49 protein-coding genes, 1 rRNA gene and 1 other RNA gene (1 of these 51 running past the window's edge) are annotated in these 57,671 nt (G+C 45.9%); 33 read left to right on the forward strand and 18 right to left on the reverse strand.

The window, feature by feature from the left end:
* Positions 1-148: 148 nt before the first annotated feature.
* The 13 genes from rrf to AC5RDV_RS10925 all read left to right on the forward strand — a co-directional run bounded on the left by rrf (position 149) and on the right by AC5RDV_RS10925 (position 17,504).
* Positions 149-260: ribosomal RNA gene (gene rrf, locus AC5RDV_RS10865) — 5S ribosomal RNA — on the forward strand.
* A gap of 230 nt (positions 261-490) precedes the next feature.
* On the forward strand, positions 491-1,921 hold the full coding sequence (locus tag AC5RDV_RS10870) for a BACON domain-containing protein (protein ID WP_282747840.1): 1,431 nt from the start codon (positions 491-493) through the stop codon (positions 1,919-1,921).
* 32 nt (positions 1,922-1,953) lie between these two features.
* Positions 1,954-4,290: an MAC/perforin domain-containing protein gene (locus AC5RDV_RS10875; RefSeq protein WP_282747839.1), complete on the forward strand. Its 2,337-nt coding sequence runs from the start codon at positions 1,954-1,956 to the stop codon at positions 4,288-4,290.
* 107 nt (positions 4,291-4,397) lie between these two features.
* Positions 4,398-6,308, forward strand: coding sequence for an MAC/perforin domain-containing protein (locus AC5RDV_RS10880; RefSeq protein WP_282747838.1), 1,911 nt, complete (start codon positions 4,398-4,400; stop codon positions 6,306-6,308).
* 12 nt (positions 6,309-6,320) lie between these two features.
* On the forward strand, positions 6,321-7,499 hold the full coding sequence (locus AC5RDV_RS10885; protein WP_008630232.1) for a hypothetical protein: 1,179 nt from the start codon (positions 6,321-6,323) through the stop codon (positions 7,497-7,499).
* Positions 7,500-7,502: 3 nt separating this feature from the next.
* On the forward strand, positions 7,503-8,552 hold the full coding sequence (locus AC5RDV_RS10890) for a type 1 periplasmic-binding domain-containing protein (protein WP_282747837.1): 1,050 nt from the start codon (positions 7,503-7,505) through the stop codon (positions 8,550-8,552).
* Positions 8,533-10,674 carry a C13 family peptidase gene (locus AC5RDV_RS10895; RefSeq protein ID WP_282747836.1) on the forward strand — a complete coding sequence of 714 codons (2,142 nt, stop codon included), beginning with the start codon at positions 8,533-8,535 and terminating at the stop codon, positions 10,672-10,674. The genes AC5RDV_RS10890 and AC5RDV_RS10895 overlap by 20 nt, the downstream gene beginning before the upstream one ends.
* 136 nt (positions 10,675-10,810) lie before the next feature.
* Positions 10,811-11,683: an OmpA/MotB family protein gene (locus tag AC5RDV_RS10900; RefSeq protein ID WP_172604674.1), complete on the forward strand. Its 873-nt coding sequence runs from the start codon at positions 10,811-10,813 to the stop codon at positions 11,681-11,683.
* A 179-nt stretch (positions 11,684-11,862) separates the two neighbouring features.
* Complete coding sequence (locus AC5RDV_RS10905; protein ID WP_282747835.1) at positions 11,863-14,208, forward strand: endonuclease I family protein; 2,346 nt, start codon at positions 11,863-11,865, stop codon at positions 14,206-14,208.
* Between the two features lie 223 nt (positions 14,209-14,431).
* Positions 14,432-15,040 carry a DJ-1/PfpI family protein gene (locus AC5RDV_RS10910; protein ID WP_282747834.1) on the forward strand — a complete coding sequence of 203 codons (609 nt, stop codon included), beginning with the start codon at positions 14,432-14,434 and terminating at the stop codon, positions 15,038-15,040.
* Between the two features lie 28 nt (positions 15,041-15,068).
* Positions 15,069-15,839, forward strand: a complete 771-nt coding sequence (truA, locus tag AC5RDV_RS10915; RefSeq protein ID WP_282747833.1) for a tRNA pseudouridine(38-40) synthase TruA — start codon at positions 15,069-15,071, stop codon at positions 15,837-15,839.
* A gap of 26 nt (positions 15,840-15,865) precedes the next feature.
* On the forward strand, positions 15,866-16,783 hold the full coding sequence (locus AC5RDV_RS10920) for a DMT family transporter (RefSeq protein WP_282747832.1): 918 nt from the start codon (positions 15,866-15,868) through the stop codon (positions 16,781-16,783).
* Between the two features lie 85 nt (positions 16,784-16,868).
* Complete coding sequence (locus AC5RDV_RS10925) at positions 16,869-17,504, forward strand: DUF3256 family protein (protein ID WP_282747831.1); 636 nt, start codon at positions 16,869-16,871, stop codon at positions 17,502-17,504.
* A 277-nt stretch (positions 17,505-17,781) separates the two neighbouring features.
* Here the strand turns inward: AC5RDV_RS10925 and AC5RDV_RS10930 are convergent, their stop codons facing one another.
* From AC5RDV_RS10930 to AC5RDV_RS10950, 5 genes are all read right to left on the reverse strand, one after another.
* On the reverse strand, positions 17,782-18,033 hold the full coding sequence (locus AC5RDV_RS10930) for a type B 50S ribosomal protein L31 (RefSeq protein WP_008630214.1): 252 nt from the start codon (positions 18,031-18,033) through the stop codon (positions 17,782-17,784).
* Between the two features lie 124 nt (positions 18,034-18,157).
* Entirely contained in the window at positions 18,158-19,078 is a 921-nt protein-coding gene (locus tag AC5RDV_RS10935) for a DNA/RNA non-specific endonuclease (protein ID WP_282747830.1), read from the reverse strand.
* 75 nt (positions 19,079-19,153) lie between these two features.
* Positions 19,154-21,163, reverse strand: a complete 2,010-nt coding sequence (locus AC5RDV_RS10940; protein ID WP_282747829.1) for a DUF6359 domain-containing protein — start codon at positions 21,161-21,163, stop codon at positions 19,154-19,156.
* 29 nt (positions 21,164-21,192) lie between these two features.
* Positions 21,193-22,002: a DUF5689 domain-containing protein gene (locus AC5RDV_RS10945; RefSeq protein WP_008630203.1), complete on the reverse strand. Its 810-nt coding sequence runs from the start codon at positions 22,000-22,002 to the stop codon at positions 21,193-21,195.
* Between the two features lie 22 nt (positions 22,003-22,024).
* Positions 22,025-24,583, reverse strand: a complete 2,559-nt coding sequence (locus tag AC5RDV_RS10950) for a TonB-dependent receptor (protein WP_282747828.1) — start codon at positions 24,581-24,583, stop codon at positions 22,025-22,027.
* Between the two features lie 155 nt (positions 24,584-24,738).
* On the opposite strand from AC5RDV_RS10950, the gene AC5RDV_RS10955 reads away from it, so the two are divergent.
* On the forward strand, positions 24,739-25,785 hold the full coding sequence (locus AC5RDV_RS10955) for an endonuclease/exonuclease/phosphatase family protein (protein WP_021980891.1): 1,047 nt from the start codon (positions 24,739-24,741) through the stop codon (positions 25,783-25,785).
* Between the two features lie 155 nt (positions 25,786-25,940).
* Complete coding sequence (locus tag AC5RDV_RS10960; RefSeq protein WP_008630200.1) at positions 25,941-26,939, forward strand: class II fructose-bisphosphate aldolase; 999 nt, start codon at positions 25,941-25,943, stop codon at positions 26,937-26,939.
* Between the two features lie 80 nt (positions 26,940-27,019).
* Here AC5RDV_RS10960 and AC5RDV_RS10965 read toward each other — a convergent pair whose 3' ends face one another.
* Together AC5RDV_RS10965 and AC5RDV_RS10970 are read right to left on the reverse strand one after the other, a co-directional pair.
* Positions 27,020-28,099 carry a DUF4831 family protein gene (locus AC5RDV_RS10965; protein ID WP_008630199.1) on the reverse strand — a complete coding sequence of 360 codons (1,080 nt, stop codon included), beginning with the start codon at positions 28,097-28,099 and terminating at the stop codon, positions 27,020-27,022.
* 21 nt (positions 28,100-28,120) lie between these two features.
* Positions 28,121-29,632 carry a bifunctional ADP-dependent NAD(P)H-hydrate dehydratase/NAD(P)H-hydrate epimerase gene (locus tag AC5RDV_RS10970; protein ID WP_040603249.1) on the reverse strand — a complete coding sequence of 504 codons (1,512 nt, stop codon included), beginning with the start codon at positions 29,630-29,632 and terminating at the stop codon, positions 28,121-28,123.
* A gap of 73 nt (positions 29,633-29,705) precedes the next feature.
* Between AC5RDV_RS10970 and hpt the strand changes: the two genes are divergently transcribed.
* From hpt to AC5RDV_RS11000, 6 genes are all read left to right on the forward strand, one after another.
* Complete coding sequence (gene hpt / locus AC5RDV_RS10975; RefSeq protein WP_008630197.1) at positions 29,706-30,242, forward strand: hypoxanthine phosphoribosyltransferase; 537 nt, start codon at positions 29,706-29,708, stop codon at positions 30,240-30,242.
* A 66-nt stretch (positions 30,243-30,308) separates the two neighbouring features.
* Positions 30,309-30,884 (forward strand): adenylate kinase, encoded by a 576-nt coding sequence (locus AC5RDV_RS10980; protein ID WP_039865135.1) that lies wholly within the window; start codon positions 30,309-30,311, stop codon positions 30,882-30,884.
* 5 nt (positions 30,885-30,889) lie between these two features.
* Positions 30,890-32,068 carry a GTPase ObgE gene (gene obgE, locus AC5RDV_RS10985; protein WP_282747827.1) on the forward strand — a complete coding sequence of 393 codons (1,179 nt, stop codon included), beginning with the start codon at positions 30,890-30,892 and terminating at the stop codon, positions 32,066-32,068.
* Between the two features lie 9 nt (positions 32,069-32,077).
* Positions 32,078-32,890, forward strand: a complete 813-nt coding sequence (pgeF, locus tag AC5RDV_RS10990; RefSeq protein WP_008630194.1) for a peptidoglycan editing factor PgeF — start codon at positions 32,078-32,080, stop codon at positions 32,888-32,890.
* 17 nt (positions 32,891-32,907) lie between these two features.
* Positions 32,908-34,128 (forward strand): M23 family metallopeptidase, encoded by a 1,221-nt coding sequence (locus AC5RDV_RS10995; protein ID WP_282747826.1) that lies wholly within the window; start codon positions 32,908-32,910, stop codon positions 34,126-34,128.
* Positions 34,129-34,208: 80 nt separating this feature from the next.
* Entirely contained in the window at positions 34,209-34,925 is a 717-nt protein-coding gene (locus tag AC5RDV_RS11000; RefSeq protein ID WP_282747825.1) for an MT-A70 family methyltransferase, read from the forward strand.
* A gap of 40 nt (positions 34,926-34,965) precedes the next feature.
* On the opposite strand, the gene AC5RDV_RS11005 is transcribed toward AC5RDV_RS11000, so the two are convergent.
* The 5 genes from AC5RDV_RS11005 to ssrA form a co-directional block, all read right to left on the reverse strand.
* Positions 34,966-35,565, reverse strand: a complete 600-nt coding sequence (locus AC5RDV_RS11005; RefSeq protein WP_282747824.1) for a MunI family type II restriction endonuclease — start codon at positions 35,563-35,565, stop codon at positions 34,966-34,968.
* Between the two features lies 1 nt (position 35,566).
* Positions 35,567-35,779 carry a helix-turn-helix domain-containing protein gene (locus AC5RDV_RS11010; RefSeq protein WP_282747823.1) on the reverse strand — a complete coding sequence of 71 codons (213 nt, stop codon included), beginning with the start codon at positions 35,777-35,779 and terminating at the stop codon, positions 35,567-35,569.
* Positions 35,780-35,967: 188 nt separating this feature from the next.
* Positions 35,968-36,177 carry a hypothetical protein gene (locus AC5RDV_RS11015; protein WP_008630192.1) on the reverse strand — a complete coding sequence of 70 codons (210 nt, stop codon included), beginning with the start codon at positions 36,175-36,177 and terminating at the stop codon, positions 35,968-35,970.
* 15 nt (positions 36,178-36,192) lie between these two features.
* Positions 36,193-37,374: a phosphoribosylaminoimidazolecarboxamide formyltransferase gene (locus tag AC5RDV_RS11020; protein WP_008630191.1), complete on the reverse strand. Its 1,182-nt coding sequence runs from the start codon at positions 37,372-37,374 to the stop codon at positions 36,193-36,195.
* 61 nt (positions 37,375-37,435) lie between these two features.
* Positions 37,436-37,834: a transfer-messenger RNA gene (gene ssrA, locus AC5RDV_RS11025) on the reverse strand.
* 195 nt (positions 37,835-38,029) lie between these two features.
* Between ssrA and AC5RDV_RS11030 the strand changes: the two genes are divergently transcribed.
* From AC5RDV_RS11030 to AC5RDV_RS11085, 12 genes are all read left to right on the forward strand, one after another.
* A complete protein-coding gene (locus AC5RDV_RS11030) occupies positions 38,030-38,662 on the forward strand; it encodes a sugar transferase (RefSeq protein WP_130894337.1) in 633 nt (210 codons plus the stop codon).
* Positions 38,662-41,211, forward strand: a complete 2,550-nt coding sequence (locus AC5RDV_RS11035; RefSeq protein ID WP_130894336.1) for an SLBB domain-containing protein — start codon at positions 38,662-38,664, stop codon at positions 41,209-41,211. Before AC5RDV_RS11030 ends, AC5RDV_RS11035 begins: the two co-directional genes overlap by 1 nt.
* A gap of 6 nt (positions 41,212-41,217) precedes the next feature.
* Positions 41,218-42,297, forward strand: a complete 1,080-nt coding sequence (locus tag AC5RDV_RS11040; RefSeq protein WP_008630188.1) for a Wzz/FepE/Etk N-terminal domain-containing protein — start codon at positions 41,218-41,220, stop codon at positions 42,295-42,297.
* A gap of 37 nt (positions 42,298-42,334) precedes the next feature.
* Complete coding sequence (locus tag AC5RDV_RS11045; protein ID WP_261795455.1) at positions 42,335-43,333, forward strand: EpsG family protein; 999 nt, start codon at positions 42,335-42,337, stop codon at positions 43,331-43,333.
* 184 nt (positions 43,334-43,517) lie between these two features.
* Positions 43,518-45,062 carry an MATE family efflux transporter gene (locus AC5RDV_RS11050; RefSeq protein WP_282748474.1) on the forward strand — a complete coding sequence of 515 codons (1,545 nt, stop codon included), beginning with the start codon at positions 43,518-43,520 and terminating at the stop codon, positions 45,060-45,062.
* On the forward strand, positions 45,047-46,168 hold the full coding sequence (locus AC5RDV_RS11055; RefSeq protein WP_282748475.1) for a polysaccharide pyruvyl transferase family protein: 1,122 nt from the start codon (positions 45,047-45,049) through the stop codon (positions 46,166-46,168). Before AC5RDV_RS11050 ends, AC5RDV_RS11055 begins: the two co-directional genes overlap by 16 nt.
* Before the next feature lies 1 nt (position 46,169).
* The gene (locus tag AC5RDV_RS11060) at positions 46,170-47,042 is read left to right on the forward strand and encodes an SDR family NAD(P)-dependent oxidoreductase (protein WP_282748476.1); all 873 of its coding nucleotides are present in this window, start codon (positions 46,170-46,172) and stop codon (positions 47,040-47,042) included.
* 27 nt (positions 47,043-47,069) lie between these two features.
* Positions 47,070-48,812, forward strand: a complete 1,743-nt coding sequence (locus AC5RDV_RS11065) for a thiamine pyrophosphate-binding protein (RefSeq protein ID WP_282748477.1) — start codon at positions 47,070-47,072, stop codon at positions 48,810-48,812.
* 74 nt (positions 48,813-48,886) lie between these two features.
* On the forward strand, positions 48,887-49,780 hold the full coding sequence (locus AC5RDV_RS11070; RefSeq protein WP_282748478.1) for a glycosyltransferase family 2 protein: 894 nt from the start codon (positions 48,887-48,889) through the stop codon (positions 49,778-49,780).
* 11 nt (positions 49,781-49,791) lie between these two features.
* Positions 49,792-50,586, forward strand: a complete 795-nt coding sequence (locus AC5RDV_RS11075) for a glycosyltransferase family 2 protein (RefSeq protein WP_282748479.1) — start codon at positions 49,792-49,794, stop codon at positions 50,584-50,586.
* A 24-nt stretch (positions 50,587-50,610) separates the two neighbouring features.
* The gene (locus tag AC5RDV_RS11080; protein WP_282748480.1) at positions 50,611-52,071 is read left to right on the forward strand and encodes a B12-binding domain-containing radical SAM protein; all 1,461 of its coding nucleotides are present in this window, start codon (positions 50,611-50,613) and stop codon (positions 52,069-52,071) included.
* A 7-nt stretch (positions 52,072-52,078) separates the two neighbouring features.
* Complete coding sequence (locus tag AC5RDV_RS11085) at positions 52,079-52,834, forward strand: glycosyltransferase family 2 protein (RefSeq protein WP_118146887.1); 756 nt, start codon at positions 52,079-52,081, stop codon at positions 52,832-52,834.
* Here the strand turns inward: AC5RDV_RS11085 and AC5RDV_RS11090 are convergent.
* The 6 genes from AC5RDV_RS11090 to AC5RDV_RS11115 all read right to left on the reverse strand — a co-directional run.
* Entirely contained in the window at positions 52,826-53,866 is a 1,041-nt protein-coding gene (locus AC5RDV_RS11090; RefSeq protein ID WP_282748481.1) for an acyltransferase family protein, read from the reverse strand. The genes AC5RDV_RS11085 and AC5RDV_RS11090 overlap by 9 nt on opposite strands.
* Before the next feature lie 10 nt (positions 53,867-53,876).
* Positions 53,877-54,779: a class I SAM-dependent methyltransferase gene (locus AC5RDV_RS11095; protein WP_282748482.1), complete on the reverse strand. Its 903-nt coding sequence runs from the start codon at positions 54,777-54,779 to the stop codon at positions 53,877-53,879.
* Between the two features lie 71 nt (positions 54,780-54,850).
* Positions 54,851-56,380 carry a ribonuclease Y gene (rny, locus tag AC5RDV_RS11100; protein WP_008620564.1) on the reverse strand — a complete coding sequence of 510 codons (1,530 nt, stop codon included), beginning with the start codon at positions 56,378-56,380 and terminating at the stop codon, positions 54,851-54,853.
* A gap of 112 nt (positions 56,381-56,492) precedes the next feature.
* Positions 56,493-56,795 (reverse strand): cell division protein ZapA, encoded by a 303-nt coding sequence (locus AC5RDV_RS11105; protein WP_008630175.1) that lies wholly within the window; start codon positions 56,793-56,795, stop codon positions 56,493-56,495.
* A gap of 6 nt (positions 56,796-56,801) precedes the next feature.
* A complete protein-coding gene (locus AC5RDV_RS11110) occupies positions 56,802-57,095 on the reverse strand; it encodes a coiled-coil domain-containing protein (protein WP_008630174.1) in 294 nt (97 codons plus the stop codon).
* A gap of 54 nt (positions 57,096-57,149) precedes the next feature.
* Positions 57,150-57,671: the 3' portion of a DUF8491 family protein gene (locus AC5RDV_RS11115; RefSeq protein ID WP_130893303.1), read on the reverse strand. Its footprint extends 114 nt past the window's final position; 522 of the gene's 636 nt are visible here — the last part of the coding sequence; the start codon falls outside the window, past its right edge — the gene reads right to left on this strand; it ends in the stop codon at positions 57,150-57,152.

The following is a 57,671-nucleotide window of genomic DNA, read 5'->3' on the forward strand; positions in this document are numbered from 1 at the left end:
AGGTGTAAAGGCGGCGACGCCAAAGCCGAGCACTACTAATAGCCCGAAAGCTTTCATGCCTCAGGTTACGGGGGTATATCCTTTATGATGCGTGTGTTTTGTATCAGTAAACAAGTAAAGTCAATACAGTGTGATATGTCTGCCATATTTTGGTGGCTATAGCAGCGGTGTTCCACCTCTTCCCATCCCGAACAGAGAAGTTAAGCCCGCTCACGCCGATGGTACTGCCCGCAAGGTGGGAGAGTAGGTAGCCGCCTTTTTAATTTGTTTTCCCCGCGCAAGGCAAAAGCCTTGCGCGGGGAATTTTTCATTTGTGTGAGGATGGTTTTTTCTTATTTTATAAATTAATAAAATAAGAGTTAAAATAGGGGGGGGGTAATTGTTGACTTATTGAAAGTATGTTGTATCTTTACATCTCATAAAAGTTTTTTAGACAGCTGTTTATAGATGTCTGGCTTTATAGGATTGTATTAATAAATAAATATTAGAGATGAAAGGTTTATTAAAAAAGTTGTTTTTTACTTTATTGTGTGGAAGTTTGTGTTATGCGCTTTCCTCTTGTGATGACGAAAATGAAAATCATGGTAGTCATGTCGGTTTTGGAGAGGAGAGATTGGATATAGATCGTTTGGGCGGCTATTATAGACTAAACGTTCACGTGGAGGAAGGGCAGGCATGGACGCTTTCCGTTCCTGAAACTAATGAATGGATTACCGTGTTGACACCAACCGGTAAGGGGGATGCTTCCGTTGAGCTTTATATAGAAGACAATGGGACAAAAGAGAGCCGTACGGATAATTTGGTCTTGGTTACTGAAAATGGCACGAAAGTCCAGATACCGGTGAGTCAGACTAACTTGTTGAATGGTGAAAGCATGCCGGAAAATGACGATGTGGAATTTTATGATGTATTTAATAATAAGGGCATCGGTAAAGGGTATGACATCATAAACCGAAAAGTCAAGCAGTCTGTTGTGCAAATGACGGGCTTGAAAAAACTTATTAATGGGGAAGATGCCCCTTATGCGGATCTTGGCTTATATACAGAAGCCCCCATTGCAGCATCTGATGTGAAGATTATAAGTTATGATTCCATAGACAATAAGTTAGACTCAATCAATGTAAGTTTGAAGATTGGCGTATCTTTCGGTTTGTTTAAACTGGATATTTCCGGTGCTTATATCAGTGGGGAGAAAGTGGCCGATGCGAATGTGACTTACAGGATGGGATGCCGTTATCCGGTGTATGAAGCGTCTTTGGGATATGCGGATTTGTTAGGTTATGTTGCTGAAGAAGAGGATGCAAAAATAAAGCGGCAAATGTTGAGTATCGGTTTCCTTAATTTGAGAGACAAAATTAATGAATTGGCGGAGAATCCGTCAGCCAATAAGGCACAATTGGATGCGGCTTTAGTTAAGTTGGATGCGACTTATGGACCTGTGGTAGTGACAGGAACTACTTTAGGAGGTGAAATGACAATGAAGTTGGACGCAGATAGTTTTGATGTAGCGGACAATATGGGAATAAAAGGTGATGCCAGTCTGTCCATACAAGCTGCCATTTCCATTACGGGAGAAGCACATGCGGATTATATCCGGAAAGGTGAGATGTTGTTGTCCCATTCCAATTTGGAGCTGACCATGTTAGGCGGGCAGGTAGCTAAGGGGCAAGAGATGGCCAAATATTTGACGAGTACGATGGCTGTCAAACGCGCGGAAGTGAATCAATTGGCCACAGACTGGGCGAATAGCATTGTGATGGACGGAGCCAATAAAAAGAATAATACGGCCGAAGTCGTGGAAATGACTTTGACACCGATATGGAGCTTCTTTGACGACGAGGTTGCCGTAATCGTACAGGACTATATCGTAAAGAAATACAAGGATAATCCTAAAGCAATAGTGGATTTTAGTAATTACTAATTAGAATATTAAGTGAAGTGAGGAGCTTGTCCATGATTTCCATGTTTGCCATGATTTTGGCAAACATGGTTTTGTTTTCTTGTTCGGAGCATGAAGATGCTTTGGTTTTACCCGATGTCCAAATAGAGGTCAGCGAGTCTGAGATAAGTTTGGGGCGCGTGGGGCGGTACTATGATGTGAGCATAAGCTCTCCCAAAAAATGTGTGGTGGAATGTATGGCTGACTGGGTGGCTCTCACTTCTGATACTTTGGCAGAAGACGGTATTTTAGAGTTTTATGCCGCCACCAATGATGGTGATAATGGGCGCAGGGCTGAAATCAGGGTGAGTTATGCCGATTCGCCGGAACAGTTTGTGGGGATTTCCATATACCAGTGCGGGTGGTTGGACGTGGAGGATAATGCCTTGTCGGGAGGAGAATTGACACAAGACTTCCGTGTGGGATGGGGATACAATATATTGCAGGATTTTATGAGTGAGAATAGCCTGGTGGCTCCGATTCTGGATTATAACAAGTTGTTGAAGTATGAGGCAGAATTGGGAGACAATTTCATTCAAGAGGATAACCGGAGCTATGAGAAAATAGAAATATATTCGGGGTATTCGCTTGACGAGTTGTCCCAGACCTTTACGGAAGCCCAGGAAAGAGAGAAAAGCAACCTGTCAGGGTCGAAAAAGACCGTAGGCAAATTTGTGAAGACCAATAATTATTCGACTGTGGAAGAACGGTGCTATGGGTATTCCCGTTTGTCCAAGGTTGTGGCTTCACGTTATTTGGACGAGGCGGGGCTACTGTATTTGGCCAACGGGGGGAAGGACATTTATTCTGAGGCTTTTAACCGACTACGCGAGAAAATCATGAATGACCCCACCATTGAAAATGTAGACCGGTTGCTAAAGGATTTCGGGACGCATCTTGTTATTTCTGCCGATTTAGGAGGGATGATAGAGTATATGGTAGACTTTCAGAAGAAAGAAGTGGCGGACGTGCAAACCTATACGGAAATGCGGACGAAATATGTGTATGGCAAGATACAGCCTTCGGCAGAGACTTCGCGGATAGATGCCAGTATTTCCACGGATTGCAGTGCTTCGAAGTCTTTTACCATCCGGGCAGGAGAAAATGAATGTGTGGAGAAAATACGGAAATCCATCGAGAATTTTAGCAATGAGAGCCAAATAGACCAACATTTGCTCTCTGATTGGATGAACAGTTTGGAGGGGGATTACCGTAATGATGCGGAGTTGCGTAAACGGTTGACCATTGTAGGATGTACGACTTTACCGATATGGGTGTTTTTTGAGCCGGAACTGGCTCGTCTTATCCGCGAACGGGTGGAAGAAATCTCCAAGCAGAGCAATTATGATTATGACAAGGATATCATGCAGGGCGATAACTGCATGATTGAGTTGAATGACGGGATGCTCCGTTTCGACACAGGGGATGATGCAACCTTGGTGAAGGTGGTGTATCACGGGAAAGTACCGGTGGCAGAGATTTGCCATGAATACGTGCCGGATATCCGGGCAGACCGTAGGGTTACGGTGATGTATCCTTTGGTGAAAGGGTCGCCGAACCTGAACCGTGGAATATTCCTTGGGGATGGAGAGGGTAATCCTCCTTCCTACATCGCTTTTGAAGGAGGGTTAGTTTATGTGAACCCCATAGACGGTATGGGGCTGACGGATAAAATCACGAAATTGTATTATGTTAATGGTAACCTCTATTTAAATGACATGAATGCGGGAGTGTCTTATGGGGGCATCACGGTGGAAGATGCCTATTGCGTGTTGATAGACAACGTGACGGACCGCTTGCCCTTCGTGAAGATCGGTGTGGGTTACTGGTTGCGTGCTAATTTGGAGCACAGCATTTATTTGGGGGAGCCGGACGACCCGGATGACGAATACAGCAATGTTACGGTGAATGAAATATTCGATGGGAATAGGTATTATACCAATACTTTCGGTGTAATAGATCCTACTTATAGGAGCATGAACGAGGAATTTATTGGAGTAGACAAGTGGTATCTGCCCCAGACTGATGACATTATGAATTTGCGCAATTATGTGTATAAAAATCCAAAGGTACTGTTCAAAGGGCAATTGAGTGGTTTCGATGCGCAGTTTGACGGTTTTTATGGAGTGTATGACATCATGAACGATGACAAGTATTTGGGTTCTTTTGATTTTCATTATGTAAATGAATATAGTGTTATCGCATGCAAGGGCGAAGGACAGACCGGTGCGGCATTGGTGTTGACACCGGATTACCAGTTGCGCACGACAACCTTGAAGTCGGCAAATGATAATTTCTATCCGGTACGTTTGTTCCGTTCGTCCAACTTTAAATATACGGAAAAGAAATGATACGAAAAATATTGTTGTGCATATGTATGGGTGGGATGTTGGCAGCTTGTTCTGAGGACATCTTGCCAGAAGTTCCGATGTTTTCCGGAAGTGAAGACCATGTTCCCATGGCAGACTTTATCTTTGATGGAACGGAAGGTTACCGTGAGTTACAGGTGGATGTACGCGATGTCGTGGCAGGAGAAACGGAAGGAGGATTCCTGACTTTTGTCCCAAAGGAAGGAAAATCTTATTTGTATTTGGAGCAGAATGATGAGAAAACACACCGTTGCGGAAACCTTAAATTGAGGTTGGCAGACGGGCGGACGGAATGTTATACCGTGGTGCAGGAAAGCCGTGACCAAACTTCGCGTGATGCCATTGACAAAGGTTTAATCCGGAATTATGGCGTGGGTTATTCCTTTGAAGGGTATAATGGCGAGAAATGTTCTTTTAACAGCGTAATGAGCCAGGTAATCAACCTCCAGATGTTGAAAGAAGTGGAAGAAAAGGAGAATGACCGGTTGCTTAACTCTGATTATGAGCATGCCATCTACTATGTAACCTCGTCGGGGTATAGTTTGTCGGATTATGTGCACAGCGTGGAGCTTGAGGCAGAAGCGGGTGCCGATTTAATCCTTTACAAAGGGACCTTGAAAAAGACAATGGACGTATTTGAAGTGGTCAACAAGAAGAACTTTTATGTGAGCACGTCTTACATATCCCCTAAAGGCATACGTTCATTGGAAACGGAAAAGTTGAAATATTATGTGAAAGAATACCCGGAGCTTCTGACGCACAGTTTCCGTAAGGCCATCGAGGATTTGTCCCGCCATCCATCGGACATTATGGCGTTGGATTCTTTCCTCGTACGGTTCGGAACCCATGTCGTGCAGTCGGCTACCTTGGGAGGAAAGTTGGATTTACATGTGTCGGTCTCCCAACAAAGCTTCGACACCTACGAGGAAGAAGGGTTGTTTAGTGAAAACACGATAGCCCTGTTTTTCAAGAAAATGAAGTCGGAAGGCAGTAATTATAATTTCAAGGATGTCTTCAATGCGGCGGAGAGCCGTATGGATGTGTCAGGAGGCAGGATTTCCATTTTGAACGAGGCCGTAATCAATCCCGACTTCAACAATGCACGGGTGCAACCGGAATTGTTGGCACAATGGGAAAGCAGCATACAGTATGACGAAGATAACTATGCAGGCAACAATGTGGAGATGGTCGATATGGCAGTCTGCCCGATATGGGATTTGATACCCGACCCCGAAGTGGCGAAATCTGTGGAGACCCGTGCCGTGGGGACGGCTTCCCGTTTGAGCGAAGTGTTCGGGTTCAACCATTTTGCCAATGCGTCTTTTCCCATGTCATTCGATACCGTGCAGTGCAAGATGGGGGGAAAGGAAACGAGCGTGGAGATGCCATACGTGGTAAACATCATTTCGGCAGGCCGTTATGTGGCTACGGTGTGCCGGGAGTGGGTGCCGGAGATTAGCAAGGACGAAGCTGTGAGCGTGGCTTATCCGATATATGGCCGTACGATGGATTGGACGGGAGGGCTTTGTGTGTATCAGGGACGCGCCTACCGTGTGGCATGGCATCACGGTCGTTTTGTCGTGACACCGGTGCCGGATCTTCCTTCGGGGAAATTTTACCTCACCGCAGGTCGCTTGGAGGTGCAGTCCACCGAAAATACGGTATATCAGAAAGCCTATCCTGTATTGGGTTATGAATGGCCCGGAAGTATCGGCATTGACGGGACTTTGACAGGGAAATACTATTACCAGACGCGTAAGTTCTTGGGACATTTTTATTTGGCGACGGATAAGGAGTTTTCCGATTTGCCGAACTGGCGTTGGCAAACGTCTGTGCCGGAAGAGGTGGATAACTACCGCGAAGAGATAAATGGTAGCGAAGAGGCATTCCGTCTTTCCGGGGTTGATTTGGGACGTGACTGTACGGACAATTTGAAGAACCGCATGGTCATGGAAGACGATTATGAATTCTTTTGGAATACGAGCGAAGTTAATTATTAATATGGAGGAAATATGAGAATCTGGCATTATTTTGAGATAGTTTGTTATGTGGTAATCGGACTTGGACTGTTTGTTTCCTGTAATGAAGAGGAAGAAGTGGGGAAAGGGGATGAAACTTCACAGGAAGGTAAAGACCCATTGGTACCCACCCCCGAGGGGGAACGCTTTATGAAGGCGCAACAAATCATCAAAAACCTATGCGAGGTGGACAGCGTGAATGGGAGTGCCACTTATGATTTTAAGATAGGAGAGGTGCTTGATGTGACGAGGCCTACGGAATTCAGCGTGGGCATGGACGACTTGGAAGAAGCCACGGAGTTTTTCCGTTCTTCCATATTGGGGACTACGAATGAGCCTGTAGACCTCAACGGGGTGTTGGAAGTGGATTTACAAGAACAGGGAAGCCTTGTTTTTGCTCCAGGTGGCGATAATGGGGCGTTGGCTACATTAACCATCAATTTGGTGGATTTGCCTGTAATGACCAAGTTGTATTTCATACCTGCCACGCTGTGGCCCGACAATGCCAGTTCGCCTTATGCCAAAGGTAATATTTTGTATGACAAAATAGATAACCGTTATTATGTCTGTATTGCCAGTTATGACACCGGGAGGGACGGAGTCTTGTTTACCTTGGACGGAGGTTGGTCTTATGATAGTAATGATGATAAGGATGAAATGGCTACTGATGGTGGTAAGGTTGTTAATTATTACAATGTCCCTTCTGAGGCGGATTTTAATTCATTGTATGATTATTATACTACCAAGCATGATGATTTGTTGGCTCGCCTGCTGTTGGCTTTTCCTGACTATACGGAAGCAGGGTGTTTCCATAATAGGAAAAGCACAGAAAAAACTTCCACACGTCCCCATAAAATGGATGAAGCTTACAAAGATGTGTTGTCCGGTTCGGATTGGCAGAGGGATGATTTTGACAACAAAATGCGCGAAAAAGGGTTTCATATGACCACGACAGTGAAGGAATATTGGGCGTGGTTTGAATATTGGCATGAGTATTGGTTCTATGGTTACAGGTTAAAGAATGTAGGAGGACAGTTTGGAGAAAAATACCAGTTGCAATATATAGATACACAAGAATACAACGTCCCAGGAGTATATTTGTTGTTGTGTTCCATGAGGCACTTTAGTTATGGGGCGTTTGACAATAACCGTTATGAGCTTAAACGCAGGTGATGTATGAGAAAGAATCTGCATAGGCTATTGTGGCTTGTTTGGGGCGGATGCTTTTTGGTGGCCTGTTCGGGAGATGAAACCTGGCGACCGGACGATGCTTCTTTAGGGTTGGAAAAGTGGAGGCTTACCTTGATTTGCAGTCCCAATGGATTGGGAGACAACGGATATAATGACAAGATATTCGAAGGCGTGTGCCGTTTCCTCGATGTATATGGCGATGAGGTGGAGTTCCATTTGAAGACCCCCTTGTCCATTGACGCGGCTTTGCAGGATTACGAGGACTGGTTGGCGGAGCCGGAGAAAGAGGGGAAGAACGACCTGTTGGTGTTGGCCGGAAGCGAATACCGTGATTTTCCCTCCCTGAAAGGAGGGCCGCTTGGCCATCGAAAAGTCTTGCTGTTCGAGACGAAAGGGGGGGACTATCCTGTAGGGGTATATACGTTCAATCTTTCCATGTATGGTGTAAGCTATTGGGCTGGAAGTGTGGTTGGACTGTCTTCCGGGGATTCCGAACTGTTGGATTCCACATTGGTGTTGGCCGCCATGCCTGATGAACCGGTGTTGGAAGAAGCCATCAGGGGCTATTCGGATGGATTTTATGCCCAAGGCGGTCGTTTTTGCCGTACTTGTTATTTGGCTGACGGTTATGAAGGTTTTGCCATGCCCGACAGTGCTTACCGTATGTTGGACCGGATAGGCGAGGGTTATTGGATGGTATATCCTTTGTTGGGCGGGTCGGCTGCCGGGGTGTACCGGTATTCCCGTGAGGTGCTTTGGACACCGACCATCGGGATGGATGTGGATTGCTCTTCCATCACTACGGCCGTGTTCTTTTCGGTCATCCGTAAGATGGACGGGGTGATGGAAATGTATTTGGGGGATTGGGTGGCAGGCAAAGAATGGCCTGTGAGCCAGACGTTAGGTCTGTCTTCCGGTTGGGTGGACATCGTGGTCAGTCCCAGATTGTCGGATAATAATATGGCCACGATGGTAGAGGCTTGCCGCACGGAGGCCGTTGAAAAAGATAAGGAATATGAAACTTCAAAGCATTAAATATGGCATCCTTGCACTGGCATGCGGGCTGTGCGGTGCTTGCGAGGACGAACCTGCCGTACAAGGCAGCGGGGCAGAGGTGAAAGAATACCGCGTGGCCGTGGTCATGCCCGGTGAGAACCAAAGCCGTTGGGAGAGAGTCGTATCTTGGGCCATGGAGGATTTGGAAAAGGCTCAAAGGGGATTGTCTCGGAAAGTGAAGCTCAAAGTGGAGTGGAAAGATGAAAATGCTCCTGATTTGGAGGACTATCTGAAGGCTGTGGCTGCCGATTCGGACGTGGCAGCCGTGATAGGACCTTATCATTCATCGTCAGCCCGTATGGCTTCCGCCTGTTGCGGGGCACGACGTAAGACTTTGATACTCCCAACAGCCTCGTCCGTGGAATTGCAACGTAGTTGTGCCGGAAAGGATTTCCTGTGGGCTTTGTCCGAATCGGACATAGGTCAGTGTGAGGTGATGCTGACCCAGGCGTTGATGGACGGGGCTGAAAATGTGTATCTCCTTTCCCGTGAAGATGACTATGGGCAAAGTTTTATAGATTGGTTTACTTTCCAGGCTGTAGAATTGGGATTGATGTCACAAGGTAATTATACCTATTCCACACCGGAGGACATGGCCGTGGCTTTGGATAAGATTAATGCGCGTTTCGAGGATTTAAGGCATGACGATGTATTCCAGACTTTGCTTTTCGCACCGTCCCGTACGGAAGATGCCGTGTGGTTGGACAGTTTGGTGCGGATTCATCCTGAATGGAAACTGAGGGGTATCAATTTGATTTGCTCAGACATGGTTTATGCTCCGACCTTGGCAGGACGTTTGACTTCGGGGCTGAATTGGGGAGGAATGGCTTTGGCGGCTGATCCTGTTTCCGGCTTTCCCACAGTTTATCAGGTGAAATATGGGGATGAACCCTTGAATGGCGAGTCCCATCTGTATGACGCACTGGTCTTCTTGGCTTATGGTCTGACGGCCCTGCAATGGGAGCCGGAGTCTGGCCTGAATGAGGCTCTGAAGCGTGTGGTAGACGGGCGTGCGGCCTATGATGGCGGTTGGATGGCAGATGACATGCGGCAGGCTTTTGCTTTGTTGCAATCAGGTGTTTATCCGAATCTGGTGGGCGTGACCGGCAGTTGGGATTTCGATGAGGAGAAATATACTTCCGTCCTTCATTCCACTTATGCACATTGGAGTTATACGCCGGAAGACGGTTTCCATACGTGGGATTATTTGTCTACGGACGGCAGCAGGCGGACTTCTTCCACACTGGCCGGATGGAACTGGGCGGCATCCCGGATGGAGAGTTTTGACGAAAACGCGATAGATCCCGCATATCCTTCCTTACGGCATAATTGGTGCGTTTTGGTGGCGGCTTCCGAAGGTTGGGCGAATTACCGTCATCAGGCGGATGTGTATGCCATGTACCAGTTGATGAAACGTCACGGTTATGATGACGACCATATCATTTTGGTGGCGGAGGATGACATTGCCTGGAATCCCAAGAATTTGTATCCGGGAGTAGTCCGCGTGCACCGGGATGGTGGGAATGTGTATGACGGGATACGCATTGATTACCGTTTGGATGATTTGAAACCGGAAGATTTGGAGGCTATCCTTGCGGGGGAGGCCGGAGGCCGTACGCCTTATGTGGTGACGGGAGACGAACATACCAATGTTTTCCTGTTTTGGAGCGGGCATGGTGTGTATAATGGGCTGAATTGGGGAGAAGGATATGAGATGTTGCGGGGACAGCAGTTGGGTAAGATGATACGGAAGGCTTATGAGCGTGGGAACTATCGGAAAATGTTCGTGGCTTTGGAGGCTTGTTACGGGGGGAGTATGGCCGAAGCTTGCAAAGGGGTTCCCGGTGTCGTGTTCATGACAGCAGCCAATGCCGGTGAGACCTCGAAAGCCGACGTGCAGGATTATGAAATGAACATCTGGCTTTCCAATGGTTTTACCCGTGCTTTTCAGGAGACGATTGATGCCAATCCTTCGATTTCCTTGCGTGATTTGTATTACAAGTTGGCTCGCAACACTGTGGGTTCCCATGTGTCGGTCTACAATGAAGCCCTTTATGGGAACATATTCCGGAATACCATGTCTGAGTATCTGCGCGAATAATTGCAAGTTGTATTTTCTTAAAAAATAGTGGGAAATCTTATACTTATATAATAAGGAAAATGGATTCGTCTGAATTTGCGTAAATTGCGGTCGTTTTTATTATAAATACGGATAAACTTTTAAAAAATATATGGTTATGAACAAATCGATTCTTATGTTTTCTTTCCTCTCGGGAACTTTGGTGTTTTCGAGTTGTGTGACGAAGAAACAGTATGCGCAGTTACAGACGGACTATAACAAATTGGACAAGTCCTATCAGGATACGAAAATGAAACTGGTGGCTTGCGGTACGAAATCCAAGAGTTTAGAGGAGCGTTTGGCCGAGGCGCAGAAGGCGAACGACGAGCTGAAAGCTTCATACGCAGCCTTGCAAGGTTCGTTGGACAAGAGTATCCAACAGAATTCTCAAGGCAATGTGAATATCTCGAAGTTGGTAGACGAAATCAATGCTTCCAATAAGTTCATCAAACAGTTGGTGGAGGCAAAGGATAAGTCAGACTCTTTGAATATGGTGCTGACCAACAACTTGACACGTTCGCTGAGCCGTGAGGAAATGAAAGATGTGGATGTACAGGTGTTGAAAGGCGTAGTTTATATATCTTTGGCAGACAATATGCTGTATAAGTCGGGTAGTTATGAAATTAGCGAGCGCGCCGGTGAGACATTGAGCAAGATTGCCAAAATCATCATGGATTACAAGGAGTATGAGGTGCTGATTGAGGGTAATACGGATACCGATCCTATTTCACGTCCTAATATCCGCAACAACTGGGACTTGAGTACATTGCGTGCATCCTCGGTGGTTCAGGCTTTGCAAAATACATACGGGGTGGATCCAAAGCGTTTGACGGCTGCAGGACGGGGTGAGTATAACCCTGTGGCTTCCAATGACACTCCGGAGGGCAAGATGCGTAACCGCCGGACGCAAATCATCATTACGCCGAAGTTGGATCAGTTCATGGAACTTATTGATCAGGCACCGGAGTCAACGGAACCTGTGGCTGAATAAGCTTTGTCGTAAACAAGCGTAAAAACAGCCAAGCCTGAACTTTTATATGGAAAGTTCGGGTTTGGTTGTTTTTTTGTGGAGGACTGTGCCAGATACAGATTTTATATGATTTTTTATGCTGGATTATGCTTGCCGATTATTTTTTATTGTATATTTGTTGTTGAGCAAATCTGATAGTTATGAGGAAGTTACTACTTGAATTCTGGTGCCTTGCGTGCTGTGGGCTGATGGCTTACGGACAGGAGGATTATTACAGGCCGGTGGAAGGGCTGAAGAAGTCGGAGTTGAAAACCGCGCTTCATGAGTTGATACAGCCGGAGAGCGTGTTGGACTATGGCGGGAAGGGCGAAGGTTATACCTGGTCGGGCTTTGTCGTGACCGACCGTATGCCGGACGGAACGGTGCGCGACCGCTACAGTAACGTCGTTCGCGGGTTCAACGGATTGAATGCCGTGGAAGGCATGAACATCGAGCATTCTTTTGCCAACAGTTGGTGGGGGCATACGGTGAACAACGCCTATTGCGATTTGTTTAACCTGTTTCCCAGTGACGGAACGGCCAACGGGAGGAAAAGCAACAACCCGATTGGAGTGGTCACGGAAACGCCCGCTTTCGACAACGGGGTGACCCGTGTCGGGAAATCCGCGTCTTATCGTGCGGATTCGTTGATTACGGTATGGGAACCGGCAGATGAGTGGAAAGGAGATTTTGCACGTACTTACTTCTATATGGCTACTTGTTATGAGGATTATGCTGATTTGTGGCAGACGACAGAAGGTTTGTTGATGGTTGAGAAAAACCGTTATCCGACTTTGCGGCCTTGGGTGAGCAACCTATTGTTAGCGTGGAGCGAAGCCGACCCTGTGGACGACGTGGAACGTGAGCGTAACGAAGTCGTGTCCGGTATTCAGGGAAACCGTAATCCCTTTGTGGATTATCCGCAGTTGGCCTCTTATATTTGGGGAGACAGTACGGATTATGCTTTTTATATCGACCGCACATCTACGACCCCCGAGTTGTTTGTGCCCGGAGAAGGGGAGACGGTGGATTTCGGTCTGCAAGCCTTGTCCAAGGGATTGGAGGGCCGTTTGACCATTCGGGGGCGTAACCTGCCCGGAGGACTGGCTTTGGATTTCGGGCAGTCCGGTTTTGAGGCGGACAAGACGCAGCTGACGGAAGGCGAAATCGTCCGGGGTGTGACCTTGACGGTACGTTGCCGTACTGCCGAAGCCGGGGTGCACGAGGCTGTGCTCCTGTTGAAAGGCGACGGTTTCGAGCACCGGAATCCCCTGAGAGTAGAGTATGTGGACGGTATTCCTGCCTATCCGGCCCGTGATGTGGTTTGTACGGTGAATGCCCAACGATTTACTGCTTCGTGGATGGACATGGGAGAGGGATTGGATTACACGTTGGCTGTCTATACAAAGGATGAGGGCGGCCGTCAGCAGATGCTTGAAGGCTATCCCAAAACATTGACAGGCGTTTCCGCCACAGTGGAAGGGCTACTTCCCGCTACGACTTATTATTATACGGTAAGCCTTCCGGACGGAAAGGGCGGAGAGGCGATGGTTTCCAACGAGGTGGAAGTCCGTATGCCGGAGGTCACGCCTGTGTTTACGGCCGATGCTTCTGAATTGCATTTCACGTCTGTGCCCGGACGGGTTTCTTCCCCGCAGACAGTGACGGTCACGGCTTTAGGCGTAGACCAGTATGTGACCACAGCCACGGTAGAGGCTCCGTTTGAAGTGAGTGAAGACGGTAAGGAATGGAGTACAAAGGCATCTGTGGAAGGCACGGAACAACGTCTCATGGTGCGCATGGGGGCAATGCCTGAGGAAGGGATGACAGAAGGCGAAATGGTGCTGTCCACTCCTGGGGCGGAAGACATCATCGTGAGCCTTTCGGGAGAGGTGGATCAGAAAAAGGCATTTTTCGAGACCTTCGAGACCGGTTTTAAAAACAGTTATAAGGAAGGCCAGGTGACGTGTGTGGCCGCGCAGTGGCGGATGGCGCAGACCTTGATAGGAGGTTTGGCGGACGACAGGAAAAACGATGATTGGAGCGTGCGTATGCAGGCCAAATCTGGTGTCACGACAGAATTGGAGATGATGGAGGATAAGACGGAGGGTTGCGACTCTTTGTGGTTCTATGCCGGGCTGTATGGTGAGAAGGATACGGGCGTGAAGCTCAGTGTGGACTATTCTTTGGATGGGGGGATGACGTGGCTGCCTGTGGCAAAGGATATAGCTTTCAACAAAGGAGAGTGGAAGCGTTACGGTTACAAATTGGACGTAGACGGGCTTGTGCGGTTGAAGTTCAGCGTGACGGGAACCTCTTCGAAGCGAATCAACGTGGACGACATACAGATGAGCGATTACGGTACGGGCGACGGTGTGCGGCAAATCCGGGTGGAGAATCCCGACGAGTGGGTGGATGTGTACACTTTGGGCGGCATTTGGCTACGTAAGGCTAAGCGTAAAGATGCGTTGAAGGGTTTGAGGCCGGATTATTATATTGTGAAATAAACACATACCGGCATGATACATTGGAGTAATACGTAGCGAGTCAGCCAAAGCGGCGTTTCGTTACGTATTGTTCTTTTGGGTGCAAGGCTCATGAGAAAGAGGAAAAATAAACAGCTACTGTTTTTATTTCACTGAAAAGGGGTAAAAAGAGTCTCTTGTCGTTCTGCATAAACTGCATTTTTCGTACTTTTGCAGAAATACTGTTGAACGAAAATACGACTATATGAATAAGGAAGTCCTATATGTCCTTTTGCCCGATTATGCGGCACATGAGATGGTATATCTTTCAGAAGCCATTGCTTCCGACGAGTTTGCCTTGAAAGAGAACCCGAAATATGTTAATAAAGTTGTGGCTCCGACTTTAGAGCCGGTAAAGTCGATAGGCGGATTCCGAGTCATACCGGATTATTCATTTGACACGATGCCTGAAGACTATGCGGCGTTGGTGCTGATTGGCGGTTTCGGATGGACTACACCGGTTGCAGAGAAAGTCGCACCGATTGTCGGTAAGGCCATTGAGGCAGGCAAGGTGGTAGGGGCGATATGTAATGCCGCATCGTTCATGGCTAAATGTGGTTTCCTTAATCATGTCCGGCACACCGGGAATGGTTTGGAGCAACTTAAGCTTTGGGGAGGAGACCATTATACCCATCTCGAAGGTTACGTCCATACGCCGGCAGTCAGTGATAACAGGATTGTAACAGCCAACGGTTCTGCAACGCTTGAATTTGCCAAAGAACTTCTTCTGTTGCTTGAAAACGATACGCCGGAACGTATCGAAATGTACTATCAATTTAACAAGCAAGGGTTTTGTGACTTGTTCCCGCAATAACCTTGGCTTTGTGAAAGTGTTCAGACGGATGCAAAGATATTTTCTATATTTGGCTTATGACGGCACGAGTTACCACGGTTGGCAGATTCAGCCCAACGGTATCAGTGTGCAAGAGGTGTTGCAGAAAGCCTTGGCCACCCTCTTGCGGCAGCCCGTGTACATCACAGGAGCGGGACGGACGGATACCGGAGTACACGCCCGGATGATGGTGGCTCATTTCGATTTCGAGTATGCCGATGACCCTGTGCGACGGATTGACGGAAGGTGGCTGACGGACAAGCTCAACCGCCTGTTGCCGCCGGATATCTCCATTTACAAGACGGTGCCTGTGGCAGCCGATGCACATGCCCGTTTCGATGCCTTGTCGCGCACCTACCATTATTACCTGCATTTCGGCAAGTCCCCGTTCTTGCGGGCTTATTCCTGCCGTCTGTACCAGATGCTCGATTTTGGGAAGATGAACGAAGCTGCTGCTGCATTGTTCGATTATACCGATTTCACCAGTTTCAGCAAAGTGAATACCGATACGAAGACCAACAACTGCCGTATCATGCAAGCCCGTTGGACGGAGCTTGCGCCAGGCGAATGGCGTTTTGAAATCCAGGCGGATCGTTTTTTGCGCAACATGGTGCGTGCCATCGTCGGTACGCTCGTCGAAGTGGGGCGGGGCAAGCTTACGCCGGAAGGCTTTCGGGCGGTGATAGAAGGAAAAGACCGTTGCCGTGCGGGAGAGTCCATGCCGGGGAACGCCCTCTTCTTGGTGGATGTGGCCTATCCGGACAAATGTTTCATGGTATAGAGTAGAAACGGAAAAGAAAGAGATATATGTGGTTGATTCTGGCGTTTACTTCCGCCGCCCTGTTGGGCTTTTACGATGTGTTCAAGAAAAAGTCGTTGAGAGGCAATGCTGTGATTCCCGTCTTGTTTCTCAATACATTGTTTTGCAGCCTTATCTTCCTGCCGTTCATTCTCGGTTCGGCATGGGGAATGACGGACACCGGCAGCTTGTTTTATATCCCCCCGACCGACTGGGGGGCGCAGAAGTACATCCTGTTGAAGTCCTGCATCGTGCTTTCTTCATGGATATTCGGTTATTTCGGCATGAAGCATTTGCCGTTGACGATAGTGGGGCCCATCAATGCCACACGCCCCGTCATGGTGCTCGTCGGTGCGCTGTTGGTCTTCAGCGAGCGGTTGAACCTTTATCAGTGGGCGGGTGTGGCCTTGGCTGTGCTGTCGTTCTTCATGTTGAGCCGGAGCGGCAAGAAAGAAGGTATCGACTTCCGGCATGACAAGTGGATTTATTTCATCGTCTTGGCCAGTGTGCTCGGAGCCGTGAGCGGCTTGTACGACAAATATCTGATGGCCTCGCCGGAGAATGGGGGAGTGGGGTTGGACCGCATGGTGGTGCAGAGTTATTATAATCTCTACCAGTTGGCGATGATGGGCGTCATGATGCTTCTGTTATGGTGGCCGCGCAGGAAGCAGACCACGCCTTTCCGGTGGGATTGGTGCATCCTTCCGATTTCGCTCTTCCTGTCGGCGGCAGACTTCGTTTACTTTTATGCACTCAGCCTGGACGGTGCCATGATTTCCATTGTCTCCATGGTACGCCGCGGCAGTGTAATCGTTTCGTTCCTTTTCGGAGCCATGGTTTTCCGCGAGAAGAACTTGCAGAGCAAGGCCGTGGACTTGGTGTTGGTCTTGCTCGGGATGGTGTTCCTTTATTTGGGTTCCCGTTAACGTGAAGAGATGTTATTAATAAGGTGCGAGGCGCGGAATGTCGATAAAAATGACTAAGTTTGTGCCCGTAAAATAAAATGGATGTATGAAACGTTTTTTACCTCTTATCATAACGTTGGCATTGGGACAGGCTCTTCAGGCGCAGAAGATGCGCGACGTGTTTGCCGCCATGCCCGACAGCGTGTTGGGCATCATGACGAAAAATAACCGTTTGGATTGTATCGACTTCATCGAGAACACCATGGCCGCCAAAGTGCACAACCGGTTCGATGGCGACACGGAACTGAAAGCTCTCACGGTGGACTATCTCGAATTGCAGCTGACAAAGAATTGCCGGGTGGAGATGAAGCTTTTGCCGTCGGAGGACACGTTGTATTATATTTGTGTGGCACGTACTTATTCCGGACCGATGGCAGAGACGAAGGTAGCCCTTTACACACCGGATTGGGAAACATTGCCTGAAGAGAAATGGATGTCCCGTCCGGTGTATGCCGATTTTTGGGAAACGAACGATTCGGTGGACAAGGAGGAAGTGGCACGTCTGCAGCATTTGCAGGACATGCGCTTTGTGACGGCTTCCCTGCAACCGGACGATATGCGGCTGACTTTTGTTTTGCAGCCCGGCGAGGTGGATAAGGATGAGGCGGAGCGTATGAAGAAAGTTTTACGTCCTGTCGTGTATGGGTGGCAAGGTAAGCGGTTTGTACGAGTTGAAGATTAAAATATTGTATTTTAGCTGATTATATCTTTTAGGAAAAATCTGCGCCAAACGGAAAATTGTTTGGCTGTGATTGATTTTTCGTTCTGCTGTGATTGATTTTTCATTTGGCGCAGAATGAAATCACGGTCTTTTGAAGCCTATTCCTCAGGGGTAGGAAATGGCGAAAAAATGCGACTTCATTCTGCGGTGTGTCTCCTTTTTGTGCAAAAGAAAACGGTGTGGAAACTGTTGTCACCACACCGTTTTTTATCTTTTCGATAAAATATGGAATCCCGATTTATTTGCGGCTCTTTCCGTAGCGGCTCATGAACTTGTCTACGCGACCTGCCGTGTCCACCAACTTGCTCTTGCCTGTGTAGAAAGGGTGAGAGCTACTGGAAATTTCAATTTTCACTACCGGATAGGTTTCGCCTTCAAATTCTATGGTCTCGCTCGTTTTGCAAGTAGAACGTGAAAGGAACATGTCGCCGTTGCTCATGTCCTTGAACACTACGGGACGATAATTCTCAGGATGGATATCTTTCTTCATTGTCTTATAATTTTTTGTCAGTTCAACTTATAGTTGGTAACTATATGTGTAATGGTCTGATTTACGAGGTGCAAAGTTAAGCCTTTTATTCAGAACCACCAAACTTTCTGCGGAATATTTTCGGCTATAATCCGTTCCAACTTTCTATATTATAAGTTTGTTCTACAGGTGTCTCTATCCGGTCGGGCAGGTTGCAGAAGAAGTCGATGCCCGTTTTCTCTTCCAGTTCGTCGATGCTTACGGCCCAACTACGCAGGTCGGGGTTACCGCCATACGACTTGTGTTCCACCCAAAATCCGATGGCCTTGTAAGTGTTTTGTCCACCTGCGTATTTCTTGCAAAGCAAGGCCATGAAATAATACTTCGGGACGGGCATTCCGCTTCGGGTGTATGCTTTAATCTGGCCGTCGAGAATCGTGCCGCCTTTCACGACGAAGAGCGTGTCACGAAAGGAACTGTTGCGCCCCCAGTTTTGTACCTGACCTTCCAAGTCCACCCAGTCGTCCTGGTTGAACCGTCCCATTTGCGGACTCATGTTGGACAGGTAAAAGGTTTGCCCGTTGGCATCTTTGGAGAACAGCCGGTCGGCCGAGGCGCAAAGGTGCCCCCGGTTGTAGCCGCTTCCCCGGTAGTCTTCCAGTTCCGTGCGCTCTCCGGCCGGAATATCCGGGTCGGCTTGGAAGGGATCCCCCTCCCATACGGTGCCGTTCCATTCTGTGCCTTTCCAGTTGTTGCGGTTCCAGGAAGTGCCCGCCGTTGTATTGGTAAAAATGAAAGCCACCCAACGTGAATGCTTTTTTTCTTTATGCCAATCTACGGTATAGTTCAATACTCGCGTACCATTGTAGGTCACGTAATGGGAATAAATGTCGCCTGTCTGGTCGTCCAACCTCGGCATCTCGAGATTGGCTGCATTGGGGATGACCGAAGGGTTGGCGTTTTGGTTCGTGGTGTCGCCTGAGGCTCCATCGGAAGAGTCGTCGTTGCAGGCGGTGAGGATGAAGGCTGAGCTTAAGAAATAGAGTAAGATGGCTCTTTTTTTCATTGTTCTTATTTAAAGATGAAAAGAGGATGTGCCGTCCGGGCACATCCCCCACGATAGATTGGATGATAAATTATTTTATTTGACGGTCACGTTTTTAATCTCCCAGGTTAAGGTCTCATCACCGTCGGCATTTTTGTATTTGAAGGCCAAATATGCTTGTGCGCCTACGGCCGGTAGCGTAGCTTGCGCATCGCTGAAGGCCCATCCTGATTCTGCCGGATAGTTGATGGTCACTTGTGTCCATGTGGCAGTTGTCACGTCACCGGAATAGTTATTGGATACCCATACGGTGTAAAGTTGGCTGGCGTTGTCCATACTCTTGTTATAAGGGCCGAAAGCTTGCTCGAAAGTCAGTGTTCTTGCTTTACCCAGGTCGATAGCCGGTGAAATCAGCCAGTCTTCGTTTTTTACAGACGTTCCGTTGGCATAAGCCGACATTTTCATGCATTTGTATTGGGTGTCTGCGTTCCAGGCTTGTTCTCCGGTGATGTCGGCTGTGGTAAAGCTACCGATGCCGTTAGCAAAACTTTCGGAGAAAATGGCATCTCCCGGTTCTTCCGGTTGTTCCGGATTGCCTCCTTCGATGATTCCCCCGTCGTTAGTTTGCAAGGAGAAATCGTCTATGAGGACGCTTTGTCCGGGATTCTTGCCGACCATGACCACCAAGTTTACTGTGGTATTTGCCTCCAATGTGAATTCGTGGGTGGCTTCTACCCATGTATCTTTGGTAATGTCATTAACGTATGCTCCATATTTGTAGCTATCTCCTCCGGCGATACTTCCGTCTGCTTCATTGACTGCATATCCCAAGCGGATGCTGGCGTTGGCATCTACGGCCTTGAAGTAAGCCGTGATGACATAAGTACCGGCTTTCAGTGTCATTTCCGAACTGCCGAGACGTTTGTTAGCGTCGGTAGAACCTTCTATCATTGCAGAATAACTTCCTGCATGGGCGTCGGTAGATTGGGTAACGGTGGCATTTCCTGCACTGTTGCTTGACTTCCAACCTGTGGCCACACCGTTTTCCCAAGTTTCAAAGCCACCGTTTTTGAGGAGGTTTTCTCCTGTGATGGGTTGGTCGGCTTGGGCATTACGCTCTTCAACCAGAATATTTTTCAATTCAAATGTACCGGCTTTGTCCGTGCAGTTGTAGACGAAAGCAAGCTTGATGCTCTTGCCTTTGTAGGCGTTCAGGTCGATGTCTTTAGAATCAACAAAGTTCCAATCACTGCAATCTTTGATTTCTACAGGAAGTTTTTGCCAGTTTTCATTGGATGCTTCCGTAATCCATACGGTCATGTTGTTTTCCAAGTCGTTGAAATAACGGGCACAATAATCAAAAGTCAAGGTGGCAGCCGAAGCTTGCGTCAAGTTGATAGCAGGAGATACCAACCAACTTTCGGCGGCATAGTTTACACCGTTGATGTACGATGTGGCTTTCATGTATTTGTAACTGTCGAAGGTCCACACTTCGCTACCCATTTCAGACGGTATGTTGACGTTGTTAATTGTAAATTCACCCATACCCTCTGCGAACGTTTCACTGAAGATGGCGTCTCCCGGCTCTTCAGGGACATCACCTATCTCCTGTCCGTCAAGGATGGCGGCAGTAACGGTTTTCACCCCGGCGCTGCCGAAGTACTTCTCCATGGTGCCATAGAGCATGACTTCCTTGCCTAAGTTTTCCGGATGGGCTTGCAGGTTGAGTGCGTTACGTACGTCGCCGCTCGGGAGCTGTACGGCCATACAGTTGTTGATGTCCTTGCTGTCGGCCGAAGTGGCAATCACGATGTTGGTAGTGCCGGCTCCTTCTGTTCCGAATACGATGTCGGAAATCGTGGAAGAAGTATTGTCGCCAGTCGGGATGTAACCTACGATATAGGCTTTTACCCACGCGTAACCGCCGTTTTGGTTCAATGCAGCCCCCTTGATGGTGTAGGGAGATTCTTTGGAACCGGTTCCATATATGCTGTTGGCATCTCCCTTGCCCGGTATGTCGTAAGGAGCAGGGACGTCGTTACATGCCTGGAACAGGAACACGCCTAATGTCAGGCATAATAAGCTGATAAAACTTTTGGTTTTCATATTGTTTCGTTTTTGTTGGTGAATGCTTTTTATTGAATGTCTCTTGAAGTGCGTACGGTGAGTTGCCATTCGCCGTTATATTGGGTGAGTAATCCCGTGACGTCCACTTTTCCCATCTTCATGTAATTCGTGGCGAAGTTGGCGTAAGTGCTAGTGCGGAAAGGAATGTTGGTGTTTCCGACTTTGAGGGTACGGTTTACACCGTTTCCTCCGTCGCCTTCTGCTTCCGGAGCATATTGGGTCAGTCCGTCGGCTTCTACAAATTCCGCATCGTTGATCTTGACAAAGAATGCAGCGTCGGCTTTATTGGCCGAAGAAAGCCAGGCTTCGTCGATTTCCATAGGAACCAGTTCGGGGTAAGATAGGTCTGGTTGGCCGATGACTTTGACATGGTCCTTCCATGTGTATTCCGGCATGCGGCCTATCTTGCCTTGGTACAAGGCACCCAACTGGGCCATGGAGCCGTAGCCGCCTACATAAAGCCCTTTGCAGTTGATGGCTATTTTTTGTCCTACGGGCAAGAACGCATACAGTCCGGTGGCGTTTATGCCCACGACTAAAGTACCGCTTCCGTCATTGACATACAGGTTCTTGTAGATGTTACCGGATTCGTCATCGCCTACTATGACTCCGGAGATGACCAGGTCCTCTTGTACTTCTTCCGCTTTGTTGCTGCTGACGATGCCGGCATATTTTGTCTTTAAGTCGGCGATAGTCGTATTGGCTTCTCCCACGGCGGGATTTCCGTATGTATAATTAGTCGGGTCGTCATGGTGGTCCATACAGCCGGAGAAAACGGCTGCCAACATGGAGACGAGCAATAATTTAATATTTTTCATATTCAAGTTCGTTTTAATGAGGTTAGAAGCGGAATCCTACGTTGAGGAAACCGTTGAGTCCTTGTGCATAGTAATATTTAGAGTGGCGTGAGAACTGGTAAGGACGCTCGCGGCCGTCGTCGTATGCATCATCGCGGTTCTGTTCGTATCCTCCGGTTTTCATGTCCGTATTGTTGGTCACGTTGTTCAGCGTCAGGTTGATGCTCAGAGAGCGGCCCTTTTGCAGGCGGATGTATTTGCCTATGGAAAGGTCGAGCATGAAACCGCCATCGAACTCTTCCTGTCCGGGGATGTTTACGCTTACCTTGTTGCCGTCTTCACCTACGGTCCCGTTCTCACCGGCTGACACACCCAAAACCTTACCTAATCTGCGGTAAGTGGAGAAGTCGATGAATCCGCGGTGGTAGTAGTTACCGTTGATACTGAAGAACCAGCCTTTCACATTGTAGTCCAGTCCGAGACTGTAGGCAGAGAGCGGAGTTCCGCTTTCTTTCATTCCGTCGATATACACGACATCTTGCGTAGTCTCGCTTTCGTTTTCGTAAGTCAGATTGGCGTTCGGGTTGTTCACATATTCGGCGTTGTTGAATGTGCCCAACGCTTTCAGGGTCAGGTTTGACGTGAGTTTTACGCTGGCAGCCAGTTCTACTCCCATATATTCTTTCTCGACTCCGGTCATCGACAGGTAAGTGTAGCGCGACTCCTGGTCGTTGTAGAACTGGTCGAGTTCGGTCACATTGTTGAAACGCGTGTAGTAGCCGCTGACTTTGAAAGCGAAGATGGGACCGTTGAACGCATAGCTGGCTTCGGCTGTCATTACTTCTTCGTTGGTGAGGTCCGTGGCGAAGTCGTTCTTCAAACGGGGGGCGATGAATGCATTGTAAGGCAACGGTGCATTTTCTTCATATCCAAGCCCGACGTTGAACACGTGTTTGCCTCCGATACGGAACGTTGCCCCGGCCTTGGCTCCGCTTTCCAAGAATTTGGCTGTGCCGCTCTTGCCTTTTGAGTTGTTGGCCGCACGGCCGTTGCGCATCAAACCTTCGCGTTCCATGGTCGTTCCGCCCAAACGTCCAGCAAAGAACAAGCTGTAGAAACTCTTGTCGAATTGGTAGTTGGCCCAGACGTTGGCTTTGTTGACGAATATATTATAGTCGTAGCCGAACTTGTCGTCTTCACCGATCAGGCGGTTAGGATTGTCCAAATCGTTTTGAATCATGCTGGAGTTGTAGCCATAGTCGCGCACGGAGAATTTGTCTACGTCCGTGTATTTGTTGGCACCCAACAAATCTTTCATGGTTTTGTAGTGCATGCCTTTGGTGGTACTGACATTTAACCCGGCTGTGATATTGCCGTACTTTTCCATGTCGCGTTTCAGGGTGGAACCGAAGTTGAAGGCCATTTGGTCGTTATGACGGTTTTCTACGTAGTATAAGGCTTCGCCCCCTAACGTGTTTTGCTGGGCGTTGGCAAAGTACATGGCATCCCAATCGAGTTGGCGGTGGGACTTTGCGCTCGTCCAATAATTGTATGCGTTCTGCCAAGTTTCCACATCCTCGTCGCTCAACGGTTGGTTGAATACGTTGCCGCTGATTTGTCCGCTCGGTAACTTTTTGTAGTAATCCGGACGCGGGTCGGCGGCATTTCCGCTCCATCCCAAAGCGCTGCTGGCGTACATGCTGTATTTTCCGGAGAACGATGTAGACAGCTTGGTTCGTTCGTTGATGTCGAAATCCCAAGTGACAATCGCCGTCGGTTCGAAAGAATTTACCACACGTGCATTACGCTTTTCACCGTTTTGGTAACCCCAGTTGGGGTTGTAGTAATGGTCGTTGGCCAACCAGTAAGCTTCTTCTGTGGAAGAACCCTGTTGGGCGCGTTCAGTGGGAGAACCCCAGGTCGTGAAACTCAAACTATGCCGGTCGTTGAAGCGTTTCTCGAACCCTAACAAGTAACTGAACGAATTGTAGAACGTGCCTTCTACGAATCCTTCATTAGCCCAACGGTAACCGATAGAACCCGTGAAGGCCCATCCGTTGCTCATCAGCCCCGAAGAGTAGGTGTACATGCCTCGTGCACGATAGTTCCGATTGGTTCCGGACAAAGATAATTTGTGGCCTGCGGCGTATTGTCCGGCCCGTACATTAATATTATCCGCTCCTCCCACCGACGTATAGCCGAATTGGTTCATTAGGAAAAACGGGGAGCCTTCACGATTACGGGTCGCGTCGTTCAGTCCTCCGATAGAACTGTAACTGAATACGCCTCGCTCGGCATCATTGAACTGGATGCCGTTGATGAACATGTCGTTGTTGGAGTTCTGATAGGCCCGCAGGCGGAAACGCATGGGGCTGAATAGATAGCCCACTTCAGACAAATACAGGTCGTTGCCGACCCCTGTGATGGCCGAGACGGTCTGGCCCGCATCGTCATCTTCATTGAGTTGCGATTCTGTGAACGAAAAGTCCGCATTCTCGTTCTGTGCCCGTTGTTGGAGCACGGCCAGAGTATCTGCCTGTTGTGCGTGGAGCAAGGCCGACACGAAGAATGCCGATAGAATCAAAGTTGTCTTTTTCCCCATATCTCGTAGATTTATTGTATTGTTGTTACAAAGAAACACATAATTTTCAAATTAAAGCCATCCCGGACTAACTTTTTGCCATTTTTTTTTGGCTCGGTTGCCGAAAAAAGCCATATTTGTAATAGAGAATTAACAAAACGTTAAAAAAACATCTTATGAAACGAATGTTTATGGTTATGGGCTTGTTCGTGTTGCTGTTTACGGCAGCTCGTGCCCAAGAGAAGAAATTCGGCATGTATGCGGTTGGGTTTTATAATCAGGAAAATCTTTTCGACACCATTCATGACGAGGGGAAAAATGATTTCGAGTATCTGCCGGACGGGGCTATGAAATGGAACGGAATGAAGTATTTCTCCAAATTAAAGAACATGGCCACGGTGTTGTCGGAGATGGGGACGGACAAGTTGCCCAATGTCGGTGCATCTGTCATCGGAGTGTCTGAGGTTGAGAATAGCCGTGTGATGCAGGATTTGGTGGAACAACCGCCTTTGAAGGCACGTGGAATGAAGTTCGTCCATATCGAGGGACCGGACCGACGTGGCGTAGATTGTGCGCTGATATACAATCCCCGTTTCTTTACACCGGAAAAGTCGTTCCTGCAACCTTATATATATGAGGCAAAGGACAGTGCCTATCATACGCGTGGATTCCTGACCGTACAAGGAAAACTGGCGGGAGATGACGTGGCCTTTATCGTATGCCATTGGCCTAGCCGTGCTGCGGTTTCATATTATAGGGAGCGTGCCGGGAAACAGGTCCGTATGTTGAAAGACAGTATCAGCAAGGCAAACCCGGGAATGAAAATCATTGTGATGGGGGATATGAACGACGATCCTTTCAGTCCGAGTATGGCGAAAGCTTTGGGAGCCAAACGCGAAATGAAAGATGTGGGCGAGTCCGATTTGTATAATCCTTGGTGGAATGTGCTAACTAAAGAAGGACGGGGCACGTTGATGTACGACGGCAAGTGGAATCTTTTCGACCAAATCGTAATGACTCCCAATTTATTGAATTTGGACGGCAAGAAGGATTATTCGACCTTGAAGTTCTTTAAGCATGAGATATTCTCGCGTAATTACCTGTTCCAAACCGAAGGGCGATACAAAGGCAATACCAAGCGTACGCATGCCGGCGGAGTGTGGCTGAACGGTTATAGCGACCACCTTCCGGTTGTGGTATATTTGGTGAAAGAGATGAAATGACACTGCAAGCACTCCCTCGAAACGGTAAAATACGCTTCGGGGGATTTTTTTTGCTTAAAAGATACAGGCGGTAGGTATGGATTTGAAGAAAAATGTCTATCTTTGCCCTACCAAAAAGAGTGAAATGAATTGTTCTTTTTATAAATTATAAAGATATGGTTAATTACAAAGACTTAGGCTTGGTGAACACCAGAGAGATGTTCAAAAAAGCCATTAATGGCGGTTATGCCATTCCTGCTTTCAACTTCAACAACATGGAGCAGATGCAGGCTATCATTCAAGCAGCCGTAGAGACCAAGTCTCCGGTGATTCTTCAGGTTTCTAAGGGTGCCCGTCAGTATGCCAACGCTACATTGTTGCGCTATATGGCTCAGGGTGCTGTTGAATATGCAAAGGAATTGGGTTGCGCCAATCCCCAAATCGTGTTGCACCTTGACCACGGTGATTCTTTCGAGACTTGCAAGAGCTGTATCGATTCAGGTTTCTCTTCTGTGATGATCGACGGTTCTCACCTTCCGTATGACGAGAACGTGGCTTTGACGAAGAAAGTTGTTGAATATGCCCATCAGTTCGACGTAACTGTAGAAGGTGAGTTGGGCGTGTTGGCCGGAGTAGAAGACGACGTTGTGGCTGAACATCACACTTACACTCGTCCTGAAGAAGTGGTTGACTTCGTAACCAAGACCGGTTGCGATTCTTTGGCTATTTCTATCGGTACTTCTCACGGTGCATATAAGTTCAAACCCGAACAGTGCCACGTTGACCCCGCTACAGGCCGTTTGGTTCCTCCTCCTTTGGCATTCGATGTATTGGACGGTGTAATGAAGGAACTTCCGGGCTTCCCCATTGTTCTGCACGGTTCTTCATCTGTTCCTCAGGAAGAAGTAGATACCATCAACAAATACGGTGGCAAGTTGGAAGCAGCTATCGGTATCCCCGAAGACGAATTGCGTAAGGCTGCCAAGAGTGCGGTTTGCAAGATCAATATCGACTCAGACTCTCGTCTGGCTATGACGGCTGCCGTTCGCAAGGTATTTGCTGAGAAGCCGGCAGAGTTCGACCCGCGTAAATATTTGGGTCCGGCTCGCGACAACATGAAGAAATTGTACGAGCACAAGATTGTCAACGTTTTGGGTTCTGACAACAAGTTGTAATCCGGTCGTACGGCGTATAAAAGTTAAAGGGCTGCTTTCGGGCAGCCCTTTTTCATGCTTATTGCATGTTTAGTAGGTTTTCAATTTTCCTCGCCGTTGTCCGTCAGTTGTTTGATAGCTCCGTTGCTAGGGTAGAAAGTGACTTGTGTGGTGGTCTTTTTGTCGAAGAGCACATTGCTCAGGATTTCTACATTGCCGAATTGGCCCATGGGGAACTCTCCTTTGCAGAACTCTCTGGAAGCATTGAATACGCTGACCGCCACTCGTTCAGGTACATTATAATATACTCCTTCTTCCATCTTACCTTTCTTTTTGGCAGCCTTTTCGTCCACGACGGGTTGGGGGAGGGTATTCATGTTTTTCAAAGAGAGGTAGACCGGTTCTCCGGATAAATCGTCATTATCCACTACGCCCAGTTTTTCCGAGAAACGGAACAGCACCATACGGTCTGTGAATTCCGCAGGTGTGAGTTCTATGGTGAAAACCTCCGTACTGGTGTCCACTGTGCCTTTGAACAGTTGTGTAAGAGCGGTTTCCTGCATCGTCAATTGGTCGAGCATCAATTTGAGTTGGGCGCCGTCCTTCGGCATGTTGTCCGCTTCGCCCTTAATCAATGCCGTGCGGCTGTCCCGGATATCGTAGATTTCTTCGGCCGTCAGCTCGGCTATTTTGGCATTGCTTCCGGCTGAAAGGATTTCCTGGTTCATGTAATCTCTGGGATTGAGTCTTTTAGGAGCATCATTTCCTTTCGGTATGGCCGGCAACGGTTCCTCTTCCCCGTCGGTATTGATGGACAGGAGGATGCCTTCGGAAGTGAGGCCTACCAACGGGGCTACGGTTCTCTTTTTAAGCTGTATGCTGTAAACTTTTTGAGGATCGGGTACTCCGTAAGGTACCATATCTATACTTTTTATACTCCACTTCGTGTAAGGTTCCTGAATTATTTGGGATAAACGGAGATAGCGGTCAGCATATTTGCTGAATTCTCCGGGGGTATAGACTTGCTTTTCAGCCACGACGACCAAACGAAGGGCTGTACGGGGCAAGTAATAGGTTACGCCCTCCACCGTGGCACCGGGTACGTACGGGCTTACTTCGGTTTGTGCGACGGCACCGAGTGTGCAAAGCGCCAGTCCGCATAACAGGGTTCTTGCTTTCATAAACTTTATTTTTATCAGTGTTTATTCTTTTAATTTCTTAAAGGCTTCGGGGAGTGCGTCGATGATGTCGCTAGCAATCATGCTTTCTTCGCCTAACCTTTCGCGTGCGATGTCGCCGGCCATGCCGTGGAGATAGGTACCCAACTGGCAAGCTTCATTGGCCGTATATCCCCGTGCCAGTAAAGCCGTAAGGATACCGGTCAGCACATCACCGCTTCCGGCCGTGGCCATGCCTGCGTTGCCCGTGGGATTGATGATAACGCGTCCCGTCGGTGTACAAATCATGCTGTTGTGTCCTTTCACGATGACATATAACTGCATTTTGATGGATAGCTCGCGGGCTTTAGCCATACGGTCGTAACTGTCGGTACATGCTCCCACGAGGTTTTCCAATTCTTTTGGATGCGGAGTGAGAATCGTGTCTTGTGGGATTTCCGGAATCCATTCCGGATGGTTGCCTAAGATGTTGAGTGCGTCTGCGTCGAGTACCATTTCGCCCGGATGGTTACGGATGAAAGTACGCAGCGCTTCTGCCGTTTCTTCGTGTGTGCCCAGTCCGGGACCGATGGCCAGAGCGTTGTAGTCGTAGGTACTTATGGCTTTCGACACCCGGATGTCGGACAAATCATGGCTGAGTATGGCTTCGGGCACACTGCATTGCAAGATGTTGTTGTTCATGTCCGGCGTGTGGACGGTCAGTTTGCCCACTCCACTTCTCAGGCAAGCCTTTGCCGCGAGGATGGTTGCGCCTCCCATGCCGTACTGTCCGCTGACGAGCAGGGCATGCCCCATGCTGCCTTTGTGGGCGAAAGGGTTACGCGGTTTGAGTATCTTTTTCACCTCTCCCGGCTCTATTACCGTAATACTACAGTCCATAGCCGCCAATCCCTCGGCGGAAAGCCCGATGTCCACGGGCTTCACTTCACCGAGATATTTCTGGTTCTCGCCGAAAAAGAAGGCCAGTTTAGGAAGCTGGATGGTCAGGGTCAGGTCCGCACGGACGATGGCCGACGGATTATTGTATGTGTTGTCTTCGCTCATCAAGCCGGATGGGATGTCGATGCTCACCACTTTGGCCGGGCTGGCGTTGATTCTTTTCACGAGACCGGCATAGCCCCCGTCCAAAGGCTTGTTCAATCCGGTACCGAACAGTCCGTCTATGATGACATCTTTTGCGTCCACTTCAGGGAAGGAGAATTGGGAAGATACTTCGGTGAACATCAGTCCGGCCAGGTTTTCCAGTCTTTTCTTGTTGTTCAGGCAATCGTCGCTGAGACGTCCCGTGATGTTGAACAGATACGTCTGTACCGTATACCCGGCGTTGCAGAGCAGGCGGGATACCGCCAAGGCATCACCGCCGTTGTTACCCGGACCGGCAAACACGATAAAGCGGGTAGCGGTGGTCCAACGGCTTTTCAGTTCGGCTGCAATCGCTTTTGCGGCACGTTCCATCAAATCGATGGATGAGACGGGTTCGTGCCCGATGGTGTATTTATCTAATTCTTTAAACTGGGTCGAGGTGAGTATCTTCATGACAAATAAAACTTCGTTTTCTTTCGTATTCTCTTGGTTTTGCACTATATTTGCACAAAATTAGCAAAAAGATATGGAAACACTTCAGATAAAGGATAAAAAATTTGCCGTATCAATACCTGAATCCGAGATATTGAAACAGGTGAAGCGGGTGGCAGGGGAAATCAACCGTGATCTTGCCGGGACAGAGCCTGTTTTTCTGGCCATATTGAACGGTTCTTTTATCTTTGCGGCCGATTTGATGAGGGAAATCAGGCTTGCTGCACAGATATCGTTTGTCAAGTTGGCTTCTTACGTGGGTACGTCTTCAACCGGTTCCGTCTGTGAGATGATAGGGCTGAATGCCGATATCGCCGGACGGGATGTCGTGGTTGTGGAGGATATAGTGGATTCCGGATTGACGATGAAATACGTGACAGAAATGTTGGCGAAGTACAATCCCCGTTCCATTTCCATTTGCACCTTGTTGCTCAAGCCCGGTAATTTGAAAGTGGATTTGGATATTCCGTACAAGTGTTTCTCCATTCCCAACGATTTCATTTTGGGATATGGGTTGGATTATGACGGTTACGGGAGGAACACCCGTGACATTTACACCGTCGTGGAATAAGTTGGCAGTATCTATTGCCGGGAAAGGAGGAGAAAGATTGTTTCAACCAAATACAAAATAAGAACGATGAAGAATATTATTATTTTCGGTGCCCCGGGATCAGGCAAGGGCACTTACAGTGACGAGATTGTGGCAAAATACGGCATGGGGCACATTTCTACCGGTGACGTGTTGCGCGGAGAAATCAAGAACGGTACGGAGCTGGGCAAGATTGCCAAGGGATATATTGACAACGGCCAGCTTATTCCGGATGAGCTGATGATTGACATCTTGGCTAAGACATACGATGCACAGACGAAAGGCCAAGGGGTGATATTCGACGGTTTCCCCCGTACCATCGCGCAGGCCGAGGCTTTGAAGAAGATGCTGGCCGACCGCAAGGACGACATGGGCATGATGATAGAGTTGGTGGTGGACGAAGAGACGTTGATGGCGCGTTTGCTGAACCGTGCCATCGAACAGGGACGCGCCGACGACAATGAAGAAACCATCAAGAAGCGTTTTGACGTGTACCGTAACCAGACGGCTCCTTTGGCCGAGTGGTTCGAGAAAGAGGGTTTGCGCCATACTTTCAACTGGAAAGGTTCGAAAGAACAGATGTTGGCGGAAATCTTTGAAGCGATAGACGCTGCAAACAAATAATTTATATGGCAGAATCCAATTTTGTAGACTATGTGAAGATATACTGCCGTTCGGGCAAGGGGGGGCGCGGTTCGGCGCACATGCGCCGGGCAAAATACGTGCCCAATGGCGGACCGGACGGCGGAAACGGCGGCCGTGGGGGGAATGTTTACCTTCGCGGCAACCGCAACTATTGGACGTTGCTCCATCTGCGTTATGACCGGCATGTCTTTGCCGGCCATGGTGGGAACGGCTCCAAAGCCCGGTCGTCGGGCAAGGACGGCGAGGACAAGTATATAGACGTGCCGTGCGGAACGGTGGTCTATAATGCCGAGACGGGAGAATACCTTTGCGACGTGACGGAGGACGGACAGCTCGTGTTGTTGCTGAAAGGAGGCCGGGGCGGTTTGGGCAACTGGAATTTCCGTACGGCCACCAATCAGGCGCCGCGGTATGCCCAACCCGGGGAGCCGATGCAGGAGATGATGGTCATCATGGAATTGAAGCTGTTGGCCGATGTCGGTTTGGTGGGGTTTCCCAACGCCGGGAAATCCACTTTGCTCAGTGCCGTGTCATCCGCCCGTCCCAAGATAGCCAATTATCCCTTTACGACACTCGAACCCAGCTTGGGCATCGTGTCCTACCGCGACAACCAGTCGTTCGTAATGGCCGATATTCCCGGCATCATCGAGGGAGCCAGCGAGGGAAAAGGGTTGGGGCTGCGTTTCCTGCGCCATATCGAGCGCAACTCTTTGTTGTTGTTCATGGTGCCCGGCGACACGGAGGACATCCGGAAAGAATATGAGATACTGTTGAACGAACTGGCCACGTTCAACCCCGAAATGCTCGACAAGCAGCGGGTGTTGGCCATTACGAAAAGCGATTTGCTGGACGATGAGCTCATACAGATGCTTTCCGAGAACCTGCCCGACGTGCCCCATGTGTTTATCTCTTCGGTCACGGGGACGGGCATAGCCGAGTTGAAAGACTTGTTATGGAAAGAGCTGAACAGCGAAAGCAATAAACTTCAGGCCATTACCGGCCAAAGCAAGATCGTGCATAAGAACAAGGATTTGAAATTCCTGCAGAATGAGCTGAAAGCCATGGGCGAGGATGAAGATATCCAGTTTGTGGACGAGGAGGAGATAGAAGACCTTGACGATTTCGAATACGAAGAGGATTGGGACGACGAACCTCAAAAATAGTTCCGGAAGATGGGTGGACCGGAATTGCTGACATACGATTTGGGACAGGGCGTCTGTGCTTTTAGTACGGAGCGTCGCGGAGGTTATAGCGAGGGAGCATACGCTTCTTTCAATGCCAATGCCTATTGCGGGGACGACGAACGCATGGTGCGGCTCAACCGTGATTTGTTGTGCGAGTCTTTAGGTTTGGAGACATCCCGTTTGATTATACCTCATCAGATACATGGCGCACGGGTGCGTCGTATCGATGAGGCTTTTTTTATGCAGGCCGATGCCGTCAAGGCGGTTACGCTTGAAGGAGTGGATGCCGTGATGACGGACGTGCCGAAGGTGTGCGTGTCGGTGTCTACCGCCGATTGCATACCTATATTAATATACGACCGGGTGCATCATGCCGTAGCCGCCGTGCACGCCGGTTGGCGGGGCACGGTGTTGCGCATTGTGGAAGCCGTCCTGCATGCGATGTCAGGCGCGTATGGTACCCGTCCGCAGGATGTGGAGGCGGCCATCGGTCCTGGCATATCCTTGGAAGCTTTCGAGGTGGGTGACGAGGTGTATGAAGCTTTCCGCACGGCCGGTTTCCCGATGGAGGAGATGGCGAGGCGATATCCTGTCGCCGGAGACGGGAGTGACAGGATGGAAAAATGGCACCTTGATTTGTGGCAAGCCAACCGGGGCTTGTTGGAGGATTGTGGTGTGCCCTCTGCACGGATTCATTTGGCCGGAGTGTGTACTTACGGCCATTCCGAACGTTTCTTCTCCGCACGTCGCTTGGGCATCCGTTCGGGGCGCATCCTGAACGGTATTTTTCTGACGGACTGATTAAAAAATATGGATATATGGTGAAGCGTGTTTCTATTTTGTGTCTCGCTTTGTTGTTGGCACTTTTGTATTCCTTTACGGGCAGCCGCAAGGAGCGGGTGGATTTCTCGCGCGTGGAACGGCGTATGCTTCATATCCCGACAGCCGGATTGTTCGACGGCACCGGTTATTTCACCGTGACTTCAGCCGATATGGAACGCGACGGTTGGAGTTTTCCGGTGGAGGGCGGAGTGTTGTTTACTCCCGATTTTCGTCATGACCCCATCGGTTGGTATATCATGTCACCTGAGGTAAAGCACGAAGTCAGGGCGGCCATGCAGGGCCTGGTACGCTTGGTGCGTAAAACGGATTTAGGAAAGACGGTCGTGGTGCTCCATCCCAACGGGATGGAAACGGTGTATGCCCATCACGCCAAGACGTTGGTGGAGTCCGGCGATTATGTTTCTGCCGGGCAGGCTATCGCATTAGCCGGTGCGGACCATGGCGTGGTCTATACCTATTTCGCCCTGATGGTGAACGGCGTGCCGATGAGCCCGTCCACGCTGGCTCGTCCCGATGGTAGTTTGAAGTTCGATGCCATGCAGTTTCGTCTGGATGAGTCCGGTTATGTCCGTGCTTCTTTCTACCGAACGGGCGAGATTGAAGAACGTCCTCCCCGTTTCGACTGGTTTCGGGTGTCGGAATTGGTGGACTTGGATCGTCCTTTTTCAGCCATGGAAAGGCAACATGTAGGTGTGGCTACACCTGGGTTGTTTGACGGGTTTTCCTCGTTCACGATAGACTTGTCCCGGATAGGGAAGTGGAGTTATCCGCTGCTTGGTGCCAAGGTGATCAGTCCCTACGGTGGGGCACGTAAGAACCATACAGGAACGGATCTGAAGACGAAACCGCACGACAAGATACGGGCGGTGTTCGACGGGATAGTCCGCTTCTCCGGAAAGTACTCTGCATACGGGAATATGGTGGTAGTGCGCCATGCCAACGGTCTGGAGACTTGTTACAGTCATAATGCCAGGAATTTGGTTCGTGTAGGTGATCGGGTGAAAGCCGGTGACGTGATAGCCACCGTGGGGCGCACCGGTAGGGCTACGACGGAGCATTGTCATTTTGAAGTCCGGGTGAATGGCGTGCCGTTCAATAGTGATTACATTTTTGACCACGGGCGGCATGTGTTGAGGAAAGACAAACTCACCTTTACTCGTAAATCGAACGGAAGCATCTCTGTACGAAAGAAATAATACTAATTTTTTCCGTTTGGAAATTAATCCGTATGTTTTTGCTTATATACTATTATTTGATGAATTATTGATGATTAGAAATGAAGAATCTATTTGGAGAGGAGGAGCTAAACTTTAGTGAAGGGAAAGGAAGGCATGTTTCAGGTTACAGGATTTATGCCCCCAAGCAGGAGGGGCTTATCGTTCATAATGATTTGCCCGAATTCTACCCACAGCTTCCTGAAGGGAAATATGACATAATATATGCTGATCCGCCATGGGACTATGGGGGGAAAATGCAATTCGATAAGTCGGCCATTAAGGCGGAAAACAAGGATTGGAAACGCGACATATTCATTAGTGCGGCGAATTTCAAATACCCGACACTTAAAACAAAAGAAATGAAAAAGATTCCGATTAATGAAATTGCTAGCGATTCGTGCCTTTTGTTTATGTGGGTGACCAACCCTCATCTTGCGCAGGGCATCGAATTGGGACAGGCATGGGGGTTTGAGTATAAGACGGTAGGCTTCGTGTGGGACAAGATGAACCATAACCCCGGCCGATATACATTGTCCAACTGCGAACTTTGCCTTATTTTCAAAAAGGGGACGATACCCCAACCGAGAGGTGCGAGGAACATTCAACAATTAATCCGTGTACCCAGGATGGAGCACAGCAAGAAACCCCTTGAAGTACTCCATAACATAGAGCTGATGTTTCCAACACAAAGAAAAATCGAGCTTTTTGCTCGCAGTCGTAATCCGGGTTGGGACGTTTGGGGATTAGATGTAAGGGAGGTTTACGAAAGGGAGTGACCAATATAGGGGAAAGGAAGCTGACTATGCTTCCTCTTCCCTATTCCAATAGAGGGGCTATGAATTTTTCGAAATGTCCTATCAGTAGTTCGGCATCTTTTGTGTTCCTCCAAAAGAAATAATTCTCTTTGAACTTGTCAAACCAAAACGTTATTTCCCTGACGCGACAAGGATCCCTTGTTATGTCCCCTTGGAAAACAATCCAAAAAGGTAATGATGGTTCTGCTATATGGCCTGCATCCCTTAATAATTTTATGAGTCCTGGCGTAAAATACTTGCACAGCCTTTCGTGTGCATTGCCCCTGCCTGCTGATCTTGGTTTTCCTTCCACCCATCCGTCTTGTCTTTTTAGTTCGACATATATGGTCTTGTTCGTCCTTGTGTTGCGGATAAGGCAATCAGGCTGTATGCCATGTTTCTTTATGGGGGAAGGAGGAGTATATATGGCCATCTGTTCTTCTAACGGAAGTGGAACGTTTACATATATAGTGTTGAAACATGTAGGCTGCGTATCCAACACATATTCTGTGTCTTGGAACAGCAGTTCGAATACACTATAAAATGAATGTTCGGCCATGGCAGCACTGTGCCCGCCATAGTCTTGCCATTTCCTCCTAAAACGGTTGTCTAAACTTCCCATGTCAATCAAACAAATCCTTTATATTTACCTTTAGTGCTTTGGCTATTTTTTCTATGTTTAACAAGGTTATGTTTTTTTCCGCACGCTCAATCATTCCGATGTAAGTACGGTGTACGTGGGCTATTTCGGCAAGTTGTTCTTGTGAAAGCCCCTTTTCATTTCTCAGCCGTTGGACTTTTTGCCCAAATTGAATCAGTATGTTTTCTTTCTCCATATTTTAACCAAAGATAAGGCATGGCAACTTTTCGCGCAACATACTATGATTAGCATTAGTCTAAATGTGCATAAGGGCTTGTGAAAGTTGTGTAAAAAATATAAATTAAAAACAGGCACAAGCAGTGGGGATAAGAAATCCGTACTACTTGTACCTGTTTCTAATGCTGTCTATGTGGGCAGGAAACCTTACTTTTTATGCCGGTTGGCTCTGCGGCGGCGGATTTCAGCCTTCATTTTTGCCGACCCGGAACCATGCGCTCCCGTGATGTAAGCTTTCTTTTTGGCTTTGGTTTTCACTTTGTTTTTTGAGTTTCCAGAAGTCTTTTTAGCACCCCCTGAAAACACGATTCCTCCCGTGATTACCTTGTCGATGTCATCTCCTCCAAAGTTTGCCATAAGTGTGCCGTGGGATTAATGGTGGAACAGGCGGACGCCGGTGAAAGCCATCGTGATGCCATACTTGTCGCAAGTCTCGATTACATGGTCGTCGCGTACGCTACCGCCGGCTTGTGCCACGAACTGTACGCCGCTCTTGTGCGCCCGTTCGATGTTGTCGCCGAAGGGGAAGAATGCGTCCGACCCTAAGGCCACTCCAGTGTTTTGTGCAATCCAGGCTCGTTTTTCCTCGCGTGTGAGCGGTTCCGGCTTTTCGGAGAAGAATTTCTGCCATTCTCCGTCGGCCAACACGTCCATATAGTCGTCGCTGATATAAATGTCGATGGTATTATCTCGGTCTGCACGGCGGATTTTCTCCACGAACGGCAGGTTCATCACCTTCGGATGTTGGCGCAACCACCAGATGTCGGCCTTGTTGCCCGCCAGACGCGTACAGTGGATACGGCTTTGTTGTCCGGCTCCGATACCGATGGCCTGTCCGTCTTTCACGTAGCATACGGAGTTGCTTTGCGTGTACTTCAGGGTGATGAGGGCGATCATCAAGTCGCGTTTAGCCTCGTCGGTAAACGTCTTGCAGGCCGTGGGGATGTTCTCGAACAAAGCCGGGTCGTTCAATTTGATTTCATTGCGTCCTTGCTCGAATGTGATGCCGAACACCTGTTTATGTTCTATCGGTTCGGGAACATAGTCCGGGTCTATCTTGATGACGTTGTAAGTGCCTTTGCGTTTCTCGCGCAGGATTTGGAGTGCTTCTTCCGTGTAGTCCGGAGCAATCACTCCGTCGCTGACTTCGCGTTTGATGAGGGTGGCGGTAGCGGCATCGCAAGTGTCGCTCAGTGCGATGAAGTCACCGTAGCTTGACATACGGTCGGCACCGCGTGCACGGGCGTATGCGCAAGCGATTGGAGTGAGGGGAATTTGCACGTCATCCACAAAGTATATTCTTTTTAACGTGTCGCTCAACGGGAGGCCGATGGCTGCCCCGGCAGGAGACACGTGTTTGAAAGACGTGGCGGCAGGCATGCCGGTGGCTTCTTTCAGTTCCTTGACCAGTTGCCAACCGTTGAGGGCATCCAAGAAGTTGATATACCCCGGACGGCCGTTGAGTACTTCAATCGGCAGTTCGCCCTCGGTCATGTAAATGCGCGAGGGTTTCTGATTCGGATTGCATCCGTACTTTAAAGCTAATTCTTTCATATCGAGTGATTAATACAGAAGCAGCCCGACACGCATACTGCATGACGGGCTGCTTTCAAATTTGTGGAGCTGGAGGGAATCGAACCCTCGTCCAAACAGGGAAACCATACGCTTTCTACACGCTTATCCCGGCCTTCGGTTTTCGTGCGCAAACAAGACCCGAGCCACCCATTTACGCCTTATCCTTTAAGATTTCACCGTCCGTGCAAGGCCGCGGACGACTATCTCCGATTTAGCTGCACCACTTTTCCGGAATGCTTCGGAGCCACAGCTTCCGAGTGATGTCTCGTTTCAGCACCTGGTGCCGAAATAAAGGTAATCTACTATACTTCGATCACGCAGCGAGAGCGTAGTTGTTTTCGCCAGATAAATTCTTGGTAACTGAGATTATAGAGGAAATCACCGACCCTCTGCGTGCTTACGTACCATTCCATCCTGCTGTCAAATCCATGTCAACCCCGGATGTTTGAATTGCAAAGATAAGATATTCTTTTGAATAAAGGCATAAACATGCTGTTATTTTTTCTCCGGTTCTTTATTTTTTCTACACGGTTAAGTCATTACTTGTGAGAGAAAAAAAAATATCGTTATTTTGCAATAATTTCACTCTTGTGGAGTTTTATACTTAGATAAATTAGATTTAATGAATTGGAAAATGAGTCAGATGTCTGTCAATATGGAGATTTGTGATGGGATGAATTGGGTGGAACGAGCCATTAAAAAAGGTCTTGATACCATATTTGCTTTGTTGGGTTTGATAGTGTTGTCTCCAGTTTTTTTATTAGTTTATTTTTTATTAAAAAGGCAAGGTGATGGACCTGTATTGTTTAGACAGGAACGAATAGGGTACAAGGGAAAACCTTTTTATATATTGAAATTCCGGACAATGAGAGTTGATTCAGAGAAGGACGGGAAACCTTGTTTAGCGAAGAAAGGGGATGATAGGTTAACTCCTGTAGGTAGATTTTTGCGTGAACATCATTTGGATGAATTACCTCAGTTGTGGAATGTTTTTCGGGGGGATATGGCGTTTGTGGGTCCTCGTCCTGAACGGCGTTACTTTATTGATTTGATTAGAAAGGAGAATCCTGATTATGATTATATTTATTTGATGCGTCCGGGATTGACTTCCATGGCAACTTTATATAATGGATATACGGATTCGATGCAAAAAATGCTGATTCGTTTGCAAATGGATTTAGAATATTTGCAACAGCGTTCGTTGTTTTTAGATATAAAAATTATTTTGACCACTGTCGTTTTTATTTTAAAAGGAAAGAAATTTTGATGTATATGGCAAGGAGGATATTGCTAGCCTGTTTGGCGTTTTTTTGGTTTCAATTTATTTTTTCTCAATCCATGTCGGACGATCAGGTGGTACGTTATGTCATGGAACAGCAGGAGAAAGGGAAAGACCAACAATATATTGTTTCCCAATTGCTTCAAAAAGGTGTAACGGTAGATCAGTTGCGGCGTATTCGTAAAAAATATGAGGCAGAACAAAAGCAGCCCGGAGCTTTGGACTTGACCGGAACGACACAACCCAAAAGTGGAACGTCCCGCTTGAGGACCAACAAAGAAAAGACACGGGATGAACGCCAGAAACAGAATGGTTATATGGTTCGTTCGCGACGTGAAATAAAGGATGGAGAGGATAAAACGCTGAAGGGCCAACAACTCAACGAAGAGATAGGGTTTATGGATATAGACTCATTGATTTATTATCGTAATTATTTCAAGGAAGACGACCGTCAAGTCTTTGGCCGTAATATCTTCAATAATGAAATGCTGACTTTTGAGCCGAGCATGAATATACCGACTCCGGCAAACTATCGCCTGGGAGCCGGTGATGCTGTAATTATAGACGTATGGGGGGCTTCACAGACTACTTTCGAGGGGACGGTGTCGCCCGACGGAACTGTGACAATAGAGGGGGTTGGGCCTTTGGCATTAGCCGGAATGACTGTAAAAGAGGCTAACGACTATGTTAAAAAGCAATTAGGTCGTTTTTATGCGAATTCCAACATAACCTTGACCGTTGGGGAGACACGATCTATACAAGTACAGGTGATGGGTGAGGTGATGGTACCGGGGACTTATACGTTGAGTGCCTTATCTTCTGCTTTCAATGCGTTGTATGCGGCCGGGGGAATCAGTGAGATCGGGACGTTACGCGATATAAAAGTATTCCGTCAGGGACGTGTGGTTTCAACCATCGATGTCTATGATTACATTCTGAACGGGAATACAAAGGGGGATATCCGTTTGGCGGATAACGATGTGATTGTGGTAGGGCCGTACGAATGCTTGGTGAATATACGGGGCAAGGTGAAGCGTCCTATGTTTTATGAAATGAAAGAAAACGAAAGCGTCTCCCGTATTTTGGATTATGCCGGAGGGTTTGCCGGGGACGCTTATACGGATAATGTGCGTCTGATACGTAAAAGCGGACGAGAGTATTCCGTGTATACGGTGGATGAGTTTGAAATGAACGGTTTTTTATTGAAAGACGGAGATTCTTTATATGTTGATTCGGTTATTCCTCGTTTTTCCAATATGGCAGAAATACGCGGAGCTGTGTTCCATCCCGGACAATATCAGATGGATGGGAGCATCAAGACTGTACGCCAGTTGATTAAAGCGGCCGATGGGTTGCGTGAAGATGCTTTTCTTAAACGGGCTGTAATGCACCGTCAAAAGGAAGACCTGACGATGGAAGCTTTATCCGTGGATGTGGAAGGTATTATGGACGGGACGGTAGCCGATATCCCTTTGCGTAAGAATGATATTTTGTTTATTCCAAGTTCGTTGGATATGAAAGGGGAGCGGACATTGACAATTGATGGTGAGGTTAATTTTCCAGGTATCTATCAGTATGCGGACAATACGACGATAGAAGACCTTGTACTTCAGGCCGGAGGGTTTACGGAGGCAGCCTCCATGGCGAAAGTCGATGTGTTCCGCCGTATCAAGAATCCGGATGCGGTGACCGATGATGAGAAACTGTCAGAGACTTATAGCTTTTCTCTCCGTGACGGTTTGGTGATGGGTGACGGTCAGGACTTTCATCTCCAACCGTACGATGAGGTTTTTGTGCGTAAAAGTCCGGCTTATTCGGAACAGCGCAATGTGAAAGTGAGTGGTGCCGTGAACTTTTCCGGAAGTTATGCCATGGATAATAAAGATTATCGTTTGAGTGATTTGGTAAAGGCGGCTGGAGGCTTGTCTTCTTTGGCTTATGCAAAAGGAGCCCGTCTGCAACGTTTGTTGACAGAAGAAGAAAAAAAGCAACGTGAAAGTGCTATGAAGGCTTCCCAAATACAAGTTTATGAAGAAAGCTTGCGTTCGGAAAAAGAATTTAATATGGCGCAAGCAGATTCAATTTTGAATTTGAAGTTGGATTTGGGGGATACTTATCCTGTTGCCATTAATTTAGAGAAGGCGATGAAGAATCCGGGAAGTTTGGACGATGTGCGTTTGCGTGAAGGGGATGAGTTGGTGGTACCTCAATTTTCGAATACGGTAAAGATCAGTGGGGAAGTGATGTATCCTATTTCCATTAATTATGAGAAAGGAAAACCGCTCAGCTACTATATTAAACGCGCTGGAGGTTATGCCGACCGTGCGCATAAGTCCCGTGTGTATACCATTTATATGAATGGTTCTGTAGAGCAGTTAGGACGTCGTTCAAGCAAATCCATCCAGCCTGGGTGTGAGATTGTGGTTCCGACTAAACCACAGCGTAATAAGATGACACCACAGGAGATGATGACGATAGGGACCTCTACGGCTTCAATTGCTACAATGATTGCAACGTTAGTGAATATACTTAAATAATGCATTATGGACCCAAAAAAGGAACCTCAGCCAATAGATTTGGTAGAAATTTTTCAAGTATTATTCAAACAAAGATTATGTATTGCTAAGATTTGTGGCATAGTCTCAGTTGTGGCTGTTATATATGTATGTAGTATACCACGTGGATATAACGCCACCGTGACTTTGGCACCGGAAATATCGTCGGGTGCATCCTTGTCTGGTAATATAGGCTCTTTAGCGAGTATGGTTGGACTGAATTTGGGTAGTAGTATGAATGGAGATGCTCTTTATCCCGAGATTTATCCAGACGTGTTGAATTCTACGGATTTCCTTGTGTCGCTGTTTGATGTGAAAGTTCAAACAGCGGACGGAGAGATAAAGACTACATTATATGATTATTTTGCTGTGCATCAGGAACGCCCGTGGTGGAGTGCCGGTTTTTCTTATATAAATTCTTTTATTAAGAGTATTTTCCCCAAAAAAGAAGAGCAAGTTAATTCAGAAGGAACAGATTCTTTTTGGTTGACGGAGGATGAATCTAATATCTGTAAAATGATTTCGGATAATATATCTTGTTCTGTAGACAAAAAAACAAGCGTAATCACAATAGGTTTTACGGCACAAGATGCCCTTGTGGCTGCGACGATGACAGATTCGGTCAAACAGAGATTACAAGATTTTATTATTGAGTATAAGACAAGCAAAGCACGTAATGATCTTGTTTATTTTGAAAAAATGCTTAATGAGAGCCAAAAGGATTACGAAGCAGCTCAACGTGTATATTCTGAATATTGTGATACGCATAAGGGTGCCGTATTACAGTCTTACATGTCTCAGCAAGATTTCTTGGAGAATCAATTGCAATTGTCGTATACTTCCTATAGCCAATGGGTCCAGCAAGTTCAAATCGCTAAAGCCAAACTGCAGGAAAAAACTCCATCTTTTACGGTCGTGAATTCTGTGACAGTGCCTTTGCGTCCTTCCTCTCCTAAACGTATGTTAATTGTTGTGGGTTGTGTATTCTTTGCTTTTTTATGTTCCTCTTTATATGTATATGGAAGAGAACAGATGTTAAAGAAAAAAGAATTGAAGATGCCGGAATAAAATGATTTTCATAATACTTTTCCTATTTTGTTTTATAATGTCAGTGGCTTTTATAGAAGAAAGACTCGATTCTTCTATTAAGTTGCTTTTATTGATTTTAATAGGAGGGGGAATGGCTCTTGTGGCAGGATTTCGGCCGAGTGATATAGACCATGATTATTCTAATTATGTGAATCTCTATAACAGTAGTTATGATATTACAACAGAAATATCGTTCGTCTTGTTGTCTTATCTGGTCTATTATGTGTTTGATAATGTCGTCTTTTTATTTCTGATTTATGCTATATTGGCGTTGTCACTTCAGATTCTATCCATAAGAAGATTGACCGATTTATATTTTCTGTCTCTTTTGGTTTACTTGAGTAATTATTATTTGCTCCATGGTATGAATCAGATAAGGGTAGGGGTTGCGTCTGGTTTCTTTTTATTTGCACTTCAATATTTGAGGACCGGAGACCGATTTAGGTATTTGTTATGCATTTTTTGTGCAACTTGTTTTCATTATACTGCCGGAATTCTTGTGTGTTTTGTTTTTTTTTCTAATGAGATTTTTAAAAAGTGGCAATATATATTTTATGCATCAATCATACCTTTTTGCTATCTGATATATTTTTTGAAGATGGATTTTTTATTGATGCTTCCTATTCCTTATATAGAAGAAAAAATGGAGATTTACCGTTCTTTACAGGAACAAGGATTATGGGATGAGATAAATGTTTTTAATTTAGTCTTTTTGGTAAAAATAGTTATCACTTATTTTTTGCTTTGGAAGTGTGAGTTGATTGCTCGTTTTAATCCGTTTGTGGTTATTCTTCTGAAAGTTGAGATTTTGTCTTTGGCTGCGTTTATACTTTTTTATAATCTGCCTGTTTTTGCATTTCGTTTGAGTGAGTTGTTGGGAGTGGTAGAAGTGATACTATTTCCTCTTTTATATTATACTATAAAACCGGATTATGCATCGAAAGCAATTGTCGGTGTAATTGCTTTAGTGTTTTTGTTTATCGGGGTTTTCTATAATCAAGTCATATACATTTAAATATAGTGCTTTTTGTCAGTGCGGTATGTTTCTAAAGGGTTGGAAATGGTTTTTCTTGAAATCAGATGTTGATAATCAATACTTTTTCGTAACTTTGCCAAAAAGGAGAAAAAAATGGAAGGTGGCAGAGGGTGCTAAGATGAAGGAAATATGTACTTGTGTGTAGCTTCCTTAATGATTATTTATGGATACTAATAAAGAGGCTCAGAATAGTAAACGCATCGCCAAAAACACATTGATGCTTTATATACGCACATTCTTTATCATGATTGTGAATTTATACACTTCCAGGGTAACATTGGATGCCCTTGGGGTAGACGATTTTGGAATCTATAATATAGTCGGTGGCGTAGTAATAATGTTTTCAATCATATCAGCTTCATTATCTAATGCTATTACAAGATATTTGACTTTTGAAATAGGCAATCATAATAAGGCAAAATTAGGGCTTGTTTTTTCTACAAGTGTCAATATACAATTTCTTCTCTCGTTTTTGGTCGTACTTTTGACAGAATTATTAGGAGGATGGTTCTTGTTTAATCGGATGCAGATACCTCCAGAACGTTTGAATGTGGCTTTTTGGGTATTGCAATTCTCATTGTTGACTTTTGTTGTTCAGTTGATAAGTTTACCTTATAACGCCATTATAATAGCTCACGAGAGAATGAATGTTTTTGCCTATGTGGGTATCATTGAGGCTCTACTCAGATTGTCTGCTGCATATGCTATTGTGATTTCATCGTTTGATAAGCTTTTTTTCTATGCCTTATTAGTTGCATTGTCTGCAATAATAGTGAGGTTTATATACGGCTGTTATTGTTCTAAGCATTTTACGGAATGCAAATACCGTTTTGGCATAGATAAAAAATTGCTGAAAGAAATGTTTGGTTTTGCCGGATGGAATTTTCTCGGTACAGGAGCATATATACTCAATACCCAGGGAGTTAATATTGTATCTAATATGTTTTTCGGGGTCGTTGTCAATGCTGCGAGGGGAATTGCAGGGCAGGCGGAGAATTGGGTCAAGCAGTTTATAGGAAATTTTACCACGGCTTTGAATCCTCAAATTATAAAGACCTATGCGGAGAATGATCTTGTAACGTGTTTTAAGATTGTGAGACAGGGGGCGAAGTATTCATATATTTTAATGTTATTCTTTTTTATCCCATTTGTGCTTGAGGCTGATTTTGTGCTTGGAGTTTGGTTGAAGGAGGTACCGGAATATGCTGTGTTATTTTGGCAATTGGCTATGTTGGGGGTCTTGGTAGATTTGCCAGGGGCACCATTGACGACGCTTGCGCAGGCCACCGGAAATATAAAGAAATTCTATATTTATGTCGGTGGGTTAGGATGTGCTGTACTTCCCGCAAGTTATGGATTATTTGAACTCGGATTTCCGCCTGTTGCTGCATACATTACTTATGTTGTAGTTTATACCTATTTGGTTTATGTACGTCTTTTTTTATTGAAAAGACAGATTGGTTTTCCTATACGTCCATTTGTGGTACAGGTTGTAGGAAGAGGGGTTATAGTGACAATTGTTTCGTTTGTTTTGCCTCTTGTTTTGGCTAATACGCTTCAGGAGGGAGGAGAACGGTTTATATATGTTTTTGTCTCAAGTTGTATATCGGTTTGTGTTTCAACTTGGATTATTGGAATGGGCAATAGCGAACGAAAAAAGGTGATTTCATTCGTCAAAAATAAATGTGTTTTATGGATAAGAAAATAAAAATAGCATTAGTGACTTGGCTAGGAACAGGTAATTTTGGTACAAGTTTGCAATCTTATGCTCTACATAAAAAGTTGGAGGATTTGGGCTATGACGTATGTATCCTGCATCCATTTGTTTTTATGAATGGGACATCTTTCTCTTTTTTCCGTTGGTTACTGTATCAGATTAGGAGATATGGCTTGTCGTTGAAGAGAATATTCCGTGCTCGTACTGTCAAGCAGCAAAAATTGGATGTTTTTAATAAAGAGAATTATAATCATAGGATTGTTCATAATTTATCTGATTACCGCTGTTTGTTGTCAGAAGTAGATGTTTTTATGACGGGAAGTGATCAAATATGGAATTGTTGCCATCGTTTTGATTCTTTTATGTTTTTGGATTTTGTAGGGGGCGGGAAGCGGGTTGCTTATGCTTCAAGTATAGGGACAAATTGTGTTCCCGAAAAATATGAAGACCGGGTGAAAGAATTATTGTTCTCATTCCAACATATTGGAGTCAGGGAAGGGTATACGGCTCGATATCTTTCATCTTTATTGGGGAAGAATGTTTCACGGGTTTTGGATCCTACTTTTTTACTTTCATCTCAACAGTGGTTGGATTTTTCCCGGAAAGCTGATATTCCTTTTCGACTTCCATCAAAATATATTCTATGTTACTTTGTGGGGAATAGAAAAGAATACTTGTCTCAAGTCGTAAAAGTACAAAAAACATTGGGTGTACGAGACATTATTCTTTTACCGTCTTTGGAGAGTGGGAGTTTGGAATTGTACCATGCAATGGTGGATGAAAGTGCAGGACCTTATGAGTTTGTACGGTATGTGGCGGAAGCTGAGGTTGTATGTACAGATTCATTTCATGCTTGTGCCCTGTCTGTTAATTTATCAAAGGACTTTGTGGTGTTTAAAAGATTTAAGGATACAGAGCAAGGCTCTCAGAATGGTAGAATTCACGATTTTCTTGATTTGTTCGGGCTTACAGGACGGCTATATGATGATACGGGTATGGATTGGGCTAAGCCTGTAAATTATGGATTGGTACAAGATCTCTTGCAAAAGGAACGGAAAAAGTCTATGGATTATCTTATTCATTCAATAGAGAAATAATATGGTACGTTGGAAAAAATATCTCAAAAGGTTAGGGCGCTTTCTTATCGGTGGATTTCCTGTTCATCATGTGACCGTAGTTACCTTATCTCCAAATGAACTTCTTGAGGGACGTTGTGCTTTGATTACAGGAGGTGCAAGTGGTATTGGATTGGCTATAACAAAGGCTTTTCTGCAGGCTGGGGCATACGTGGTCATGACCGGTCGTGATGAAAGAAAGCTTAAAAAATGCTTTGAGGAATTGGATGGAAGATTTCCCAATAGGGTTTATTTTTATCGTATGGATAATTTGGATGTAAGCTCTTTTGAAGACAGTTTAAGGGAGATACTCACTTTGTTATCAGGAAAAAAGATAGATATACTGGTGAATAACGCCGGTGTGGAAAGCACGGCTATGCCCCATGTAACGGAAAGTGATTTTGATAAAGTTGTTGATACGAATTTGAAAGGAACATTTTTTCTATCCCAATTGTTCGGGAGATATATGGTTGAAAATGAAATAGAAGGAAATATTCTGAATATCTCATCTTCTTCCAGTCTCAGACCGGCTAATTCTCCTTATATTTTGAGTAAATGGGGGATAAGGGCATTAACCATGGGGTTGGCTAAATCTTTGGCACCGCATGGAATTGTGGTGAACAGTATCGCGCCAGGGCCTACGCAAACATCTATGTCGAATTTAGATGACGATTCCGACATTACATTGGTTTCCAGTCCTATCGGACGTTATGTCAAACCTGAAGAAGTGGCACAGATGGCTGTAGTCTTAGTGAGCGGGATGGGACGAACGGTCGTCGGAGATACTGTTTTTATGACCGGGGGATTGGGGAATCTTACAGTAGATGATTATAGTCGACGTTATTCTTTTGAATAATGTGGAATGAAAAAAAGTATAAGAAATATGGAAACTTATTATTCTAGTGAAAAGGGTATACAGATACTTGTCAAGCTGTTAAAAGCTCATCATATAAAGAAGGTGGTGACCTCTCCTGGAGGGACTAATATGATGTTGAATGCTTCATTGATGTATGATGGAGGATTTGAAATGTATTCATCGGTGGACGAAAGATCGGCTGCTTATATGGCTTGCGGAATGGCAGAGGAGAGTGGTGAACCTGTTGTACTTACATGTACCGGTGCCACAGCGGCTCGTAATTATATGCCGGGATTAACAGAAGCCTTTTATAGGAAGTTGCCTGTGTTGGTAATCACCGGTACGCAAGACTTGAGGCGGTTAGGGAATTTGTACGACCAGGTTACGGATCGTAGTGTACATGCCAAGGATATTCTGACTTTTAGTACTTATATCCCGTCAGTACGTGATACGAAGGATGCGGAAAATGCGGCATTGCGTATTAATCAGGCGATTTCGGCTTTGACACTTCATGGTGGAGGACCGGCTCATGTGAATTTGGAAACTACATATAGCCGGGATTTGTCGGTTAAGCAATTGCCGGATGTTAAAGTTGTCAGACGAATTGATTATGATGGGGATTTCCCTCCTTTGCCCCAGGGTAAGATAGCTCTATTTATTGGGGCACATCGTCCATTCACAGCAAGAGAGACGGGTTTGATTGATGCTTTTTGTGAAAATAACAATGCTGTGTGTTTTTGTGACCATACAAGTGGTTATAAGGGGGATTTTAGGCAGGTGGATGCTTTATTGACAGTACAAAATGCACCATGTTTACAGGATATTCGTTTGATGATACATCTGGGAGAAGTTTCTGGTGATCATTTTAATATGGGGGAAAAGGCGCAAGAAGTGTGGCGCGTGAATAGGGATGGACAATTGCGGGACAGATATGGTAAGCTTACTTATTTGTTCGACATGGACGAATCCCATTTCTTTGAGAAGTATGGCCAAAAGCGAAATGTAGGCAAGGGTACACTTTCTTTTTTGAAATCATGTAGAAATGATTATGTCAGATGTTATGAGAAAATTCCGGATTTGCCATTTTCAAATATATGGATGGCTAAACAGTTGTCTTGCAGACTTCCGGAGGGGTGTGCCATACATTTCGGTATTCTAACTTCTTTAAGATCGTGGGATTTTTTTGAGATTCCAAAATCCGTGAATTCTGCATGCAATGTGGGAGGTTTCGGTACGGATGGGACTCTTTCCTCTCTTTTGGGGGCAGCTTTGGTTCATCCTGATAAGTTGTATTTTGGAGTTTTGGGAGACTTGGCCTTTTTTTATGATATGAATGCTTTAGGTAACCGGCATTGGGGGAAAAATATCAGAGTTTTATTGGTAAATAACGGTAAAGGTTGTGAGTTTACTCATTATCTGAATCCTGGTTATATATTTAAAGAAGGTGTGAATCCATATATTGCGGCTGCTGGACATTATGGCAATCAGTCGCGTACATTAGTAAGGGATTATGCCAAAAATCTTGGTATAAATTATTTATCTGCTTCTTCTAAAGAGGATTTTTTAGAAAACATGGGTACTTTTCTATCTACTGAAATTAATAAGTCATACCTTTTTGAGGTGTTTACGCGTGATACGGACGAAAATGAGGCTTTACGTTTGATTACAAGCACCGGATTGGTTGGAGATGTCAAGCAAGTTTTGAAAGAAAAAGTAGGGAATGTAATTGGAGAAAAAGGGATGGAGTTTGTAAAACGTATACTGAAATGATTTGTAATGTCTGAAGAAAATAGTGTGGATATTGTTGTTTGGATGACGGTAATAGGGCCAATTAAAAAGGGGAAATGAAAAAGGTATTGGTTTTAATGTCTACTTATAATGGACAAATGTATTTGAAGGAGCAATTGGTTTCTATTTATGCTCAAAAAGGAGTAGATTGTACTTTGTTGGTACGTGATGACGGGTCTTCGGATTGCACAAAACAGATCTTGGCTGAAGAGGAAAAGAACGGTAACTTACGATGGTATGAAGGGCGAAATGTAGGTCCGGCACGGAGTTTTTGGGATTTGTTGTTAAATGCTCCCAAATGTGAATGGTATGCCTTTTCGGATCAAGATGATGTATGGCATGAAGATAAATTGAAGGCCGCATTAGAACAATTTGGAAATTGTGTGGACAGACCTGCTTTGTATTTCGGACAAACTCAGTTGGTTGATGAAAATTTGTGTCCAATGGATAGTGTAAAGATTCATCCTTTGTTGACTTATGGTGAAGCACTCATGTATCAGTTCGTAGGAGGGTGTACGATGGTATTTAACGATAAACTTAGAAATGAGTTACTGAAGTATACTCCTCGCTATATGAGAATGCACGATGTATGGATTTATGATGTTGCAATGGCATTGGGTGCATGGGTTTGTTTTGATGATAAGCCTTATATCCTATATCGCCAACATTCTCGAAATGCGGTTGGACAAGTGAACTCTTCATTATTCCGGTGGAGAGAAAGAATAAGAAGGTTACGGAAAAATGAAAGGATACGTTCTTCTATTGCCAGAGAATTATGGAATGGTTATGCTGAATTGATGGTGGAAGAACACAAGAAGTTAACGTTTAAGGTGATAAACTATAAAAAATGTTTCAACAAAGTTTCTTTGATTTGCGGACATGAACTTGATTGTGCAAACCATTTTGTGTCCATTTTTGGGAGATTGTCTATTCTTTTTAATTTATTTTGAAAATTTAAATTATGAAATATCCTGTAATTTCTGTCGTTACTATATGTTATAATAGTGTGAATACTTTGGAGGAAACGATAAAGAGTGTGGTGGAGCAGAAGTACCCATATATAGATTATGTAATTATAGATGGAGGGTCAACAGATGGGACTTTGGATATTATAGAACAGTACAAAGAACATTTGGGGTATTTCTGTTCCGAGCCTGACAAAGGCATAAGTGATGCGTTCAATAAAGGTATCTTTCATGCTAAAGGAGATTTGATTGTAATCATTAATAGTGATGATATTTTGCTGCCTAATGCATTGGAGGTGGTTGCAAAGTTTTATGAACCGGATGTGGATGTTTACAGGGGAAACGTGATTATCCGCAACAAAGATACCGGATTTACCGGGCGTGACATCCCCTCTATGAAGTTTCCATTAATGCCGTTTTTTGTGAATGTAGACCATCAGGGTACTTTTGTAACGGCTGTAGCTTATCACCGTTGGGGAGGATACGATTTGAAATTCCGTTATATGATGGATCATGATTTTTTAACACGGGCTTATCAGGGGGGAGCACGTTTTAAATACATTCCGGCTGATTTGGCAGAATTTAGATTGGGAGGAGTCTCAGTGGCTCCTATATCTGCAAAGAGATATGATATTGAGCACATTGTGTTGAATAATGGGGGAGGAAGGTGGTTAGCCAAGTTTTGTTATTTTTATTTTTGGGCTTTTGATTGCGTAAAAAGATTAATTATTTGTATCTTTGGCATAGATATGCTGAAACGCATGCATTACGCCAAAACAAATAAGGGGTAAGTGTGTATTTATGAATGATTAAGTATGAAAGTTTATTTTATAAACCCGCCTTTTAAGGCAGAATATGGTAAATTCTCAAGGGAATCTAGAAGTCCGGCAATAACAAAAAGTGGTGCTTTATATTATCCGTTATGGCTGATATACGCTGCTGCTTATGTAGAGAAGAATGGGCATGAAGTCTATTTTTTGGATGCACCGGCAAAACCTTTAAATGAGGAAGTAACGTTGACTTTGCTTGCGGATAAGGCGGATGATAATACTTTGTTTGTCTTAGATACCAGTACACCTTCCATAAAAAGTGACGTGAGTTTTGCAGGACGTATCAAGCAAATGTATCCACATTCCTTTCTTGTTTTGGTTGGAACCCATCCTTCTGCATGTGCGGAGGAAACATTAGGATATTCCAAGGCGGTAGATGCAGTGGCGATAGGAGAGTATGATGAAACTATAAAAGAATTGGCTGATGCCATTGAGAACCGGGAAGAGCTTCTGCAAGTAAGGGGATTGTGCTTGAGGCAAGGGGAGACTTTTATACGTACGGGGATTATGCCTTCCATAAAGAATTTGGATGAAATCCCGTTTGCTTCCACTTTTATTAAAAACAACCTGAACGAAAGGGATTATTTCTTTGCGGCAGCTACTTATCCTTCTATCCAGATTTTTACGGGAAGGGGATGTCCGTTCCATTGTAATTTTTGTGTGTATCCGCAAACCATGCATGGACATATATTCAGGGCACGTTCTGCAGAGAATGTAGTGAAGGAGTTTGAGTATATTGCGGAGAATTTTCCGGATGTCAAAGAAGTCGTGATAGAGGATGATACTTTCACGGTTAATAAAAAACGGGTTCTGGAAATCTGTAATTTATTGATAAACAAAGGGCTTAATAAACGTTTGAAGTGGCTTTGCAATGCACGGGTAAATTTGGACTATGAAACCATGTGTGCGATGAAAAAGGCGGGTTGTCGGTTGATTATTCCCGGAATCGAATCCGGGAGTCAGCAAATATTAGACAATATAAAGAAGGGAACGAAAGTGGAGCAATTCTATCGCTATGTTTCCGATGCAAAAAAGGCAGGTCTGCTTATTCATGCTTGTTACATGGTGGGTAATTGCGGAGAAACGAGAGAAACGATGAACGAGACTTTGAATTTGGCTTTGAAATTGAATACGGATACGGCACAGTTTTTTCCTTTAATACCTTATCCGGGAACAGAGGCATATACATGGGCTAAATCAAATGGTTATATAGAGTTGGACTATGCAAAATATTGTTTAGCAGATGGAACCCATAATACAGTGCTTTCTTTGCCGGGACTTTCGGCACAAGACATGGTGGATTTCTGTAACAAGGCTCGTAAGAAATATTATTTGCGCTTTAGCTATATCCTTCATAGGTTGAGGGTCGGGTTGGCGTATCCTTCTGATTTGAAGAGGTCTATAAAAGCATTTGGTAAGTTAAAACATTACTTGTTTTCTAAGTAACGTGTCTATGGCGATGGATATGGTATCTGTAATCATGCCGGTTTATAATTCCGGGCGTTTTATAGAAGATTCTATACTTTCTGTGATTTCACAGACTTATTCGTGTTGGGAATTGATTGTCGTGGATGATGGTTCAACAGACAATTCCAAAGATATTGTAGAACAATATGTGAAAAAGGACTCCCGTATACATCTGTTGCAGAACTATAAGCCTTTAGGCATTCCTGCTATTCCAAGGAATATAGGGATACAGCAGGCTAAGGGACGCTTCATCGCTTTTTTGGATAGTGATGATATTTGGTTCCCTACTAAATTGGAACAACAGGTTCGGTTGTTTAATCATAAAAAAACGGCCATTGTTTTTTCTAATTATGAAAAGATGAATGAAGAGGGGCTTCGGGCAGGTCGAATTATAAAGGCTCCGGATACGGCTTCTTATGAATGTTTGCTTAAAGGTAATGTGATTGGAAACCTGACAGGTATTTATGATGTTGCGAAAGTGGGGAAGGTGCTGTTCAGGCCGATTCATCATGAAGACTACGCTTTATGGTTATCTATTTTAAAGAAAGGCTTTATAGCTCGTAATACGAATACGGTAACCGCTTTATACCGTGTGCGGAAAGCTTCCGTGTCTTCACGGAAGTTAGCCGTGCTCTCTTGGCAATGGAATATTTATATGAATGTGGAAAAAATAGGGATTATAAAGTCTGCATATTATTATATTAATTATGCATGTAGGGCTTTGCATAAGAAATTAATTTGATTTCTTATGCAAAGCTTGTTGGTTGGGAAATAGGATTTTCCGCAAATCGGTAAGGTAGGGAAAATATTGTTGGATAATCAAGTTTATCCCTGTTACAGCCAGTAGGGCAATGGAACTTACGGTTAAAGTAAGGGCGTACGAGGCATCGGGAGCGAACAGCGAAATGATGCTGCCGAATAAAGCCGGCATTACTCCGGAGAAGAAGTAAAATATAATGGAGTTCTTTCCAATGTATTCCAACCATTTTACCTGAGGGAGCAAGTGTGAGAGGGTGATGATACAAATAATGCTGCATAGGATGGTCAGATATTCCCATAAATGCATGTAGATGTCCGGTATTGTTTTTTGAAGAAGTGTGGGATTTGTAATCATGATACTGTAAAGGTATACGAAAGCTGCTACTCCGAAAACGTAGGGTTTTGATATTATTTTGTTAATTCGGGATTCGTATCTCAAATATACCCCCCCCAAGCTCATCAATAAGGTAGAAGCCATTCCTGTTTGATAGTACCAAGGAAAAGGGGAGGGGAAGATACCTCGGAGGTGTATTCCCAAAAGGGACAAAAGGGTGCATGCGACTACATAGAACGCCATATGACTGCGTTGGCTCAGTAACAAAACTGCCAATAAGATTTGTGCGACGGATAAAGCGGAAGTAAACCAATAACTGGTTCCTCCCCATACATCATGAAGGTATTGCCCGAAAGATAGGGGATTCCCGTGGAATATCATTTTGGGGATGTAGATTAAGGTCGAAAAGATGAGGGTGGGGATGACTAACCTGAAAATCACGTTGGCTATCAGCTTATGATATTCCTTTTTTGGAAAACTGATTGTTTCGGGAACTTTCATATATTTTTTGAAAAGCAGGTAGCCGCTAATAAAAAAGAATGTGTTGACATAGAACGGTGTCAGAGCATAACCGTATGAAAAACCTGCATCTCCATAGTAGAATTCACTATGGAGCAAGTAAACGGAAATCATGCAGAGTGCGCGGGCTGTATTGATCCATTTGATATTTTTGCTTTGCATCCTTTTAAATTCATGCCTGTTTGATAAGTTTCTTTATTCTCATCTTCGCTTCCCAAGGTAGGGCTTGTACAATGAATTGTACGGAATTATAAAAAGTATATTTTAACGAAGATTTCAAAGTATAGCTTATTTTTAATTTACCGGCCACTTCCATGAGTGCGTGGCATATTTGCATGCGGTCATGACCTGAAAGATATTCTTCCGATGGTATTTCGGATAGTTTTTTTATTATGGCTATTATATGTCCGTTTTCGTGGCGGGTTACGGTTATGTCTGCGTGTGCACCAAGTAAACCTTGAATGATAGACCTTTCCGTTTTGTTCCAGATGACGAGTTTGCCATTCTCTTCGTCAATGTTATACTGGTGAAAACCTTTATATTGTTCCGTTTCAGCTTCGTTAGGATGATGGTTGAGATATAATATGCCCCCGGTCTTCAGTGTGGAGAAGGCTTCCTGTATGCCTTTTATGGGCATGGCAGAGTGGTCGAGTGCATTTTGGATGATGATCAGGTCTGCGTCGTGGCAGGGAAAGAAGTCCGACAAGTATTCCACCATGCCGAATTCTATGTCCGGCAGGTTACGGTGGTACCTTTTCTTAATGTCATTGAACACATCCGCCAATGGGTCTACGTAATGGAGGTCAAGTGCCGTTTTAGTACCATTAATCTCTATATAGTTACCGGTTGCATAGCTTAATCCGCATCCCACGTCCAAAACTTTAGGTTTGCAGGAAGTGCAGGATGAGAGGAAACGGTTTGCGTCAAAACATTCTAAATCGATGATTTCGCCATAGTTTGACCATTGCATCATTCCGTTGAATGTCTGTTTCCAACGATACACATTGTTCCAAAAAGCCTTTTCATAAGGGATTCCGTCAATCCATTGGCTTATGGCCTTTATATATTTTTCCATGTCCGGCTTTGAATAAATATGCCTTTCCCCTCGTGGTGAAAGGAAAGGCATCATGTTCATGAAATATTCTCTTATTTCGCATAACTTACCGAGCGGGTTTCTCGGATAACCGTAATCTTTACCTGTCCCGGATAGGTCATTTCATCTTGGATTTTCTTGGCAATCTCTCCGCTCAGGCTTTCCGTTTGCTTGTCGTCAATCTTGTCCGCACCCACTATGACGCGCAACTCGCGTCCGGCTTGGATAGCGTAGGTTTTCGTGACACCCGGATAACTCATGGCGATGTTTTCAAGGTCGTTCAGCCGCTTGATGTAGGCTTCCACGATTTCGCGGCGTGCTCCCGGGCGTGCTCCACTGATGGCATCGCACACTTGCACGATGGGAGCGAGCAATGAAGTCATTTCCATTTCGTCGTGGTGGGCACCGATGGCGTTGCAGATATCTGGTTTCTCTTTATATTTCTCGGCCAACTTGGCACCGTAGATGGCGTGCGGCAATTCCGGTTCCTCGTCGGGCACCTTGCCGATGTCGTGCAACAGGCCGGCGCGTTTGGCCTTTTTCGGATTCAGACCCAGTTCCGAAGCCATTACGGCACAGAGATTGGCTGTTTCACGGGCATGCTGCAACAGGTTCTGTCCGTAGCTGCTGCGGTATTTCATCTTACCCACGATGCGTACCAGTTCCGGATGCAGGCCGTGGATACCCAAGTCGATGGCCGTACGTTTTCCCGTTTCGATGATTTCTTCTTCCACTTGCTTGGTCACTTTGGCTACCACTTCTTCGATACGTGCCGGATGGATACGTCCGTCGGCTACGAGCTGATGCAGGGCCAGGCGGCAAATTTCCCGGCGTACGGGGTCGAATGCAGAAATGACAATGGCTTCGGGAGTGTCATCCACGACAATCTCCACGCCTGTGGCAGCCTCCAATGCACGGATGTTGCGTCCTTCACGGCCGATGATACGTCCTTTCACTTCGTCGTTGTCAATGTGGAATACGGTCACGCTGTTTTCGATGGCCGTTTCCGTCGCTACGCGCTGTATGCTTTGTATGACGATGCGTTTGGCTTCCTTGTTGGCTGTCAACTTGGCTTCGTCCATGATTTCATTGATGTAGCTTGCCGCGTTGGTCTTGGCCTCGTCTTTCAGGGATTCCACTAATCGTTCACGGGCTTCATCGGCACTCAGGCCGCTGATGGCTTCCAGTTTCTCGCGCTCTTTAGCTTCCAGTTCTTTCAATTCTTCTTCGCGGCGGGCCAGTCCTTGCTGTTGGTTTTCCAACCGTTTGCGGTCAGTTTCTATTTCGCCTTTTTTGCGGTTCAGGTCGTCCTGGCGTTGGTTCAGGCTCAGTTCACGTTGTTTCAGGCGGTTTTCGTGCTGCTGTATTTGTTGGTTGCGTTGCTGCACTTCCTTTTCCAGTTCCGACTTCTTGTTCAGGAACTTTTCTTTCACTTCGAGCAGTTTTTTCTCTTTGATGACTTCGGCTTCTTTGCTCGCTTCTTCGATGATTTGCCGATATTTACCCGTTGCCACATAGCGGAACAAAGCGAATCCTGCTATACATCCGACGATGAGGCAAGCTACGGAGATTATAAATACCATATCTTTTTTTGTTTATAATGAATAATATAAAAATCACGCACCGCTCACCCCGTCCGCATGGTGCGGAGAAAGGGAAACAGTGCGTGTGGTTTTTCCTGTAGAATGAATGTTTTTATTGTGCTTTCGTCCCTAAGGTTTCATCCAAAGTGTCCAACATGCGTTTCATGCTGTCGACGAATGGCTGTGTATCGTTACGGAATTCGTTTTTTTTCAACGAGAGCGCAATGCTCAACGCTGCCATGCACAAATAAATTTCATTGCCCTGATCCGGATACTGGGCTGCGTAGCTGTTGTATCGTTGGTTAATCAGCTTTTCGGCTGCCCGGTAGGCTTCCTCGTCTTTCCGCCGTATGGTGATGGACAAAGGTTGCTGTCCTAATCTCAGGGTTATGGTAAAGTCCTCGCTTACTTCCATGATGTTTTACACATTTAAAAGTGCGATACACTTGTCTACTTCACGCACTAACTTTGATAATCTCGACTTAGCGTTTTTCATGTCTTCGCTACTGATGTCGATCATCTTGGCCGTTTTCAAGTTGGCATAATCTGTTTGCAGGCGGTCGACTTGCGAATGTAGCGCGGCTATGGTGGCGTTTTTTTCTTCCATGATGCGCGACAACGCGGCATAACGGTCTTTCAAGGCTTTGTATTCCAACGCCATTTGAGTGACGCGAGCCTCTAATGTCCGTAATAATGCATCTTCTTCTGCTGTCATTTCTGCCTTCTCGTTACAAAATTAAGAAAAAACGTTTAACGTCCCAAGCGTTTTTTATTTTTTCTCGTCCATGTCTTTGGGTTTAGGCTCTTTCTTGGCCAAAAGGACGATGCGGTGGACATATTCGGTCATCCATGCTTCGCTGTACCCTAAACGCATTTGGTATTGGCGGATGTTGACGCAAGTGCGTCGTATGTTGTCATCGCGCCAGTCGTTCTTGGTCATAATCTGATGTACGGTTTTGGCTGTCATGCCTCGCAGTGCCTTGTGGAACATCGAAGGCATGCGGAATTTCCATTGCATCAGGTTGCCCATGAGCATCATCAGGTCTTGGCTGAATCCCTGGAACATAAGCAGATAGTTCTTGATGTCGTTCACATTGCGGCAGTTACGCTTGATGCTGGCATCTATCTCCTTGAAAAAGTTTTCTTCCATGCCGTAGACATCCATCAGCATGGTGCGGCAACGTTTCCTCTCGCCGATGCCTAGCTTGTTGTTTACCGTGGGGACGTGCAGCGTTTGTTTAAAGATGCGCAGGTCCGGTAGTACGGCCAGATTGCTGATTCCCATTTGCAT

This window comes from Paraprevotella sp. (assembly GCF_986071375.1).

Bases quoted from the DNA above. Each gene is read 5' to 3' on its own strand.
- AC5RDV_RS10925 (WP_282747831.1), top strand. From the start codon at position 16,869: ATGAAACGTTTTTTACCTCTTATCATAACGTTGGCATTGGGACAGGCT.
- AC5RDV_RS10900 (WP_172604674.1), top strand. From the start codon at position 10,811: ATGAACAAATCGATTCTTATGTTTTCTTTCCTCTCGGGAACTTTGGTG.
- AC5RDV_RS10945 (WP_008630203.1), bottom strand. From the start codon at position 22,002: ATGAAAAATATTAAATTATTGCTCGTCTCCATGTTGGCAGCCGTTTTC.
- AC5RDV_RS11045 (WP_261795455.1), top strand. From the start codon at position 42,335: ATGTCAGTGGCTTTTATAGAAGAAAGACTCGATTCTTCTATTAAGTTG.
- AC5RDV_RS11030 (WP_130894337.1), top strand. From the start codon at position 38,030: ATGAGTCAGATGTCTGTCAATATGGAGATTTGTGATGGGATGAATTGG.
- AC5RDV_RS10965 (WP_008630199.1), bottom strand. From the start codon at position 28,099: ATGAAAGCAAGAACCCTGTTATGCGGACTGGCGCTTTGCACACTCGGT.
- AC5RDV_RS10890 (WP_282747837.1), top strand. From the start codon at position 7,503: ATGAGAAAGAATCTGCATAGGCTATTGTGGCTTGTTTGGGGCGGATGC.
- AC5RDV_RS10920 (WP_282747832.1), top strand. From the start codon at position 15,866: ATGTGGTTGATTCTGGCGTTTACTTCCGCCGCCCTGTTGGGCTTTTAC.
- AC5RDV_RS10935 (WP_282747830.1), bottom strand. From the start codon at position 19,078: ATGAAAAAAAGAGCCATCTTACTCTATTTCTTAAGCTCAGCCTTCATC.
- AC5RDV_RS11020 (WP_008630191.1), bottom strand. From the start codon at position 37,374: ATGAAAGAATTAGCTTTAAAGTACGGATGCAATCCGAATCAGAAACCC.
- AC5RDV_RS10930 (WP_008630214.1), bottom strand. From the start codon at position 18,033: ATGAAGAAAGATATCCATCCTGAGAATTATCGTCCCGTAGTGTTCAAG.
- AC5RDV_RS10875 (WP_282747839.1), top strand. From the start codon at position 1,954: ATGATTTCCATGTTTGCCATGATTTTGGCAAACATGGTTTTGTTTTCT.
- hpt (WP_008630197.1), top strand. From the start codon at position 29,706: ATGGAAACACTTCAGATAAAGGATAAAAAATTTGCCGTATCAATACCT.
- AC5RDV_RS10980 (WP_039865135.1), top strand. From the start codon at position 30,309: ATGAAGAATATTATTATTTTCGGTGCCCCGGGATCAGGCAAGGGCACT.
- AC5RDV_RS10910 (WP_282747834.1), top strand. From the start codon at position 14,432: ATGAATAAGGAAGTCCTATATGTCCTTTTGCCCGATTATGCGGCACAT.
- AC5RDV_RS10970 (WP_040603249.1), bottom strand. From the start codon at position 29,632: ATGAAGATACTCACCTCGACCCAGTTTAAAGAATTAGATAAATACACC.
- AC5RDV_RS10880 (WP_282747838.1), top strand. From the start codon at position 4,398: ATGGCAGACTTTATCTTTGATGGAACGGAAGGTTACCGTGAGTTACAG.
- AC5RDV_RS10870 (WP_282747840.1), top strand. From the start codon at position 491: ATGAAAGGTTTATTAAAAAAGTTGTTTTTTACTTTATTGTGTGGAAGT.
- AC5RDV_RS10960 (WP_008630200.1), top strand. From the start codon at position 25,941: ATGGTTAATTACAAAGACTTAGGCTTGGTGAACACCAGAGAGATGTTC.
- AC5RDV_RS10955 (WP_021980891.1), top strand. From the start codon at position 24,739: ATGAAACGAATGTTTATGGTTATGGGCTTGTTCGTGTTGCTGTTTACG.
- AC5RDV_RS11085 (WP_118146887.1), top strand. From the start codon at position 52,079: ATGGCGATGGATATGGTATCTGTAATCATGCCGGTTTATAATTCCGGG.
- AC5RDV_RS11110 (WP_008630174.1), bottom strand. From the start codon at position 57,095: ATGACAGCAGAAGAAGATGCATTATTACGGACATTAGAGGCTCGCGTC.
- AC5RDV_RS10905 (WP_282747835.1), top strand. From the start codon at position 11,863: ATGAGGAAGTTACTACTTGAATTCTGGTGCCTTGCGTGCTGTGGGCTG.
- AC5RDV_RS11095 (WP_282748482.1), bottom strand. From the start codon at position 54,779: ATGGAAAAATATATAAAGGCCATAAGCCAATGGATTGACGGAATCCCT.
- AC5RDV_RS10995 (WP_282747826.1), top strand. From the start codon at position 32,908: ATGGTGAAGCGTGTTTCTATTTTGTGTCTCGCTTTGTTGTTGGCACTT.
- rny (WP_008620564.1), bottom strand. From the start codon at position 56,380: ATGGTATTTATAATCTCCGTAGCTTGCCTCATCGTCGGATGTATAGCA.
- AC5RDV_RS11040 (WP_008630188.1), top strand. From the start codon at position 41,218: ATGGACCCAAAAAAGGAACCTCAGCCAATAGATTTGGTAGAAATTTTT.
- AC5RDV_RS11080 (WP_282748480.1), top strand. From the start codon at position 50,611: ATGAAAGTTTATTTTATAAACCCGCCTTTTAAGGCAGAATATGGTAAA.
- AC5RDV_RS11065 (WP_282748477.1), top strand. From the start codon at position 47,070: ATGGAAACTTATTATTCTAGTGAAAAGGGTATACAGATACTTGTCAAG.
- AC5RDV_RS11015 (WP_008630192.1), bottom strand. From the start codon at position 36,177: ATGGCAAACTTTGGAGGAGATGACATCGACAAGGTAATCACGGGAGGA.
- obgE (WP_282747827.1), top strand. From the start codon at position 30,890: ATGGCAGAATCCAATTTTGTAGACTATGTGAAGATATACTGCCGTTCG.
- AC5RDV_RS11035 (WP_130894336.1), top strand. From the start codon at position 38,662: ATGTATATGGCAAGGAGGATATTGCTAGCCTGTTTGGCGTTTTTTTGG.
- AC5RDV_RS10940 (WP_282747829.1), bottom strand. From the start codon at position 21,163: ATGAAAACCAAAAGTTTTATCAGCTTATTATGCCTGACATTAGGCGTG.
- AC5RDV_RS11055 (WP_282748475.1), top strand. From the start codon at position 45,047: ATGGATAAGAAAATAAAAATAGCATTAGTGACTTGGCTAGGAACAGGT.
- AC5RDV_RS10885 (WP_008630232.1), top strand. From the start codon at position 6,321: ATGAGAATCTGGCATTATTTTGAGATAGTTTGTTATGTGGTAATCGGA.
- pgeF (WP_008630194.1), top strand. From the start codon at position 32,078: ATGGGTGGACCGGAATTGCTGACATACGATTTGGGACAGGGCGTCTGT.
- AC5RDV_RS11090 (WP_282748481.1), bottom strand. From the start codon at position 53,866: ATGCAAAGCAAAAATATCAAATGGATCAATACAGCCCGCGCACTCTGC.
- AC5RDV_RS11105 (WP_008630175.1), bottom strand. From the start codon at position 56,795: ATGGAAGTAAGCGAGGACTTTACCATAACCCTGAGATTAGGACAGCAA.
- AC5RDV_RS11060 (WP_282748476.1), top strand. From the start codon at position 46,170: ATGGTACGTTGGAAAAAATATCTCAAAAGGTTAGGGCGCTTTCTTATC.
- AC5RDV_RS11075 (WP_282748479.1), top strand. From the start codon at position 49,792: ATGAAATATCCTGTAATTTCTGTCGTTACTATATGTTATAATAGTGTG.
- truA (WP_282747833.1), top strand. From the start codon at position 15,069: ATGCAAAGATATTTTCTATATTTGGCTTATGACGGCACGAGTTACCAC.
- AC5RDV_RS10895 (WP_282747836.1), top strand. From the start codon at position 8,533: ATGAAACTTCAAAGCATTAAATATGGCATCCTTGCACTGGCATGCGGG.
- AC5RDV_RS11070 (WP_282748478.1), top strand. From the start codon at position 48,887: ATGAAAAAGGTATTGGTTTTAATGTCTACTTATAATGGACAAATGTAT.
- AC5RDV_RS10950 (WP_282747828.1), bottom strand. From the start codon at position 24,583: ATGGGGAAAAAGACAACTTTGATTCTATCGGCATTCTTCGTGTCGGCC.
- AC5RDV_RS11050 (WP_282748474.1), top strand. From the start codon at position 43,518: ATGGATACTAATAAAGAGGCTCAGAATAGTAAACGCATCGCCAAAAAC.
- AC5RDV_RS11000 (WP_282747825.1), top strand. From the start codon at position 34,209: ATGAAGAATCTATTTGGAGAGGAGGAGCTAAACTTTAGTGAAGGGAAA.
- AC5RDV_RS11010 (WP_282747823.1), bottom strand. From the start codon at position 35,779: ATGGAGAAAGAAAACATACTGATTCAATTTGGGCAAAAAGTCCAACGG.
- AC5RDV_RS11005 (WP_282747824.1), bottom strand. From the start codon at position 35,565: ATGGGAAGTTTAGACAACCGTTTTAGGAGGAAATGGCAAGACTATGGC.